Origin of the sequence: Sphingobium sp. B11D3B (assembly GCF_025961735.1) — a bacterium.
Taxonomy (GTDB): Bacteria; Pseudomonadota; Alphaproteobacteria; order Sphingomonadales; family Sphingomonadaceae; genus Sphingobium.
This window is the reverse complement of the sequence record NZ_JAOQOF010000001.1, coordinates 2,798,851-2,853,140: the sequence shown is the minus strand read 5'-3', so window position 1 is coordinate 2,853,140 and position 54,290 is coordinate 2,798,851. Positions and strand designations below refer to the sequence as shown.

The following is a 54,290-nucleotide window of genomic DNA, read 5'->3' as shown; positions in this document are numbered from 1 at the left end:
GCCAATCCGAACAATCCCACCGGCACCTATACGCCCCGTGCCGAGATCGCGCGCCTGCATGCCGGACTGCCGCCGCATGTGCTGCTGGTGCTGGATCAGGCCTATAGCGAATATCTCGACGCCGAGGATGACGATGGCGGGCTGGAGCTGGCCCGCACCGCACCCAATGTGCTGGTCACGCGCACCTTCTCCAAGATCTTCGGCCTTGCTGCCGGCCGGGTGGGCTGGGGCTATGCCAGCGCAGACGTGATCGACGCGATGCACCGTATTCGCCAGCCCTTCTCCTTCCCCATCGCCTCGTCCCGCGCGGCGGTCGCGGCGCTGGAGGCCCAGGACTTCGTGGAGAAGAGCCGCGCCCACAACAGCGAATGGCGCGCCTGGTTCGAGACGGAGATCGGGGCTCTCGGTAACAAGGGCCTGCGCGCCGTCCCCTCCAAGGCCAATTTCAGCCTCGTACTGTTCGAGGGCGAGACGAGCGCCGAGACGGCCTATAAGGGCCTGATGGACGCCGGCTATATCGTGCGCTGGCTGCCCGGGCAGGATCTGCCCAATGCCCTGCGCATCACCATCGGCACGCCGGAAGACATGAAGGGGCTCGTCGCTGCACTCCGCCGGATCGTCGGCGCCTGATGCTGCCCTTTTCGCGCGTTGCCATCATCGGGCTGGGCCTGATCGGCTCGTCACTGGCGCGCGCCCTGCGGGCCTATGCGCCGACCGTGCGGGTGGTCGGGCACGATGCCAATCCGGACGTGCGAGAGACCGCGCGCCGCATCGACCTGTGCGATGATGTGACGGACACGCCCGGCGCGGCGGTGATCGATGCCGATCTGGTGGTGCTGTGCGTGCCGCCGGGCGCGATGGCGCCGGTTGCCGAGGCCATTCGCGACGATTTGGCGGCCGATGTCATCCTCTCGGAGGTGGCCTCCTCCCAAGCCAGCATCATTGCCGAAATCCACCGGGTCCTGCCCGATGTGACGCTGGTGCCGGCGCATCCGGTTGCCGGCACCGAGAATAGCGGCCCGGAGGCAGGCTTTGCGACGCTGTTCCGCAACCGCTGGTGCATCCTCACGCCGCCGGCCGGGACCGATCCGGTCGCGGTCACGCGGGTCGAGGCGCTGTGGCAGCGACTGGGCGCCAATGTCGAGATCATGGATGCCGCGCATCATGATCTGGTGCTGGCCGTCACCAGCCATTTGCCGCACCTCATCGCCTATACGATCGTCGGCACGGCCAATGATCTGGAGAGCGTGACGCGCAGCGAAGTCATCAAATATTCGGCCGGCGGCTTTCGCGACTTCACCCGCATCGCCGCGTCCGACCCTACCATGTGGCGCGATGTCTTCCTCACCAACAAAGACGCGGTGCTGGAGATGCTTCAGCGCTTCTCGGAGGATCTCTCGCAACTGCAACGCGCCATTCGCTGGGGCGATGGCGATGCGCTGTTCGAGCATTTCAGCAAGACGCGGGCGATCCGCCGCTCGATCATCGAGCAAGGGCAGGACGACGCCGCGCCTGACTTCGGCCGGCAGCACGAATAATCGGCCGCCGAAACACAGTGATCGCGTTCGCAGCGTATATCCCTGACAGGATATGACGCCTGCACCCGGCTCGGGCATGAGCGCGCCCTCACGACAAATGGGGGGAAAGCAAAATGCCTATCAAGATGAAGACCTGTCTCGCACTGAGCACCGCCACGCTTCTGGCGGTGTCGCCCGCCTTCGCAGAAGATGCGCGTTACTCGGTTGGCGTCACCGCCGGCACGCTCGGCGCCGGGCCGGAAATGGGGATGCGGATCAATGAGACGTTCGGCATACGAGCCAGCGCGTCCTTCTTCGATTTCAGCCATGACATCGACGTCAACGACCTGACCTATGAGGGCAAGCTGAAGCTCGAATCCTATGGCGTGGTTGCGGACGTCTATCCCTTCGGCGGCGGGTTCCGGCTTTCCGGTGGTTTCCGCATCGCCAAGAACCGGGTCAGCGCTACGGCGACGCCGACCGAGCCGGTCACCATCGGCGATGTTGCTTATACCCCGAGCGAGATCGGCACGCTCTCCGGCACGATCCGCGCTAAGGACTTCGCCCCGCTGCTGACCGTGGGTTATGCGGGTGGCCTGACGCGCGGCATCAAGTTCGGCGTGGACGCCGGCGCCATGTTCCAAGGCACGCCGCGCGTGGATGCGCTGCGCGCCACCGGCAGCCTCGCCACCAACGCGGCTTTCCAGGAGCAGTTGCTCAAGGAACAGGCGGACGTCGACGACGAGGTCAAGAAGTACAAGGTTTACCCTGTGCTGCAGTTTTCTCTGTTCTACGCCTTTTGACCTGACAGCAGGAATGAACGACGGGGCGCGCCTAGATGGAGCGCCCCTTTATCCAATGTCCCGCGCGATCAGCGGCGTTTGACCGGCCCTTTGCGGCGCGCGGTGTGCCGGATGTTCGGCGGGCGTCCGGTGCGGCGGACGGGCGCACTGCCGGGACGGCGGCGATCCTTGCGTTCGGGCATGTGGCTGGCGCCGTGTGGAATCTCGAAGCGCAGCGCGCCGCTTACTGGGTCGGATTCGGCGATGCGCAGGTCGATGCGGTCGCCCATGGCATAGCGATCGCCGCTATCCTCGCCGATCAGCGCCTGATGCATTTCGTCATAGCGGAAATATTCCCCGCCGAGCGTCGAGACGGGCACGAGGCCATCGCCGCCCAACTCGACGACAGTGGCGAAGAAGCCGAAACTCTGCACGCCGGTGATGCGGCAGGCCATGATTTCGCCGACATGCTGCGCCAGAAACGCCGCGACATAGCGGTCGACCGTTTCGCGTTCCGCTTCCATCGCCCGCCGCTCATATTGGCTGATCCGCTCGCCGATGGGCGCGAGATCGGCCACGTCTTCTGAAGAGAGCCGCGTTTCGCGCGGGAGCGACTTGTCCGCCGGGGCTGGCATTTCCAGCCCATAGGCGCCGACCAGCGAGCGATGCACCAAAAGGTCCGAATAGCGCCGGATCGGTGAGGTGAAGTGCGCATAAGAGCCGAGCGACAGGCCGAAATGGCCGAGATTGCGCGGGCCGTAATAGGCCTGCGTCTGGCTGCGCAGGATCTGCTCCATGATCTGCGGGCGCGCGGCGGCATCATCCGGAATCTGCTCGATCAGCCGGTTGAAGGTCTTGGTGGTGATCACCTGCCCGAGCGCCAGGCTGATGCCGTAGGTTTCAAGATACTCCTTGAGCGTCGTCAGCTTCTCCCGGCTGGGCGGCTCGTGGACGCGGTACATGACCGGCGCCTTCTTGGCTTCCAGCGCCTTGGCGGCGGCGACATTGGCGGTGACCATGAAATCCTCGATCAGCCGGTGCGCATCCAGCCGTTCGCGGATGGCGATGCTGACGATGCGGCCTTCCTCGTCCAGCACGACCCGGCGCTCGGGCAGGTCGAGATCGAGCGGGCCACGGGCATCGCGCGCCTTGGCCAGCGCGCGCCAGCATGCCCAGAGCGGCACCAGTGCGTTGTCGATCAGCCCATCGCCCTTGAGGCGGTCGATCAGGCCGGTGTCGAGCCGGATGTCGGAGAAAGTCCGCTCGGGCTTGCCTTCCACCCGGTCGATGGCGGCCTGCGCCATCTCATAGGGAATGTTGGCGGCGACACGGATGATCGCGCGGGTAAAGCGCCAGGATTTGAGCGCACCGCCCGGTCCGATGACGAGATGACAGGCCAGTACGGCGCGATCCTCGCCTGCCTTGAGCGAGCACATGTCCGACGAGAGCGCGTGCGGCAGCATCGGCACGACACGGTCGGGGAAATAGACGCTGTTGCCGCGCTTGCGCGCGGAGCGATCCAGCGCCGAGCCGGGGCGCACATAATAAGCGACGTCTGCAATGGCGACGATGGCCTTGAAGCCGCCTTCATTGGCCGGATCATCGTCCGGCGCGGCCCACACGGCATCATCGAAATCGCGGGCATCGACCGGGTCGATCGCGACGATGGGCAGAGCGCGCAGGTCCTCGCGCGCATCGGCGTGGAGGGGCAGGTCGTGGACCTTCGCCGCTTCGGCCTCGGCCTCCTCGGGAAACACATCGGGAATGCCATATTTGTGAATGGCGATCAGGCTGAAGCTGCGCGGCTGGAAGGGGTCGCCGAGCACGTCCGTCACCCGCGCAGTGATGCGCGGGGGTCGGCCGCTCTTCTCGGCCAGCACGAGATCGCCCGGTTGCGCATCGCCCTGGTCGCTGATCGGTGTCTCATAGCGGATGCGCTTGTCCACGGGGCGCAGGACCAGCTTGCCGCGCTCATCCTTGGCGACCACGCCCAGCATCTGCTCGGTCGCGCCGGCCAGCTTCTTCATCGGATGGGCGACCCAGCCATGACCGGCCTGCTCGGTGCGCGCCAGAATCCGGTCGCCAATGCCCAGCGCGCCGCGCTTGCCGCGCTCGATGACGCGCAGCTTGGGAATAGGGTGGCCCTCGGCTTCCCAGCGCTCCGGCACGGCGATGACCTGGCCGCCATCGGACTCGACCACTCGCACCACGGTGACCTTGGGGACGCCGCCCATCAGGTTGAACGCTCTCGCCTTGCCGGTTTCGAGCAGGCCTTCATCGGCCATGTCGCGCAGCAGGGCCTTGAGCGCGATCTTCTCGTTGCCGCGCAGGCCAAAGGCCTTGGCGATCTCGCGCTTGCCTGCCGGCTGATCGGCATTGCTGATGAAATCGAGGATCTGTTCGCGCGTCGGCAGGCCGGCGGGCTGGGGACGGGTGGGCTTTCTGGGTGGTGCCATAGCGTCGATATAGGCACGTGCCGGCGCCGGCGCTAATCAATTGCAACGCGGCCCGTTCGGCGCATTTCGGGACTCGGCGAGGAGCGCGAGTCGACGGATGGGATTTGCGCCGGCAAGCGAGCCTGCTATTTGCGGGGAGATTTCCTCAGCCCCGCAGACGTCCGGGAGGTCGGACGGACGCCGGGCCGAGCGACGGATTTAGAGAATGTTTTTTGGATAGGAAGCCGATTGTGCCGATGCCGGCAGACCAGTCCAACCCAGCGGCCGCTCGGCCTTCCCGCACGAATCTGCTCCTGTCCGCGACTATCGAGGCGGAGGGGATCGCCGCTCCGGTGCGCATCCGCAATCTCTCCGAGCACGGCGCGTTGCTGGAAGGCGCTGCGCTGCCGCCGGTCGGTGCTGGCCTTATCTTGCGGCGCTTGCAGCTTGAGATGGGCGCCACGGTCATCTGGGTGGACAAGAATCGCTGCGGCGTGCGCTTTGAGGGCACGATTTCGGTGTCCGGCTGGCGCGAGGGCAATTGGATCGCTGCCGCAAGTCAGACCGGGCTGCCCCGCACCGATGCGCCTCTGCCGTCATCACGGCCCGCTGCGGCTGGGACGGCGCTCCGCGCCTCGGCCCCGACAGCGGAGCTGGATCGGCGGATCGCCGAGGAACTGGATGTGCTGCGGCACCTGATCGAAGACCTCGGCGCGCAACTGGTCGAAACGGTGGATGTCACAAGCCGGGCGACCGCCTTGCAGCAGTTCGATCTTGCGGCGCAGACGCTTGGCTATCTGGCCGAGGTGCTCAAGGCGCCCGACCGGGCAGTCGCCATTGACGCCATCGGCATGGAACGCCTCCGCCAGCGCCTGCTCGGCGGCGGCTGAGGGTCGGATCGCCCTCTAGCCGCACCCCTTGATCGGGCGTGGTGTGGTGCCTAAATTTTCTCTGCGGCGACCACGTTCCCGCCTCTGACGTCAAGACCGGGACGGCCCGGCGCTTTCAGGAGGCTGTCATGGCGTGGATTGCGCTTTTTATCGCGGGTTTGTTCGAGGTCGTCTGGGCGACGGCCATGAAGCAGTCGGATGGCTTCACCCGGCTATGGCCCACCCTCGTCATGATCGTGGCGATGCTGCTCAGCTTTGCCTGCCTGGCCTGGTCGCTGAAGGTTTTGCCACTCGGCACGGCCTATACGATCTGGACGGGCATCGGCGCGCTCGGCGCATTCGCTATCGGCATCGCGTTTTTTGGGGAGGCGCTTACAGTGCTGCGATTGACCGCCGCCGGGCTGATTGTTTCGGGCCTTGTCCTCATGAAGATTTCAACGCCGGTCTAGATCGTGGGAGCAGCCAGCGGCCCGCACAATCCGGCCGCTGGTTTGACTTCATGCCTAAAGGCAGGCAGGTTGGCCGCCCAATTTGAGATAAAACAGGAGCTTATCGCCGGCCCGCTCGCGGCCGCGCCCTTTGTCATGATTGATTCTATTCCCACGGCAACCGACCCTTCCTTTTCGATTCCCCTTTTTGATCGGTGGTTCGCCGGTCTGCCGGCCTGGGCTGAAAGCCTCGCCGGGCTGGCGATCCTGATTGCGGTCGCGGCGCTCGCGAACTTCATCTTCAAGTCGATCCTGCTGCGCATGGCGCTGCGCGTCCTGCCGCACGATACGCCCGCGCTCGGCCGCGCGGTGGCCCGGCTGACCAATATCGTCCCGGCTATGGTCGTCTCACGCGGGATCGCGGCCGTACCGCATCTGCCGCCGTCGCTGGTGACGGTGGTGCAGAATGTGGCGGGCGCGTTCGTGATCCTCACCATCGTGCTGGCGCTCAGCCATGCACTGACCTTCGTCAACGATCTCTATCAGCGGCGGCCGCACGCCGTGAACCGGCCGATCAAGGGCTATATCCAGGTTCTCAAGATCGTGCTGTTCGCGGCGGCGGCGATCCTGATGATCGCCCAGCTGATGGACAAGTCGCCGCTGCTGCTGCTGTCCGGCCTTGGCGCCATGGCGGCGGTCATCATGCTGGTGTTCAAGGATACGATCCTGTCGCTGGTGGCCTCCGTCCAGCTGACCTCCAACGACATGTTGCGCGTCGGTGACTGGATCGAGATGCCGCAGCTCAATGCTGATGGCGACGTGATCGACATCGCGCTGCACACGGTGAAGGTACAGAACTGGGACAAGACCATCACCACCATCCCGACTCACCGGCTGATCGAGGAGAGCTTCAAGAACTGGCGCGGCATGTCCGAATCCGGCGGGCGGCGGATCAAGCGCTCGCTGATGATCGACCAGACCAGCGTGCGGTTCCTCTCCGATCAGGAAGAGCAGAGCCTGCGCCGCTTTGCGCTGCTGGGCGACTATCTGGCGGAGAAGCAGGCGGAGCTGGAGCGATGGAACAGCCGCATCGCCCATGACGGCCTTGATCCGGTGAACAGCCGGCGCGTCACCAATTTCGGGACATTCCGCGCCTATATGGCCGCCTATCTGCGGGCCAATGCGCGCATCTCGAAGGAGATGACGCTGCTGGTGCGGCAACTGGACCCGACGCCGCAGGGCATTCCGCTGGAAATCTACTGCTTCACCACCACCACGGCTTGGGCGGCTTATGAGGCGATCCAGGCCGACATCTTCGACCATATGCTGGCCGTGCTGGACTCCTTCGATCTGCGGGTGTTCCAGGAGCCAAGCGGACGGGATCTGCGCCAGCTCAAAGCCGCGTGAAAATGTTGAAAAGCGGGGCGAGGTCTGGCCCCGCCCCCTTTCCTGATCAGTCGCGCAGCAGGTCGTTGATGCCCGTCTTGGAGCGGGTCTGTGCGTCGACGGTCTTGACGATGACGGCGCAATAGAGGCTTGGGCCGGGCGTGCCGTCCGGCAACGGCTTGCCGGGGAGCGAGCCTGGCACAACCACCGAATAGGGCGGCACCTCGCCCATATAGACCTTGCCGGTGGCGCGATCGACGATCTTGGTCGACTGGCCAATGAAGACGCCCATCGACAGTACCGAGCCCTGGCCGATGCGCACGCCCTCGACGACTTCCGAGCGCGCGCCGATGAAGCAATCATCCTCGATGATCACCGGGTCGGCCTGCAGCGGCTCCAGCACGCCGCCAATGCCGACGCCGCCAGAGAGGTGGACGTTCTTGCCGATCTGCGCGCAGCTGCCCACCGTCACCCAGGTGTCGACCATCGTACCTTCGCCCACGAACGCACCGATATTGGTGAAGCTGGGCATAAGGATGACGTTCTTGCCGACATAGCTGCCGGCGCGGACGATGGAACCGGGCACGGCGCGGAAGCCCGCGGCGCGGAAATCCGCCTCGCCCCAGTTGGCGAACTTGGACGGCACCTTGTCCCACCAGTGGCCGGCGCCGGGCCCGTTGTCGATCAGCGCATTGTCGTTGAGGCGGAAGGAGAGCAGCACGGCCTTCTTGAGCCACTGATTGACCTGCCAGCCATTCCCGGTGGGCTCGGCAACGCGTGCCTCGCCGCTGTCCAGCAGCGCCAGCGCCTTCTCCACCGCCGCACGGACGTCACCAGTGGTGGACAGGCCGATATTGGCGCGGTCCTCCCACGCGGCATCGATGGTGGCGATCAGCTTGGTATCGGTCATGACGTCCCTCGTAATTCATCGCGAGTGCGGAGTGTGGGCCGCCCCATAATGCGTTTTGGCGCGATGCTGAACCGCTTTGTGACCGGGGCGTTAGCATTTGGGCAGTTGCCGCAACGTATGCCCTGTCGCCAGCAGGGCATTGCGCTTCGCGGCTGATTCGACGCGGACTTCGCTGGTCTCGACTGAACGGGCCGGCTATGTCCACGCACAGCCAAATCCCGATGATCGCACGTGAGCGGAAGGAACAGATTTATGAGCCGGATCAGTTTGCAACAGGCCAATGCGGTCATCGAGGGCGTCTTCGCGAAAGGGCAGGCCGCAGGGTTCAAACCGCTGAGCGCCGCCGTCGTGGATGCGGGCGGGCATTTGATCGCCTTTCAGCGTGGCGATGGCGCTTCTTTCGCGCGCGCGCAGGTGGCGACGGGCAAGGCGGCCGGCGCGCTCGCCATGGGCGTTTCCTCGCGCAAGCTGGGGGACATGGCGCAGGAGCGGCCCTGGTTCATCGGCGCTTTTGCGGCCTCCGCGCCGCATGCGGTGATCCCGGCCGCCGGTGGCGTCATCATCGTCGACGATGAGGGCGTGGCGATCGGCGCGGTCGGGGTGACCGGCGACACGTCGGACAATGACGAAGCGGCCGCGCTGGCCGGGCTGGCAGCGGCCGGCCTCAAGGCGCAGGGCTGAACGGCGGGGATGCAAGGCATGACGAACAAGGTGGACCGCGCCGGGCTCTCGGTGGCGCAGGAACTGGCCGATTTCATCGAGCAGCGCGCGCTGCCGGGTACGGGGCTGACTGCGCAAGCCTTTTGGGCCGGGACGGCGGCGATCTTCGCCGATTTTGCGCCGCGCAATCGGGCGTTGCTGGCGCAGCGCGACGATCTTCAGGCGCAGATCGACGCCTGGCATGAGGCGCGGGCCGGCCAGCCGATCGATCAGCCGGCCTATGAGGCGTTCCTGCGCGAGATTGGCTATCTGGTCCCAGAGCCGGCGCCCTTCACCATCGATCCGCAAAAGGTCGATGCCGAGCTCGCAACGCTGGCCGGTCCGCAATTGGTGGTGCCGGTGCTCAACGCCCGCTTCCTGCTCAATGCGGCCAATGCCCGCTGGGGTAGTCTGTACGATGCGCTCTACGGCACGGATGCCTTGCCGGGAACGGCCAAGCCGGGCGGCTACGATCCCGAGCGCGGCGCGCAGGTCATCGCCTGGGCCAAGGCCTTTCTCGACAGGGCCGTGCCGCTGGTGTCCGGGAGCTGGGCGGACATGGGTGATCCGGCCAAGGGCTTCGCCATCGCGGACGGCACCCAATATGTCGGCCAGACGCCTAAGGGCCGCCTGTTCCGCAAGAACGGCCTGCATATCGAGGTGGTGTTCGATCGAAATCACCCCATCGGCAAGGATGACCCCTCGGGCATCGCTGACGTGGTGCTCGAATCGGCGCTCTCGACCATTGTCGATCTGGAGGATTCGGTCGCGGCCGTGGATGCGCAGGACAAGGTGGCGGCCTATGCCAACTGGCTCGGGCTGATGCAGGGTGACCTCTCCGCGACGTTCGAGAAAGGCGGTAAGACGCAGACGCGCAGGCTCAACCAGGACCGGGTTTTCAAGGATCGCGACGGGTCGGAATGGTCGCTCAAGGGACGGAGCCTCCTGCTCGTCCGCAATGTCGGCCATCTCATGACCACGCCGGCGATTGTGCTGCCCGATGGTGCCGAGGCGCCCGAGGGGATTCTCGATGGCATCGTCACCAGCCTGATTGCCCTGCACGATCTCAAGGGCGCCGGCCCGGTGCGCAACAGTCTCGCCGGCAGCGTCTATATCGTGAAGCCCAAGATGCACGGGCCCGAGGAATGCGCCTTCACCAACGACCTGTTCGATGCGATCGAGGATATGCTGGGCATGGACCGGCACACCATCAAGGTCGGCGTGATGGACGAGGAGCGGAGGACGTCTGCGAACCTCATGGCCTGCATCGCGGCGGTTAAGGATCGGGTGGTGTTCATCAACACCGGCTTCCTCGACCGGACGGGCGATGAGATTCACACATCGATGCGGGCCGGGGCGATGATCCGCAAGGGCGACATGAAGAGCGCCTCCTGGATCAGGGCCTATGAGGATCGCAACGTGCAGATCGGTCTGGCCTGCGGATTCTCTGGTCGGGCGCAGATCGGCAAGGGCATGTGGGCGGCGCCGGACCGGATGGCCGACATGCTTGAGCAGAAGATCGCGCATCCCATGAGCGGGGCGAACACGGCCTGGGTGCCCTCCCCGACGGCGGCGACGCTGCACGCGACGCATTATCACACCGTTGATGTGGCGGCGCGCCAGCAGGGGCGCGGCCGCGAGCCGGTGGCGCCGCTTTCGGGCCTGCTCACCGTGCCACTCTCGTCCGGCACCAACTGGTCCGAGCAGGAGATCGTCGAGGAGCTGGAGAATAATGCGCAGGGGATTCTCGGCTATGTCGTGCGCTGGATCGATCAGGGGGTTGGCTGTTCGAAGGTGCCGGACATCAACGACATCGGCCTGATGGAAGATCGCGCGACGCTGCGCATTTCCTCCCAGCATATCGCCAACTGGCTGCTCCATGGCGTGTGTACGCCGGCGCAGGTCGATTCGGCCTTCGAGAAGATGGCGGCCAAGGTCGACGCACAGAATGCCGGCGATCCGCTCTATCGACCGATGGCAGGGCATCCGGAGAGCCTCGCCCTGCAAGCTGCACGGGCCTTGGTGTTCGAGGGCGTCGCGCAACCAAACGGCTATACCGAGCCGCTGCTTCATGCGTGGCGATTGCGGGTGAAGGCGCAGGACAACCGGGCATGAAAATGGGCGGCTCCGGAGGGAGCCGCCCAATTCGTTTCAGCGTTGTGCGCGCCGCGTCTTAAGGATTCGCGGTCGCCGGCTGCTGCGTCGCCATGTCGGCCGAGGCCAGTTCCTGAATCTTCTTCACGAGATCCGGATTGGTCCGGGTCGCCTGGGCAATCTCGTTGTAGCGCGCCGGCGTCAGGCCATTGGACTGCACGGCGGCGAGCATCTGCTCCTGCTTGGCGTCCGCAGCGACCGTTGCGTCCTTCTGGATCTTGTCCGCTTGGATAGCGGCCTTGGCAAAGCCGACCAGCTCCGCGTCCGTAAAGCTCGTGGGAGCCGCTGCCGTAGCCGGTGCGGCCGGCGTGGCAGGAGAAGCCGGCGCTGCGGGCGAGGCGGGCGACGCGGGGGCCGCCGGCTGTGCAGTGGCCGGCGCTGTGGTGTCCTGCGCCATGGCTGGCACAGCAATGCCGCCGCTCAGCAGCAACGCAGCGGTGTAAAGCAGTGATGACTTCATGACGGATACCTTTCAGATGTTTTGAACCGTGCTTGAAAGGTAGGGAGCGATGGGGAGGGGGCAAATAAACGTCGATTACACGTTTACTCACCGGGGTGAGGTGTGTCTGCAGCGCCACTCATATACCGTAAGTCGATGATTTCTCGTGGCCCGCAACCACCCTTCACGGGCTGGCTCTGGGTTCTTCACAGCAAATGGGGAAAATGGTGCTGCCGGCGAGGATTGAACTCGCGACCTCAGCCTTACCAAGGATGCGCTCTACCACTGAGCTACGGCAGCACTGCCGTTCGCAGGGGGACCCCGCGTCAGCAAGGCCGCGCCTATGGCCTTACCGTCTGGCCTTGTCAAGGCGACTTGCAGCGTAAAAGCCGGATTCGTAAAGCAGGAGCATGAGTACCCCGCCCTCCGACCGCCAACGCCGGCTCGCCGAAGCGCTGCGGGCCAATCTGCGCCGCCGCAAGGGGCAGGCCCGTGCCAAGACGGATGCGCCGGATTCAAAGGCCACGCTGGGTCAACCTGTTGAGGGGCGCGAGGAGGAGGCTCCTACGGATCGCTAGGGCGTCACAGCGCTTCAACCTAGCCTTCCGGATGGTTACTCTCACCATTTGACATTGTTCGTTCGATCGAACAAATATCCTTCATGCGGTCTCCATCGTCATTGTGCTGGTCATCGTTGAACGCCACTCGACGAAGGATGTCGAGATCGAGCGGTTCAGGTACGTGCCACCAGCACGTCCGCCACGCCACGACGGGCAAAGAAAAATGCATGAGGCCGTAACCCGCACGCGCAAGAAAGCGCTCGCGACGGATATCGGGGCCGCATCCGTGGACACGGAAAGTCCTGCAAGAAGCGATCTTCCGTTGCAGATTATCGAGGCAGCTCTTGAGCAATTCGGCCGCTTCGGCTTCGATGGGGCCAGCACGCGAGAGATTGCCCGCGCCAGCGGGACGGCGATGTCCTCGATCACCTATCATTTCGGCTCCAAGGAAGGGCTCTACCTCGCCTGCGCCGACCATATCGCCTCCGTCGTGGGGAGTATCTACGCGCCGCTGATCGCCATCATCGAGAAGCAGCCACCGCAGACGCCCGCGCAGGCCCGCACACAGATGCTGGCGCTGCTGGAGACGCTGGCGCGCTTCCTGCTCTCGTCGCGCTCGGCGACCTTTGCGCAGTTCGTGGCCCGCGAGCAGCAGCACCCGACCGAGGCCTTCACGCGCCTCTACGATGGATTGATAGGGCCGCTGGTGGAGACCGCGATTCTTCTCTCCGCGGTCGCACGGCCCTCGCTCGCGGAAGCGGAGCGCCGCCCGCTGATCCTCCATATCATGGGCATGGCGCTGATTTTGCGCCTCGGCCGCGCCTGCGTGGTGCGGACCATGCAAGTGCCCGATCTCGATTCCGCCACGGGCGAGGCGCTGGTCGCCAGCCTGCTCAAGTCCGCCGAAACCCTGCTCACCGAGGAATGACGCCATGACCCGCCAGCGCCTGATCGTGCTCATCATCGTCACCGTCATGCTGATCGCTGCCGTGAGCACGCGCGGCTTCGGGCTGCTGGGGCGGGATGACGGGCCTCTGACGCTCTATGGCAATGTCGACATTCGGGAAGTGGATCTCGGCTTCCGGGTCGGCGGACGGATCGCGCAGATCCCGGTCGAGGAAGGCCAGCGGGTCAAGCAGGGCATGCTGCTGGCCGAGCTGGACCGGGCCTCCATCGATAGCGCCGTCGCCCAGTCCGATGCGCGCGTGGCGCAGGCTCGCGCGGAACTGCTCAAGCTCCAGCGCGGCAGTCGGCCGGAAGATGTCGCTCAGGCGCAGGCTCGCTTTGCGGCAGCGCAGGCGGCGGCGCGCGATGCCCAGCGCGACTATGAACGCCGGCAGCCGCTGGTCGCCCCGGGCGCAATCAGCCGCGATGTGTGGGAATCGACCGTCGCCATGCGCGATCGCGCTAATGCCCAGCTCGCTGAAGCGCAGGCGGCGCTGACCCTGGTGCGCACCGGCGCGCGGCGCGAAGATATCGAGGCGGCGCGCGCGGCGCTGCAGGCGGCAGAGGCATCCCGCAAGGGCGTTGGCACCGATCTCGATGACGCCCGCCTGCTCGCGAGCGTGGATGGTGTGGTGGTGACCCGTGCGCGCGAACCCGGCGCGATCGTGGCGCCGGGCGAAACCGTCTTCACGCTGGCCATCGATCGCCCGGTGCGCGTGCGGGCCTATGTGGCGGAGAACCAGCTCAGCCGGATAGCCCCGGGCATGACGGTCACGATCACGGCGGACGGCAACCCCAAATCCTATTCCGGCATCATCGGCTATATTTCGCCGCGCGCGGAATTCACCCCCAAGACGGTGGAGACGAGCGACCTGCGCACCGACTTGGTCTATCGCTTGCGGATCGTCGTGGATCATCCGGACGGCAAGCTGCGGCAGGGCCAGCCGGTGAGCGTCTCCATCGCCGATGCCGCTCCTGTAGCGAAGCGCTGACCATGCGCGGGACGTCGCCATCGCGACGGAATAACGGCGGTAGGCCGATATGAGTGACCTCGCGCCAGTCGCTGGCGATGGCCAGCCGGTTGCGACGGCCACGGGGATCGTGAAAGCGTTCGGCGACACGCGCGCGCTCGGCGGGGTCGATTTGGTTGTGGTGCCGGGCAAGGTTACCGGGCTGGTGGGGCCGGATGGTGCCGGCAAGACAACGTTGATTCGCGTGCTGGCCGGGTTGATGCGGGCGGATGAAGGCACCGTTTCCATTCTCGGCGCGCCGCCTGCCGATCGCCTTGATTCGATCGGCTACATGCCGCAGCGCTTCGGCCTCTATGAAGACCTAACCGTGCGCGAGAATCTCGTCCTTTATGCCGAGATGCGGGGCCTGCCGCGCGATGCGCAGGAGAGCGTCTTCAAGCGCCTCCTCGAATTCACCGACCTTGCCCGCTTTCAGGCGCGCCCGGCCGGCAAGCTCTCGGGTGGCATGAAGCAGAAGCTGGGCTTGGCCTGCGCGCTGGTGAGCACGCCGCCATTGCTGTTGCTCGACGAGCCGGGCGTGGGCGTCGATCCGATCAGCCGCCGCGAGCTGTGGGCCATGGTTGCCGAGCTGACCAAGGAGGGCATCGGCGTGCTCTGGTCCACCGCCTATCTCGATGAGGCCGAGCTGTGCGACACGGTGTATCTGCTGAGCGACGGCCGGACGCTGTTCACGGGCCCGCCGGCCACCCTGACCGATGCGATCAGCGACCGCGTGATTCGGGTCACTGGTTTCGCCGAGCGCCGGCGGCAGGCGCTCACCCGCGCGCTCGACCGGCCGGACGTGATCGACGGCACCTTGCAGGGCCGCGCGATCCGCCTGCTCATCGGCGAGGGCCATCCGGTGCCGGATGCCGACGCGCTCGATATGGGGCCGGAAACGCAGGTGTCGCGTGCGCCCGCGCGCTTCGAGGACGGGTTCATCGAGCGGCTGGGGGGCGGGCCGGAGGGGACCAGCGCGCTGGCGGCGGCCTATCGCGAGATTCCCGCCAGTGATGCACCGGCCATCGAAGCCAGGGGGCTGACCAAAAGATTTGGCGACTTCACAGCGGCGCGCGATGTGAGCTTCACTGTTCCGCGTGGCCGAATTTTCGGCCTGCTGGGGCCAAATGGCGCCGGCAAATCGACCACGTTCAAGATGCTGTGTGGCCTGCTCACGCCGAGCGAGGGCAGCGGATCGGTGGCCGGGCACGATTTGCGCCGGGCCGCCGCACAGGCCCGCGGATCGCTGGGCTATATGGCGCAGAAATTCTCGCTCTATGGTGATCTGTCGGTCGCCCAGAATCTCGACTTCTTCGCGGGCGCTTATGATCTGTCCGGCGGGCAGGCGCGCGCGGCGATCGAGCGGGTGACGGACATTTTCGAGCTCGGCGGCAACCTCAAGCGCAATGCCGGGACGCTGCCGCTCGGCTTCAAGCAGCGCCTCGCTCTGGCCTGCGCGGTGATGCACGAGCCGCCGGTGCTGTTCCTCGATGAGCCGACATCCGGTGTCGATCCGGTGATGCGGCGCGAGTTCTGGACGCATATCAACGGACTAGTCCGGCGTGGCGTCACGGTACTGGTCACCACCCATTTCATGGACGAGGCCGAATATTGCGACGATGTGACGCTCATCTATCGCGCACGGCAGATCGCCAGCGGCCCGCCCGACTCGCTCAAGGCGAAAGCCGGCGAACTGACCGGCAAGGATGATCCCACGATGGAGGATGCGTTCATCGCCCTCATCGAGGCGTCCGACGCCCACCGGGAGGCGGAGGCCGCGGCATGAGCAGGACCGATCCCGACCCGACGCTGGCGCAGGTGGAGGCGCGTGCCGGCGCAATGGCAGGCTCTTCGCGCCGCCGGCTGCTGGCGCTGATCGTCAAGGAATATGCCCAGATCCGGCGCGACCCTTCGACCTTCCTCATCGCCTTTGCGATGCCGCTGCTGCTGCTCTTCCTCTTTGGCTATGCGATTTCCCTCGATCCGCGCGACACCAAGATCGCTTTGGTCGTGCAGGATGAAAGCGCGCCGGCCGCGCGGCTGGCGCAGGCCTATGCCCATTCGCCCTATTTCCGGGTCACCCCGCTCAATGCCGTGCTGCCCGCCCGCGCGCTGATGCAGCAGGGGGCGATCCGTGGTTTCGTCGTCATTCCGCCCGATTTCGGCCGGGCCATGGCGCAGGGGAAGCCGCGGCCGATCCAGATCGTCACCGATGGCACTCAGCCCAATCAGGCGAACTTCGTCGCCAGCTATGCCGAGGGGGTGCGCCAGACATGGATGGCCGACGAGCAGGGGATGCGCCTCGGGCGCCGGGCTGCGCCGCCCATCGATGTCTCCCAGCGCATGTGGTTCAATCCGGGCCTGCAGAGCCGCTATTTCCTCGTGCCCGGCGCCATCGCCATCGTGATGACGATGATCGGGACGCTGCTCACTGCACTGGTCGTCGCGCGTGAATGGGAGCGCGGCACCATGGAGGCGCTGCTGGCCACGCCGATGCGGATGACCGAGTTCATCCTCTCCAAGGTGCTGCCCTATTTCCTGCTCGGCATGGTCTCCATGGCGCTGTGCACGGTGATTGCCGTGACCGCCTTCGGGCTGCCCTTCCACGGGTCGATCTTTGCCCTGTTCGCCATCGCTGCCGCCTTTCTGCTGCCGGCGCTGGGGCTGGGGCTGTTCATCTCGGCGACGACGCGCAACCAGTTCGTGGCGAGTCAGGTGGCGTTGCTCGCCTCCTTCCTCCCGACCTTCCTGCTCTCCGGCTTTATCTTCGAGATCGGGTCGATGCCCTGGCCGATCCAGGCGCTGACCTATGCCGTGCCGGCGCGCTACCTCATTCCCGCGCTGCAAACCGTGTTCATGGCCGGCGACATCTGGGCGATCATCCTGCCCAACATCCTCATCATGCTGGGCTTTGGCCTGCTGTTCTTCATCCTCTGCTTCCGCGCGACGCGGCGGAGCCTTGACTGATGGCCGCCCGCTTCACCCGCCTGCGCGCGATGATCGTCAAGGAAATCTGGGCGCTGCTGCGCGATCCCAAGTCGCGCATCGTGCTCGTGCTGCCGCCGCTGATTCAGTTGCTGATTTTCACCTTCGCCACCACGCTGGACGTCAAGAATGTCGACATCGGCCTCGTCGATCGTTCCGGCGGCGGCCATGCGCAGGAATTGCTCCAGCGCATTGAGGGCAGTCCGCGCTTTCGGGACGTCATCGTGCTGCCCTCCATGGCGGCGATGGAAGAGGCGATCGACGAGCAAAAGGTGCTTGCGGCGCTCGTCATTCAGGAGGATTTCGACCAGCGGCTGGCCCGAGGCCAAAGCGCCACGCTGGGCCTGGTGCTGGATGGCCGCCGGTCCAATGCCGCACAGATCGTCGCGGGCTATGTGAACCAGATCGCGGCGGGCTATGGCGCGGAACTGGCGCCGATCAGTGCGCGCATGGCCGGCGGCAGCGCGGTGACGCATTGGTACAATCCCAGCCTCGATTATATGTGGTTCACCCTGCCGGGGCTGGTGGCGCTGATCATCTCCATCGCCGGCATCGCCATCACCTCGCAGGCCGTGGCGCGCGAGCGGGAACTTGGGACGTTCGATCAGCTGATGGTCTCGCCCATGCGGGTGCATGAGATTCTCATCGGCATGATGGTGCCGCCGCTCTTGGTCGGCATGGTCAATGGCGTGTTGTTTCTGGTGGTGGCGCAGGTTGCCTTCGGTGTGCCTTTCACCGGCTCCTTCCTGCTCTTCCTCATCGCGATGCTGTTCTACCAGCTTGCCCTCATCGGCCTGGGTCTGCTCGTTTCGGCCATGTCGATGACGCAGCAGCAGGCGTTTCTCGGCTCGTTCATCGTCACCGTGCCGCTCATCCTGCTCTCCGGCTATGCCGCGCCGATCGAGAATATGCCGGACTGGTTGCAGATCATTACGCACGCCGATCCGGTCCGCTATTTCCTCATCATCGTGCAGGGCCTGTTCTTGAAGGCCATGCCCGCCGCCGTCGTTTTTCATCAGCTCTGGCCGCTTGGCATCATAGCCCTCGTCTCTCTGAGTGCGGCGGCCTGGCTGTTCCGTGCCCGAATGGAGTGAAGTCCATGCGTGTTACCCCTCTCCCTCCGCTCGCCGGCGCTGCGCTGGCACCGCTGCTGCTCTCCGCCTGTGCGCTCGGTCCCGCCTATGCGCCGCCGCAGACCCAACTGGCGGATCGCTGGCTGGGCGAGGCTGGGACAGGCGCCGTGAAGGCCGAGCGGTGGTGGGAGCAGTTGCACGATCCCATGCTCAACGGACTGGTCGAGCAAATGCTGGCCGGCAATCCCGATCTGCGCGAGGCACAGGCGCGGGTCGCGGAGGCGCGGGCGAATCGCGACGCCGTGCGCGGCGGGCGCCTGCCGCAGGTAACGACGAGCGCGAGCGGCAATCAGGTTGTGCTGAGCGAGAATGGCCAGATGCCGGTGGGCCAGATTCCCGGTTTCGCGCGGGACTTCCCGCTGTTCGATGTCGGCTTCGATGCCAGCTGGGAGCTTGATCTGTGGGGCCGGCAGGCGCGCCAGAGTGAGGCCGCGCAGGCGCGTAGCGAGGCGGCGGCGCTCTCGGTGCAAGCGGCGCGGATGCAGCTCATCGCGGAGCTGGCCCGGGCCTATGTCGGTCTGCGGCAGGCGCAGGCGGATCTTGCGGTCGCGCAGGACATGCTGGCCGCGCGCACGCAGCTTGCCGATCTGGCGGGGCTGCTGGAGCGTGCTGGCGAAGCCAATGCCATCGATGCGGGCCGCGCGCGGGGCGAGGCCGAGACCGCCCGGCTGGCGGTAACGCAGGCGCAAGCCGGCGTGCGGAGCGCAGCGGTGCAGGTGGCGCGGCTGGCCGGCAACGAACCCGCGGCGCTGGTCCCGCAACTGGAGCAGCCGGGCGCCATTCCTGCGCCGCCGCCCGCCATTGCGGCGGGCTTGCCCTCCGAGCTGTTGCGGCGTCGGCCGGACATTCTCGGCGCCGAGCGGGAGCTGGCGGCAGCCACGGCCGACATCGGCGCGGCGCGGGCCGATCTGTTCCCGCGCCTGTCGCTCAGCCTGGCTGTCGGCCAGCAGGCCCGCGCGATCGGCGATCTGGTGAGCGGGGACAGCACCCGGCTGCAGGGCGGGGGCGGCCTGTTCTGGCCGCTGTTTAACGGCGGGCGGGCGCGGGCGATGGTGCGCGCGGCCGATGCGCGCGCGCAGGCAGCGGCGGCCCGCTATGATGGCGCCGTGGTCGGCGCGCTGGCGGACAGTGAAGACTCGATCAATCGATTCGACCGCAGCGTGGAGGGGCTCACCGCAGCACGCGAGACGCTGGCGCGGGAAGAGGCTGCCTATGCGCTGGTGTCCCGCCGCCAGGCCGCTGGCGAGGACGACCGGCTCGCCCTGGCGCGGGCCGCTCTGGCGCGCCAGTCCGCGATGCAGCAGCTGAACCGCGCGCAGGCGGGGGCGGTGCAGGCTGCGATTGCGCTCCACAAGGCATTGGGTGGTGGCTGGTCCGAGTCGCAGGCCTCAGTGGAACCCTTCGGAGCGCGCTGAGCGAGCCGCGTGAGAACAAGAAGAGGACAAGCGCAAATGGTGTCCGAGCGGTTAAACTTTCGGGGCGCAGGAGCGCCGCGACCTGATCTTCGGAATCCCAACGATTCGCAGCGGGCGCAGCCAATTCTGGGCTCCCAAGGCTGGAAAAACATGATAAATATCAGTGGTTTATCTGTTTAACCGTCCTTCCGGTCGGGATTCCGTGGTCAAGCATTTTATTTCAGATTTTTGACAGAGGGCGTGCTTGATCGGGGGGGCGAGCACTGCCACAACTTGCCCTCGGCGGGGCTCGAATCGTAGCCTCGTCATACAGCGGTCTGAGTTGAACACTGGACGTGGGAGGGGCACTCCCGCGAGGGATTTTCGCGTCCAGCGTGTGACAGCAGATCACCTGCGAGGAGTAGGACGATCGGGATCGGGAAGACATGGGGCAACACGTGAATCAGCAACATTTCAGCAGCGTTGCCGACGGCATCGGGCCAGCCGACATCGGCGAGCAGCCCGAGCGGGAGGCGCTGGAACAGGCATGGACGGAGATCCGCGCGGGGCTGCGCAGGGCCGTCGGGGTTCGCCTGTTCGATCAATGGATTCGGCCGTTGCGGCTGGGCAGCTTCTGCGCCCAGTCCGGCACGCTCGATATCGAGGCGCCGTCGGAATTCGCGGCGAGCTATGTCTCCAGCAATTTCGCCACGCGGATCGCACTGGCCTGGCGCACGACGCCCGTCGGCGTGCATGACCTGCGCATCGTTCGCGCCAGCGAGGCGCCTGAAACGGTGCCGGTCACCCCGCGCGGCTTCCGCCCACAGGAGAGCACGGCGCGTCCGGGCCAGTCGGCGCGGGCGCTTGCGTCCTCGCAAGACGCATCGACCAACCGCGAGTCGGCGGGGCGGCGCGCTGCGCAACGCTTCGAGCCGCGTCACGATTTCGCCGGCTTCATGACGGACGAGAGCAATGTGCTGGCGGCGTCGGCTGCCAAGGCCATGGCCGGCGCGACCCGCCCGGCCTTCAATCCGCTGTTCATCCACGGCCCGACCGGCTTTGGCAAAACGCACCTCCTCCACGCCATTGCGCAGGCCTATGGCGAGACGCTTGGCGGCAGCACCGGTGCGCCGCCGAGGGAGGGGGCGATCCTCTATATGTCGGCCGAGCGGTTCATGAACGAGTTCGTGGCGGCGATTCGCGCCAACGACACCTTCTCGTTCAAGGCCCGGCTGCGCGAAGCACGGATGCTGCTGGTCGACGACATCCAGTTCATCGCCGGCAAGGGGCCGACACAGGAGGAATTCCTCCATACGCTCAACGATCTCATCGATGCCGGTGCGCGGATCGCGATCGCCGCCGATCGGCCGCCCCAGCAGCTTGGCTCGGTCGATCCGCGCATCCTGTCCCGCCTCGCCGGCGGGCTGGTCGCCGACATCCAGCCTGCAGGCCTCGAGCTGCGCATGAAAATTCTGGAAGCGCGGCGCGAAGCAGTGGCGGACATTGCGGTGCCGGACGACGTCATCGCCCTGCTCGCCGGGGCCATCCGCACCAGCATTCGGGAGCTGGAGGGCGCCTTTAATAAGCTGGTGGCTTATGCCCAGCTCGTCGACAAGGCGATCACCACCGAACTGGCACAGTCGATGTTGGCCGAATCGCTGCGAGCCAGCCACCGGCGCATCACCATCGACGAGATCCAGAAGCTGTGCGCGGCTCATTACCGGATCGACCAGTCCGAAATGCGCTCACAGCGTCGCGCCCGTGCGGTTGCACGTCCGCGTCAGGTGGCGATGTATCTGGCCAAGAAGCTCACGCCGCGCTCGCTGCCGGAAATCGGCCGCGTGTTCGGTGGACGGGACCACAGCACGGTGATCCACGCCGTGAAGACCATCGAGGCGATGCGTCTCGATAATCCCGAGATGGATGCGGATATCCGCACGCTGCAGAAGCAGCTCGAGGGATGAAGGGGTGAAGAGGCGGGCTGGGTGCGGTGTGCATCCGGCTCGGCTGGTCACGGGCCGCCGCCAGCCGAGATAATCATGTCCCGCGTCGGCCCGTTTGAGGCGATCAAATGCTCTCCACCCACCCACTACGTGCTCCTGCGAAGGCAGGAGCCCAGGGCGGTTTAGGCGGTCCCATGCGCCCTAGGCTCCTGCCTTCGCAGGAGCACGGGGTGGTCAGGTCGTGGGGTTTTCTTCCCCAACGTGCGGCCATCGAAAGGCACGATGCACCGCACGGGACTTGGCAAATGAGGGCTCTTCCCCTATTTTCCGATCTATCGAAGCCTCCGTGGGGACGGGATGCGGGGCGCGTTGCAATCATCGATTGATCGAAAAGAGCCGTCATGTCCGTTGTGCATCGCCGTCAGTTTCTTACGCTCGCTGGAGCGGCCGCATCGGCTGCTCTGGTGCCTGCCAGTGTGCGCGCCGCCGTGCGCACGCCGCCGCAATGGGCCAAGCTCGTTGCCAAGGCGGAAGCGGCCATGGACCAGTATAGCGTCAAGTTGCGCGACCGGTTCGTCGTCGTGGACTTCTCGCTGCCCTCGGCCGCCGCGCGGATGTTGCTGGTCGATCGCGAGAGCGGCCTCCACCGGCTGCTGACCGTCGCGCACGGGCGTGGGTCCGATCCGGCGCATAGCGGCTTCCTGCACAGCTTCAGCAATGCGCCCGGCTCCAACGCCAGCTCGCGCGGGGCTTATCTTACCGGCGCTCATTACACCGGCCAGCACGGCCGCTCGCAGCGGCTGATCGGGCTGGAGACGAGCAACGACAATGCCGAATCGCGCGCCATCGTGATTCACGGCGCCTGGTACAGCAATGACGACATGGTGAAGCGCCTCGGCAAGCTGGGGCGCAGCGAGGGCTGCTTTGCCGTCAGCGAAACGCAGATCAACCCCTTGCTCGACTGGCTCGGCCCCGGCCGGATGCTTTACGCCGATAAGGTGTAAGGCGCCGCCACTGCCGAGCGTGTTACGGGGCGCCTAGCCGGCCAGACATCCCATGCTGGAGAGTTGCCGGGTTGCGGCGAGGCTGCCGGCGCCGAGGGCCGCGGCAATATCGCTATCCAGCCCATAGACATCGTCGAACCTGTTGAGCCGACCCTTCGCATCGGCGCGCGCGGTCATGTAGACGATGTAGACCGGAATCGGGGCGGACAACCTGGCCGTCACGGTGGTTCCGGCGGCGACCGCAGCGTCGATTCGCGCTCGACTCCAGTCCGTGCCGGTGAGCATTTCCACGGCGAGGTCGAACGGTTGGTCCGTGCGCACACAGCCGTGGCTGAAGGTGCGCTCTTCCTTCTCGAACAGGCTCTTGCTCGGCGTATCGTGCAGGAAGATGGCGAGCGGGTTGGGCATGTCGATCTTCATCTGCCCCAGCGCATTGCCCGGCCCAGGCTGCTGCACGACCTGCAGGCTGCCGCCCTGCTGGGTCCAGCTATAGCCCCGCGCGCGGGCCGTCGCCGGTCGGGAGCGGATGAGCGCACCGACGCTCTCGCGCACGATCGACTGCGGCACGGTCCACGTCGGGTTGAGGATGACCCCAGTGGCGGTGGTGGTGAATTGGGGCGTCGGCGTGCCGGGTTTGCCCACGATCACCCGGTGCGTGGCCAGCACGGCACCGCGATCGACCAGTTGTGCCACATATTCCGGCACGTTCACAATCAGATAGCGCGGACCCAAGTTGCGGGGCAGCCAGCGCCAGCGTTCGAGATTGGCGCGCAGCCTGGCGCGGTCTGCGGCTGCATCGGCGGGCAGGCTCAGCAGTGCGGCGCGGAGTCTGCGATAATCGGGATGGGCAGGGGCCAGCCGGTCCAGCTCGGCAGCGATATCGCCGCTGCTCAGCGCGCGGTCGATCAGGGCGAGCACCGCGTCCGGGCTGAGATTGGGGGTGCGGAAATAGGAGAGGCGGCGCTGGTCGACAGGCACCCGGCCATTGGCGAGGTCGCGGGCCATCAAGGCAAAGCTGCGCGTCGCGGCGATATCCAGACCGCGCTGGTCTCCAGTGCCAAGGGCAGTGCTGAGCCGGTCCAACTCATAATCGCGCGGATCGAGGCCGTGCGAGTCGATCTTCCGGCCATAATCCAGCAGCATTGTTGCCGCCGGGCGGGACCAGGGCGTGCTGGCCTGCGCGGGCATCGCGATGAGAAAACACAGAAGAGCGAGCAAGATACGAGGCATGGGCCGTCCTCCCAAGATGATCGGTCCCTCCTAGGCCGGCACCGCAACCCCGCCATGATATGCATCAATCTCCGCCGTCAGGCTGCGCATGGCGGGATGAATCGGCCGTCCGTCCGGAATGTTCAGCCACAGGCGCAGCAGCAGGCGGCGCGCATCGGGCGTGTCATGGAATTGCTGGCGCGAGTGCAGCACGAGGAAATTGTGCCAGAAGAACATCTCGCCGGGCTGCAGCACGAAATCGGCGCGGACATCGGGCCGCAGCGCGATCTCATCGAACAGGGCAAGCGCCTCGCGGAATGCAGCAGGCAGCTTCTCCGGCTCGCGGCCATGGCGCAGGAACACGCGGTTGTTGAACCCGCTCGTCTTGCCATCCAATGTCCAGAAGAAAGGCAGCGCCTCTTCGTGAGGCTGCGGCCGCTGCGGCCAGTCGATATAATGGCCCTCGTAGAGACGGGCGAGAAGATCGGGTCGCTCGCGGGCCATGATGTTGTGGATGGCGAGCAGGCTGACAGCACCACTCTCGCCGCCCTGCGCCGAGGCACGAAGGCCGTAGAGCGAGAGGACTTCGTGAAAATCGGTATGGGAGCGCAGTTCCAGATCGGACGTGTAACCGCGCGGCGGCCCGCCCTCTTCTTTCTGGACATGGGCGATATGGTCGCCACGCGGGCTTTGCACCACGCCGGCGCCGATATGGGTGCCGAGCCCCCAATAGAGCCGCTCATGATCTGCCAGATCGTAACGGCCCGCATCGATCCCGGAGAGAATGACCGCGCCGCAGCCATGGAAAAGCTGCCAGCGTGCTGCCTTCATCAGCGCGTCGATTTCAGGGCAGGAGAAATCCTCGCGCCGGATGTCATGCGCGACTCGGCCGCGTACGCGGAGCACGGCGCGATCGATAGCGTCGCGTTGCGCCGGGGAAAGCCGATGGGTGAAGCCTTCGCGCCCACCAATTGCGGCACTGGTCCAGGCAGCGGGATCGTCGACCGGCACGGGATGCAATGGCATGGGCGGTCGATCCTCTCCGTTGATGGCCCGGTCTTCGCCGGTTCGGTCGTCAGCCGTTCAGAGGCTGGCGCCGGACGAAATGTCTGGTTTGTTCACAATGTCCGGGGTGTCGGCCGGGCCGCCGGCCAGGACGAAGCGCCGGTCGCAATAGCCGCAGTCGACATAGCCATGCTCGTCGATCTCCAGGAAGATGCGCGGATGCCCCAGCGCAGCGGGGATGCCGTGGCCCGAGCCATCGCAGGAGACTCGGCGAGCATGAACGTGAATGATTTCAGGCGGCGTGTGCATGAGGTTGGCGGTTAGCATCCCCGCCGCCAGCGGGCAATATGGAGGATGCGGTTGATCCCGCGCAAAGCCTGGCGGTGGGGGCTGACCTATCTTCTGCACATGTTGGAAGACGAGCGGCAGACGATGGGCAATCCACCAGAGCAGCAGGACCGCGCGATGGCCGCACGGCTCGCTTATGCGGCTGCACTGGCCTGCGCGTCGCTCGCCCTCGCTTATGTCTGCGGGCAACTGCTCGAATGGCTTGGCTTGCTTGGCTCTGCCGGCGGCCCCAATGCTGCCAGCACGGCGCGCGGGCTGGCGCTGCTGCTCACGCCGTCGCTGCTGCTCGGCCCAGCCTTCGTGATCCTCATGGCCGCCCTGCATCGGCTCGCGCCGCCGAGGCGCCGGGCCTTCAGTCAAAGCGCTTTTGGCTTCGCGATCATGTATGCGACGCTCACGGGCCTCGTCTATTTCGTTCAGCTCACCTTCGTCGGGCCGAGACTGGCCAGCGGCGATACGGCAGGCATCGAGCCCTTTCTCTTCCTGCCTTATCGCAGCTTTCTCTTCGCAGTGGATCTACTGGGCTATGCTCTGATGAGCCTCGCTTCCCTGCTGGCTGCCTTCGCGCTTCCCGCCGGGCTGGGCGGTCGCGCGGCTCATGCAGCCCTGCTCGCCAACGGCCTCCTGATGCCGGCGCTGGCGCTGCAGATGTTCTGGCCGTGGCTGATTTGGGTGGGCACCTTGTGGGCGCTCAGCTTTCCCGCCGCGATGCTTCTCGTCGCGCGCTTGGTGCGGCGGATTTGATTCCGCGCACGATCGCGCTTACATCGCACCTTCAACGCCAGCAGGAGCACATCATCATGGACAAGGCACCGGACATCCGTCCGATTGTTCCTTCGTCACAGGTGTTCCATGCCCGGCCCAAATCCCGCTCTTCTCACCCTCGATCACGTCACGCTCGCCCGGCCTGACGGGACGGCGCTTTTCTCTGACCTGACTCTGGCCATCGGGCGGGAGCGGGTGGGCCTTGTCGGGCGCAACGGTGCCGGCAAGTCGAGCCTGCTCGCATTGATCGCAGAGGGCGGCGCGCCGCAGTCGGGGACGATCCACCGGACCGGGCGCATCGGCACCTTGCGGCAGATCCAGCCGGATGCTGGGAGCGTCGCGCAGGCGCTCGGCCTTTCCGATGCGCTGGAGAGACTTGCGCGCCTCGACGCGGGCGAGGGATCGCTGGAGGATGCGGCAGAAGCCGACTGGACTCTGCCCGAGCGCCTTGAGCGAGCGCTGGCCAATGTCGGGTTGACCGGCACGGCTCTGGATCGCGATTGCGCGACGCTGTCGGGCGGGGAACGCACCCGCGTCGGGCTGGCGGCGATGCTGCTTGCCGAGCCCGAACTGCTGCTGCTCGATGAACCCACCAACAATCTCGACGACGCCGGCCGGGCCGCGGTGGCGGAGTTGCTGGCCTGCTGGCCGGGCGGCGCGCTCGTAGCCAGCCATGATCGCGCACTGCTGGAAGGCATGGACCGGATCGTCCAGCTCTCGCCGGTCGGGGCCTTCAGCGTCGGCGGGGGTTGGAGCGCCTTTGTGGCGAGTCGCGATGCGATGCGCGCACGGGCCGAGGACGAGCTGGATCGCAGCCAGCGCACGCTCGCCCGGCAGCAGCGGGATGCCCAGGCTCAGGCCGAGCGCAAGGCCCGGCGGGACAAGGCCGGGCGCACTGCCCGGGCGCGGGGGGATCAGCCGCGCATTCTGCTCGGCAAGCGGGCCGAGCAAGCCGAGCAAAGCGGGGCACGCGAGCGTCATCAGGCCGAGCGCCAGATCGGCGCCGCCAGCCAGTCGCTGGAGGCCGCCCGCGCGCAGGTCGAGGTTCTGACGCCGCTGCAGATCAATCTGCCATCGGCCGGCCTCCCGCATAATCGCACGGTATTGCGGTTTGAGGATGTGGTGCTGGCACGGGGCGGGCGCCGGCTGTTCGGCCCGCTGTCCTTTGCTATGACCGGGCCGGAGCGCGTCGCGATCACGGGCCCGAACGGCAGTGGCAAGACCAGCCTTCTGGCCCTGGCGGTCGGCCTGGCCGAGCCGAGCGCGGGGACCATCCATCGCGGGCCGGGCCGGATCGCGCTGCTCGACCAGCATGCCGACCTTCTGAGGCCCGGCCAGACCCTGCAAGCAGCGATGCTGGCCGCGCATCCCGGTATGACCCCGCACATGGCGCATGAGGCGCTGGCTCGCTTCGCCTTTCGCAACCGCGATGCCCTGAAGGATGTCGCGGTGCTGAGCGGCGGCGAGCGGCTGCGCGCCGCCCTGTGCGTGGTCACAAGCGGGCCGGTGCCGCCGCAGCTTTTAATCCTCGATGAGCCGACCAATCATTTCGACATTGAGAGTATTGAGCTGCTCGAGCAGGCACTCGCCGACTATGATGGCGCCTTGCTCGTCGTGAGCCACGATGCTGCGTTTCTGGACCGGATCGGCATCGCGCGGCGGCTCGCACTGGGCGTGGACGGCGCTGGCACGCGACGCTGAATGCCCCCGATCAGTCGAACAGCTCTTCGAGGAACGACTTCTTCCGCTTGGGATAGCCTTTATGCGAGCGGTAGCCGCCGTCTCGATAGCCCTGCTCGCGATATCGCTCGTCGCGGTACGGCTGCTGGATCTGAGGTTGGGGCGGATAAGGCTCGGCGCGGGTCTGCGGCGGGGGGGCAGGCGCCAATTCGGCACTGGCGCGCTCGATAATCTTGTCCAGCTCGCCCCGGTCCAGCCACACGCCACGGCATTGGGGGCAATAATCGATTTCGACGCCCTGGCGCTCGCTCATCACGAGCGGCACGTGGCAAACCGGGCAGGGCATGGATTGGGCTGATGTCACGAAAAACCTCCGATGGAACGATTGTCGATCGGGTGGCTGATGCAGGTGTTCAATGGTCTGGACCCGGCACCGAGCGCACTCGATGCGGTCCGACATCACGATCCATAGGGGATCGCCAGAGGGGCCCGGCCCGCAGACCCAAAGTAGGTGAGCCCTGTTGCAGGTCAAGCCTTCGCGCGTCAAGCTATGCGCGCTGCGCCCATAATGCGCCTAAAAGAAAAGGGCCGCCCTGAAGAGCAGCCCTTGTTCCGGTCCCGGACGGGATATTCTGAACCTTCTGCGCGTCCGCGGAGCCGGACCATGGTCTGCTCCGCGAAACGACGTCGACGTTCTTAGCGCTTCGAGAACTGGAAGCTGCGGCGAGCCTTGGCGCGGCCGTACTTCTTGCGCTCGACGACGCGCGGATCGCGCGTGAGGAAGCCTTCTGCCTTCACGGCGGCGCGCAGCGTGGGCTCATATTTGCTGAGCGCCTGCGCGATCCCGTGCTTCACGGCGCCGGCCTGACCGGAAAGACCGCCACCCTTCACGGTGCAGATCACGTCATACTGGCCGGTGCGGTCGGTGACCGTGAAGGGCTGATTGATGACGAGACGCAGCGTGGGACGTGCGAAATAGGTTTCCTGATCGCGGCCGTTGACCGTGATCTTGCCGGTGCCGGGCTTCACCCACACGCGGGCGACGGCATCCTTACGACGGCCGGTGGCGTAGGCGCGGCCCTGCTTGTCCAGCTCCTGCTGGCGCAGCGGCGCGTTCGACACCTTCACCGGTGCCTGCACGGCGTCGGTGGCGGCGGGCGCATCGGCGTTACCCTGGGTGAGGTCCTGCAGATCGGACAGCGAGTTGACGGTATCGGACATCAGGCACCAACCTTGTTCTTGCGGTTCATCGCCGCAACATCGAGCACTTCGGGGTTCTGGGCTTCATGCGGATGTTCGCTGCCCGCGAAGACGCGCAGGTTGCGCATCTGCTGACGACCGAGAGGGCCGCGCGGAATCATGCGCTCCACGGCCTTCTCCAGCACGCGCTCGGGGAAACGACCCTCGAGCACCTTCTGCGGAGAGGTCTCCTTGATGCCGCCGGCATAGCCGGTGTGCTTGTAATAGCGCTTGTCGGTCAGCTTGTTGCCGGTGAACTTCACCTTGTCGGCATTGATCACGATGACATTGTCACCGCAGTCGACATGGGGGGTGAAGCTGGGCTTGTGCTTGCCGCGCAGGATGTTCGCGATGATGCTCGCGACGCGACCAACGACGAGACCCTCGGCGTCGATCAGCAACCATTTCTTCTCGACCGTGGCCGGGGTTGCCGGCTTGGTGGTCTTCATGAGCGCCTTCATGGCCTCTTGCCTCCAGGAATGAGTATCCAGAAAATAACAACAGCGGCGCCCCGGAAAAGGCACCGCCCGCGCGGCCCCAATGGCGATGAGGGGGCGGAGAGTCAAGAAAAAGCACGCCCTTGCTGACGGGTATCAGGATACCCTATCAGTCCGGACGGCCGTCAGGCCGTGTTTTTTCGTGCACCCAGGTGGCATAGGCCGGGGTGGTGTGCGCGGCCCAGGTGAGGATCGCGGGGAGATCATAGGTATGGGCCTGCGCAATGGCGGTCATAAGCGCCGCGCAGCGGTCCGGCGCGGTCTTGAACAGCACCACCGTTTCGGCGCTCTGCTCGATGACGCCATCCCACGGATAGATCGAGCAGCCTTCGCCGAGCACATTGGCGCAGGCGGCCAGCTGCTCTTGCACCATCTGGCGGCCCGCCGCTTCAGCCTCGGCGCGCGAACCATAAGGCACGTAGACCAGAGCGATCTCGCTCATGCGCGTGCAGGCGTGAGATCCGATTCGCGATCCCGCTGGCCGATCCGATGCGCGCCGGCGACCGCGATGGCGAGGAGCAGCGCGCCGGTGACCTGATGCGTGACGGCAATGTGCAGCGACACGCCGGTCAGCACAGTGCCGATGCCGAGCATCACCTGCACCAGCGTGGCGCCGGTCAGCGCATAAGAGAGGCGAAGCGCGCCCTGGGCATGAAGCCGCCCGGCCATCCACAGCATGGCGCCCGCCGCGACCATGGCCCACCAGCGATGGAGGAAGTGGACGAGGAACGGGTCACTGGTCAGCGTCATCCACAGCGACCCCCACCATGCGATTCCGTCAGGCACGAAGCGGTCGTTCATCATCGGCCATGTGTTGGAGACATAGCCGGCGCGCAGACCGGCGGTGAGCGCGCCGAGCAGCAACTGGATGAAGAGGATGAGCACGGGGATGGTGCCCGCCCATGTCGGCACGGCCCGTCGCGGCGCGAGGCTGGCGGGAGTGGTGGCGCTGGCGGGATTGGCGGCACCATGCCGGGCCAGGCGCAGGAAGTCGCAGGCGGTCCACACCACGGCGCCGAGCAGGATCAGTGCCATGCCCAGATGCGCGGCGAGCATCGCCGGCTGCACGTTCACCCGGTCGACAAGGCCGCTCTTCACCATCAGCCAGCCGACGGCCCCCTGGGCGCCGCCCAGCGCCAGCAGCACCAGCAAGCGGACACCGAAGCCGCGCGGCACGGCGCGACGCAGCGCGAACCAGGCCAGTGGCACGGCATAGGCAAGGCCGATGATGCGGCCGACCAGCCGGTGGAAATATTCCCAGAAATAGATGTGCTTGAACGCCTCGAGTGTCATGCCCTTGTTCATCAGCGCATATTGTGAGCTGGTGCGATACTGGTCGAACTCTTGCTGCCACTGCGCCTCGTTCATCGGCGGCAGGGTGCCCGTCACCGGCTTCCACTCGGTGATGGAGAGGCCCGATTCGGTCAGGCGGGTGATGCCACCGACCGCCACCATGAAGAGAATCAGGCCCGCGACGACGAACAGCCAGCGTGCCAGCGTGGCGGGACGGCCAAGATGGCGCCCGCTGACCGCGGGCGCACCGGGCGAGGACGAGTGCGCAAGTTCAGCCATCCGGTCCCCATGCGCCGCGGGATCGGCGGAAGCAAGCCCCCCGCATAAAGGGCTCACCCGGAGGCAAAGGATATGTTGTATCTTCCCGCGAGGGGGCGTATGGCCCTTGTAATGAGAACGCTCACCGCACCCCGGATGTGGACAATGCCACAGCTCGACCGGCTGGCCATCGGCCTGTCCGGCCTGTGCGCCGTGCATTGCCTGACGACGGCCATTGCCGTGGGCGTGCTGTCTTCGGTTGCGGGCATTTTCGAGGCGGAGATCATCCACGAGGCCGGCCTGATGATCGCCATGGTGCTCGGCGCGCTGGCGCTCGGCCACGGCGCGCTCAAGCATGGCATGGCCCTGCCGGTCGCGGTCGGCGCGCTCGGCCTCGGCATCATGGCCGGGGCGCTCAGCCTGCCGCATGGCTGGGCCGGCGAGACGCCCTATACGCTGCTCGGCGTCGCCCTGCTTGCCTTCGGCCACGAGCTTAATCGCCGCGCTTTCTGGTGACCCCCGAGCGGCAGGGCCGCTGCGACGACGAACCCCCGCTCGACTCAACATCCCCTGCTTGATCAAGGTCAATGTCTGCCCGGCGCGGCGAGCGCAGTGACGGATCCAGTCCTGAAGCAGGAGCATGGATCAATGGGTGCGATCGAAACGATCGAGGCGGGAACGACCGCCAAACGAATCATTCCCGGTACGCCGGTTTTCGACGGTGACGCGGCGGCGCGCGGCTTCGCGCTGAACGCCATGTGCTTTTCGTTCAACGATGCTGCCAATCGCGCCGCCTATCAGGCGGACGAGGAAGCCTATTTCGAGCGCTTCCACCTCACCGAGGAGCAGCGCGAGGCGGTCCGCGCCCGCAATGTCCTCCAGATGATCGAGGCGGGCGGCAACATCTATTATCTCGCCAAGCTGGCCGGCATCTACGGCCTCAACGTGCAGGATGTGGGGGCACAGCAGACCGGCATGAGTGTCGAGGCTTTCCGTCAAATGCTGCTCGACGCAGCCCATCAGCAAGAGGAGGCCTGAGCCATGGCGCATATTCTCGGCGGTATCTTCACCAGCCACGTGCCGGCAATCGGCGGCGCCATTGCGCGCGGTCAGGAGCAGGACCCTTATTGGAGCCCGTTCTTCGACGGGTTCAAGCCGATCCATCGCTGGCTTGCGACGGCCAGACCGGACGTTGCCGTGGTCTTCTACAATGATCACGGCCTCAACTTCTTCCTCGACAAGATGCCGACCTTCGCGGTGGGCGCGGCGGACAGCTACCACAATGCCGATGAGGGCTGGGGCCTGCCGGTGCAGAACGGATTCAAGGGCGACGCTGCCCTCTCCTGGCACATCATCGAGGGACTGGTGGAAGACGAATTCGACGTCACGACCTGCCAGTCGATGCTGGTGGATCATGCGCTGGTCGTGCCGTTCCAGCTGTCATGGCCGGGTGGCGGCCAGTGGCCGGTGCGCATCGTGCCGATCGCCATCAACACCGTGCAGCATCCGCTGCCGAGCCCCAAGCGCTGCCTGGCGCTGGGTCGCGCGGTCGGCAAGGCGCTGCGCAGCTGGCAGGGTGATGAGCGGATCGTGGTGTTCGGCACCGGCGGGCTCTCCCACCAGCTGGACGGGGAACGCGCCGGCTTCATCAACCAGCGCTACGACCAGTTCTGCATGGACAATCTGGGCCCCGATCCGGATGCGCTGACGAAAATCAGCGCGCTCGATATCGTCGAGGAAGCCGGCAGCCAGGGCATCGAAATCGTCAACTGGATCGCGGCGCGCGGGGCCTTGGGCGAGGATGTGGCTGAGGTCAGCCGGAATTATCACATTCCGATTTCCAACACGGCGGCTGCGACGATGTTGCTCGAAAGCGGGTCTACTGCGCTCGAGCGGGCAGCCTGACGGAGCGGCTGACGGGTGGGGCCGCTGATTCTCCCCTCCTCTTTAGAGGAGGGGCTGGGGGTGGTGGCGATGCGCCAGCATCGCACTGTCAGTGACTGAAAGGGGGCGTCGTCGCACCACCCCAACCCCTCCTCTGAAGAGGAGGGGCTTAATAAGGTTGCTAGTATCCGCCCCGCTTGTCGAGCAAATGCGGCCCGGCGTCCGCCACGCGGGCGCAGCCGGTGAGCGCGAGGCCGGAGCGCAGTTCGAGCGCATATTGCGCGAGCATGCGGGAGACGGCGGCTTCTCCCCCGGCGGCGAGGGCGAAGGCCCAGGGGCGGCCGATCATGACGCCCTTGGCACCCAGCGCCAGCATGCGCAGCACATCGAGGCCGTTGCGGATGCCGCCATCGATCAGCACGGTCAGACGATCACCCACCGCTGCCACGATATCCGGCAGCGCCTGCGCGGTGCCGACCGTGGCATCGAGCTGGCGGCCGCCATGGTTGGAGACGACGATGCCATCGGCACCGATCTCCGCCGCGCGGACTGCGTCGGCCGGGTCCATAATGCCCTTGAGCACCAGCGTGCCGGACCAATGCTCGCGAATGAAGCCCAGATCCTTCCAGGTGACGGACGGATCGAAGTTCTGCCCGCTCCAGCGCAGAAAATCGCCCATGCGCACCTTGCCATTCATGATCGGCACCAGATTGCCGAGCGTATGCGGGCGGCCATGCAGCCCGACATCCCAGGCCCAGCCGGGATGGGCAAGGATCTCACGCCAGCGCCGGGCCTGACCGCGCAGGCCGGGCGGTCCCGAGAGGCCCGAGCGCTGGTCGCGCCAGCGCGGGCCGGGCAGGGGCAGGTCCACGGTCATGAACAGCGTGTTGCAGCCCAGAGCCTTCACCCGGGCTAACAGGTCGGCGATGAACGCGCGATCCTTGGCCATGTAGAGCTGGAACCAGAAGGGGTGGCCGGTGCCGGCGATTTCTTCCGCCGAGCAGACCGTCACGGTCGAGGCGACCATCGGCACGCCGTTCGCATGGGCGGCACGGATCGCCTGCGCCTCGCCGCGCCGCGCCAGCAATCCGCCCATGCCGATCGGCGCGAGCATCAGGGGCATGGCGAGCTTTTGCCCGAACAAAGTGGTCGAAAGATCGGATGCCGAGACGTCGTTCAGCACTTGCTGCCGCAAGGTGACAGCGCGGACGGCGGCGCTGTTCCGCGCCAAGGCCAGCTCATCGATGCTCCCGCCATCGACATAATCGAACAGGAAGCGCGGTAACCGGCGGCGGGCGGCGTCACGAAGATCGGTGAAGCTGTGCGGCCAGACCATTCAGCGCCGTGCCTCGCGGGCCTTGGCGGGCGCGTTCGACGCCGCCTTCGTCATCCTCATCATCCGGCTCTCCTCACGGGGTGTGCCCCCATTCTATTCGCGCCGGGGAGCGTAGAGCGGATGGCGCGCAAACAAAATAGCGTGCTCTCGATATGGCTGGCGGTGCGCGATGGTGAATTTCGCCAACTATCTGAACGAATAACCAACCAGTGGGAGAGGACTTTTGAAGGCGCTGAGCCTCATGATTTCCAAATTACTGAAAAGACGTGTTTTTATGATTTGGCACGCAAAGTGCAATGCCTTGTGTGTCAGTCACTCGGGACTGAAAAAATTCAGTAGGGAGAACCAACATGTCGAGCAAATTTCATCTGATCGCCGCCGCTGCCGCTATCGCCATCCTGCCGCTGGCCCAGCCGGCGCTGGCCGCGCCTGCCGCGGAGACCACCTATCAGATCCCGGCGAAGGTGCTGAAGCGCGGTGGCCAGACCTTTTATTGCTTCAAGCAGCAGGCGACGACCGGCACGCGCATGTCCCGCCGGGTTTGCGTGACCGAGAAGGAGCTGAGCTATGCCGGCGCGCGGATCGAAGGCGCGGGTGACTCGGTGCAGATCAGCAAGGGCGGCGAAACCCGGATCGCGAGCCAGCGCTGATCGTTCCAGGGCTACAGGCCGGGGGGAGCGTGGGAGCGTGACCCCTCGGCAGCCGGCCGATGGTTAGAAGATTTCAATCCCGGTCCGGCGCGCCAAGCGGGAAATAGTGTCGATAGGGCCTTGCGCCCTCGATGCAGCGGGCAACCGACGGGCGTGCGTTCAGCCGCCCGCGATAGGCACGCAATTCCAGATAGCGCTCGCCGATCGGGTGGACCCAATCGGCATAGAACAGAGCCGGCGCGGCGGCGCAATCCGCCATGCTGAACCCTTGCGGCGAGGCCCAGAGATGCCCGGTCAGCCGCGTTTCCAGCCAGCCATAAATGGTCTCGAGCGCATCGCGCGCGCGCTGGGTGCGCACCGGATCGCTCGCGCCGATGAGGTGGGGCAGGGCCTCGGTCACCGCCGCCTGAACCGGCGTCATCACATGATTGTCGAACACGCGGTCCATGAACCGCACATCCAGCGCATCATGGGCAGTGGCGGGAATCAAGGGCGCGCGCTCATAGTGGCGCAGGTCGAGATATTCGATGATCGTCGTCGCCTCGATCACTGGCATGTCTTCATCCACCAGCACCGGGAACTTGCCGAGCGGCCACTGGTCGCGCAGCGCGTCCATCACGCCTTCGTCTTCGACATTGCGCAGCGTGTAGGGCAGTTCCTTCTCGTGCAGCGCGATCATCGCCTTCCAGCTGTAGCTGGAGAAGGGATGGGCGTAGAGGATGTAACTCACGGGGTCAGTCTCCGGAAAAGGCGGTTTCGAGCGTGGCGATGTCGATCTTGTGCATGGTCATGAGCGCGCTGCTCATGCGGCGGACGGCGGCTGCGTCATCGCTGGCCTGCATCTCCAGCACCCGGCGCGGCACGACCTGCCAGGAGACGCCGAAGCGATCCTTGCACCAGCCGCACATGCTTTCCGCGCCGCCATCCGCGATGAGTGCGGTCCAGACGCGGTCCAGCTCGGCCTGATCATCCACGGGGATGACGAAGGACACGGCTTCGGTCTGCGGAAACATCGGCCCGCCGTTCAATGCGGAGAAGGGACGGCCGCTCAGCGTGAACAGCACGAGCATGGCCGTGCCGGCGGGGAAATTGGGCGGGAAGGGCGAGTCATCGACATAGCGGACGATCCGGTCGATGCGGGAATCCGGGAAGAGCGAGACGTAGAAGGTCGCGGCCTCCTCGGCTGTCCCGTCCATCCAGATGCAGGGCGTGATCGCGCTGGTCATCTCCGCTCTCCTTATCGACCGCCCACAAGCGCAAAACGCGCGCCCTGCGGATCGGTGCCCATGACGACCCAGTCACCGCCGGGGACCTCGTGGGGGCCTGTGGTGATGGTCCCGCCATGCGTCGCCACCGCTTCCATCGCGGTCGCGATGCACGGCACGCGGAAATAGAAGCGCCATTCGGCCCGCTGGTCTTTCTGTTCCAGACTGGCGCCGATGGGCAGATCGCCGACGGACAGGAAGCGATAGTCGCCCATCGGCCCCATCGGCATGGCGGAGGGGCTGCTCCAGCCGAACAGGCCTGTATAGAAGGCGAGCGCTGTTGGTTGGTCCGGCGAGGATAGCTCGTTCCAGCCGCAATGGCCCACCGCTTGCGGCGCGAAGGCGCGACTGGTGCCACCCTCGACGCTGCCGCGCATGATGTAGAAGGGCGCGCCATGCGGGTCGGCCGCCATGGCGAAGCGGCCGACACCGGGGATGTCCTGCGGCTGCACGTAGACGCGACCGCCCATGGCCGGGATCGCCGCCGCCGTCACGTCGACATCATCGACGCCGATATAGCCGATCCAGATCGGGCGGCCGCCGCCGGCGATCATCTCGGCATCCAGTGCCATCATGCCCCCGACCTCGCCATTGGCGGTGCGGATCATGCGATAGTCCATGCCCGGCATGTCGCTTCGCTCCGCGATGCTCCAGCCGACCACGGCCCCATAGAAGGCGCGTGCGGCCTCCAGATCGGAGGTCATCAGCTCGTACCAGATGAATTCGCCGTGCCTGTTGGTCATGGGGCCGCCTCCTCCCGCCAATGCTATTTGCGCTCGTCCAGAATCACGGTGAACCCACCGTAGATCATGCGCGGGCCGACCATTGGATTGTCCTCCGGGGCGTGCGCCATGCGCTCGTCGGCCATCAGCTTCTGCCAGCCGGAATCGCGGGTCGCCTTGTCCGGCCACTCGATCCAGGAGAAGACGACATCCTCGCCCTCTTCCGCCAGGACGGCGGTGCGCAGATCGTTGGTCTTGCCGGGCTGCACATCGTCATTCCAGCCCTCCACCACGCGCAGCGCGCCATATTCGATGAAGAGTGGATCGACCCGGCGGGCGATCTCCAGATAGTCTGCCTTGCGGCCGGGTTTCACCGGCACGAGGATGCCATCGATATAGGTCATGCGGATACTCCTTCTGATTGGACCGCATCATCGGAGATGAAGTCGGCCATTTGCGCCGCCATGGCGGCCTTGAATGCGGGACGCGCCTCGCCGCGCGCGACATAGGCGGTCACCACGTCCGGTATGGCGAGGCGATCCGGCGAGAGATTGCGCAGCGCCTCGACCATCAGAAGGTCGCCGACCGTGAAGCGCTCTTCCAGCCAGGGTTTGTCGCCCAGCGCTGCGGCAAGCCGGTGGAGGCGGCCTTCCACCTGCTTGACGGCATCCGGGCGGCGCAGCCTCGCCCACTCCTGCCCGGCGCAGAACAGGTCGATATCGGCCAGATGCATGATGCCCGGCTCGATGCTGTTGAGTGCGGCGACGGCCCATGTGATCGCCCGCGCCCGCCCGACGGGATCGCGCGGCATCAGCCGCTCGTCCTTCTCGGCGATGTGGAGGACGATGGCGCCACTCTCGAACAGGGCGACATCCCCTTCCCGATAATGCGGCACCTGGCCGAAGGGCTGCTCGCGATAATAGTCCGCCGGCCGGTCGATGGCGCTGATCAGGCGGGTGCGATAATCGAGGCCTGCCTCCTCCAGCGCCCAGCGCACCCGCAGATCGCGGACATGGCCGCGCGCGAACGGCGGCACCCATGAAAATGCAGTGACCTCGATCGGCGCATCAGTCTTCTGCGGCATGGTGAACTCCTCTCATCGGATGCGCTGAGGCGATGGGCGCGCTCAATCGCCTTCCTTGCGAATGCCCTTGAGCAGGGCGTAGACGGCCATCGCGTGGCCCCGGCCAAGATCGAAATCGCGCTTGAGACTGGCGATCAGCGTCGCGGCCTTCACGTCCGGCTTCAGTCTCTTCTCGTCATCGAGAAAGCCGTGAAAGGCGGCATAGGCGCGCAGATCGTCCGGCGACTGGCCGGTCTTTGTCCGAATGGTATCGAGATAGGCCTGAAAGGACATGGCGTGTCTCCGTCGTGTGGCAATTAGGCAGGCTCAGGCATTGCGCTCATGTCCATCCATACCGGCTCCCAGATGTGCCCATCGGGATCGGCGATGCTGCGCGCGTACATGAAGCCATGGTCTTGCATGGGGTTGGGATCTGCGAGACCGCCGCTGCCGGCGCCGCGCTGGACCATATCGTCCACGGCCTCACGGCTTTGCTCGCTCAGGGCAAAGGCCGCCTGCACGCTGCGGTGGGCGTCGATGATCTCCCGGTCGGTGTAGCTCGAGAAGCGCGGGCGGGTGAGCAGCATGACGCAGATCGCGTCCGAAAAGCGCATCATGGCGGCGCTGTCATCCGTAAACTCCGGCACATTGACGGCGCCGATCGCCTCATAGAAGTGCATCGATCTCGACAGATCGGTCACTGGCAGATTGACGAAAATCATCCGTTCCATGGGCAGCGCGTTTCCTCTCCGGTAGCGAGCCGACCGACTCGGTTCGCCTTGACGATCCTGACCCACAGACTTAAATGTTGCAACCATGGAGTTAGAAAAAATAACTAACGAGTCGAAACTCCCTCAAAAGCGTCGATTTGATGACGCCTGCGGCCTCGCGCACGGGCTCGATCTGGTCGGGGAGCGCTGGGCGCTGCTTGTCGTCCGAGAATTGCTGCTTGGGCCGCGTCGCTTTTCCGATCTGCGCGCCGCCTTGCCGGGGCTGAGCGCTAATGTGCTCACCCAGCGCCTGACCGAGCTGGAGGAGCGCCACATTGTCGAGCGTCTGCGCCTGCCGCCGCCCGCCAATGTGCAGGTCTATGGCCTGACGCCGTGGGGCAAGGAGGCCGAGCCGATGGTGCTGGCGATGGCACAATGGGCCTATCGCTCGCCGACGCATGACCGGATGCTGCCGCTCAACGGCACGGCGATGATGCTCTCCTTCAAGATCAATCTGGATCGCGCAGCGGCGGCGGACATGGTGCTGCGGATCGGCTTTCGCATCGACGGAACGCCCTATCGGGCCAGTCTGGATCGCGGCGTTTATCATGTCGAAGCCGGCGAGGTTTCGGCGCCGGACCTCGCCTATGAGGGCAGCGCGCGCGGCCTTGCCAAGCGCTTCTATGGCAAGATGCCCGTAGACCAGCTTGCCGAGACGGGCGAACTCAGCGTGCACGGCGATGCGGCGCTGGAGGCGCACTTCGCGGCGCTGTTCAACTTGCCGGCTCGATACCAGCCCAACGAAAGCGGCTCGACTTTGCCCCTCTGACCCGACATAGACAGGGAGGGGAACAAAGAGGGGGCAAGCTTGGTGGCGACGGTGGAAACGGTGGCGTTTCTCGGGCTGGAGGCCCGGCCTGTCGAGGTGCAGTGCCAGCTTGTCTCCGGCTTGCCGAACTTCATCGTTGTCGGGCTGGCCGACAAGGCCGTGGCGGAAAGCCGCGAGCGCGTGCGCAATGCCATCGCCGCCATTGGCCTCTCGCTGCCGCCCAAGCGCATCACGGTCAATCTCTCGCCCGCGGACCTGCCCAAGGAAGGCTCGCATTACGATCTGCCGATTGCGCTCGCCTTGCTGGGGGCGATGGGCGTCGTCGATGCCGAGCAACTGGCCGATCATCTCGTCGTCGGTGAGCTGGGGTTGGACGGGCGCATCGCGCCGGTGCCGGGTGTGCTGCTGGCCGCGCTCCATGCGGCGCAGGCGGACAAGACGCTGATCTGCCCGGCGGCGCAGGGGTCGGAGGCTGCCTGGGCAGGTTCGGAAGGCGTGCTGGCTGCGCCGGATCTGCTCGGTCTCATCAATCATCTCAAGGGCGCGACGGTGCTGCCGCGCCCGGCACCCGGCACTGTCGAACCGCCTGTGCCGGGGCCGGATCTGCGGCAAGTGAAGGGCCAGGAGGTCGCCAAGCGGGCGCTGGAGATTGCGGCGGCTGGCGGGCATAATCTGGTGATGGTCGGGCCGCCGGGCGCGGGCAAATCCCTGATGGCGAGTTGCCTGCCCGGCATATTGCCGCCGCTGACCCCATCCGAAGCGCTGGAAGTCTCCATGGTCGCTTCCGTGGCCGGTACGCTCTCGGGCGGGCGGATCAGCCAGAACCGGCCCTATCGCGCGCCGCATCACAGCGCGTCCATGGCGGCGCTGGTCGGCGGCGGGCTGCGCGTGAAGCCGGGGGAAGTCAGTCTCGCGCATCTGGGCGTGCTGTTTCTGGACGAACTGCCCGAATTTCAGCGCGCGGTACTGGATAGTCTGCGGCAGCCGCTGGAGACGGGCGAGGTCAGCGTGGCGCGCGCCAATGCGCATGTGACCTTCCCGGCGCGGGTTCAGTTGATTGCCGCGATGAATCCCTGCCGCTGCGGGCATCTCGCCGATCCCGCTTTGGCCTGCTCGCGGGCGCCACGCTGCGCCGGGGATTATCAAGCGAAGGTTTCGGGACCGCTGCTGGACCGGATCGACCTGCATGTGGAGGTCGGCGCGGTCTCGGCGGCGGACCTGCTGCTCCCGCCGCCGGTCGAGGGATCGGCGGAGGTCGCCGCCCGCGTCGCGCAGGCCCGGGCCCGCCAGACGGCGCGCGCGGCATCAAGCGGCGGCGCGCGTACCAATGCGGAACTGACTGGCGATGCGCTGGATGCGCACGCAGCGCCCGACGCGCCGGCGCGCGATCTTCTCGCGCAGGCTGCCGCCGCGATGAAGCTTAGCGCCCGGGGTTATACCCGCGTGCTCCGGGTCGCCCGCACCATTGCCGATCTGGCGGGTGCAGAGACCGTGGGGCGGGTGCATGTGGCGGAAGCGCTGAGTTACAGGCGGCGCGCGCCAGTGAATTGAGGGGGTGAATTGAGGGGATGGCTTAGCTCTTCGGCGCGGCGTCCATCGCCTCGCGCGTGCCGGTGGCGGGCGGCTCGTCCTTCAAGGAGGCTGCGACCTTCTCGGCCTGTTCCATGACGCGCAGGATGTTGCCGCCGGCCAGCTTGGCGATATTGGCATCGCTCCAGCCGCGCTTCATCAGCTCCAGCAGCAGCGGCGGATAGCTTTCCACGCCGGTCATGCCGTCCGGCAGGGCGGGCAGGCCATCATAATCGCCGCCCAGGCCGACATGATCATAGCCGGCGACCCTGGCGATATGATCGATATGGTCGGCGACCATCTGCACCGTCACGCGCGGCTCGGGATTGGCGGCGAGCCAGGCCTCCATGGCGGCCTTGGCCCGGTCCGGCTGGCCGATATAGAGGCCGTTGAGCGGCGGCTGGTTGTAGAGCGCGCGCTGGGCGCCCTGCTGCACGCCCCACACCCGGCGCGCCTCCGAAATATAGTTGGGCGCGAAGGCGACCATGACGATGCCGCCGGTGCGCGCGACCTCCTTGAGCACCTTGTCCGAGACGTTGCGAGGATGATCGCACAGCGCCCGTGCGCTGGAATGGGAGAAGATGACCGGCGCGCGGCTGGCGGCGATCGCGTCCAGCATCGTATCCTCGTTCACATGGCTGAGATCGACCAGCATGTTCAGCCGGTTCATCTCACGCACCACCGCCACGCCGAACGGGGTGAGCCCGCCATGGGCCGGGTCGTCGGTGGCGCTGTCCGCCCAGGCAATGGTGCGGCTGTGCGTCAGGGTGAGATAGCCCACGCCCAGTTCGGCATAAGCGCGCAGGACCGAGAAGCTCTCATCGATCTGGCCGCCGCCTTCCGCGCCGATCAGCGAGGCGATCCGCCCGGCCTTGTGCGCGGCCCGGACCTGCGCGGCGGTGCGCACGAGCGTGAACTCGGCCGGGTAGCGGCGCACGATGGATTTCACGAGGTCGATCTGTTCCAGCGTCTTCTTGACCTGCTCCAGCGGCGGCAGCGTCGCGGGGACGTAGACGGACCAGAACTGACCGCCGACCATGCCCTGCCGCAGCCGGATGATGTCCGTATCGAAATCCTCTGTGTTCAGCCGCGTCAGGTCCACCGACCAACGCGCATCGCCATCATGGCCGGCGATGGCGCCGGGCCAGTCATTATGCCCATCGATCAGCGGCGTGGCGCCGAGAACTTTCTTGAGGCGCGGCAGATTGGGATCGGCGGGATCGGCCGGTTCGGCCAGCGCGGTGGTCGCGGAGAAAGCCAGAGCGGCGGTGAGCAGGCGCGTGAGCATGGACATGGCTGCATTTCAGCATGTCCGTGGGCTGGTGGGAAGGGCCCGGCGTGGCGCTGGAGGGGGAGAAATGTCGTACGGCGGGCGGCGGCGCTATGGCTCAGCGCCAGCCTGCGTCCCCCTGTGCGGCGAAGAAGCGCACGCCTGATTGCGCGCTGCGGAGGTTGAAGGGCGCCTTGGTGGTCGCCTTCTCGCCATCGACGAGCAGGTCCAGCGTCTTGCCGGCGCTTTCGATCTCCAGATGATCGGCGGTGCCGAGCGATTCGGAAGGCCCATTGCGGAAATCGCCCGAGAGCCAGGCCCAGCCATGCGCGAACAGCTCGCCGGCATTGCGGGCGAGCACGCCATAGGCATGCAGGCCCTGCTTGGCCGGCTCGACGAAGATCGCGGGATAATCGCGCGGATCGCCGACGAGGGAGACGGCCGGGGCCTCGAAGGTGGCGGTGATGGCCTCCGGCACCTTTTCCGCCAGCGCGGCGAGATCATGATTGCGCAGCGCCTCGCGCACATTGCCCCACGCGGCCGTGGGACCGACGATGATGCCGGTATAGGCGGTGATCTTGTCTGCCTCGATCACCGGCACGGCCATCACGGTCCCCTTGTCCGCCAGATAGGCCTTGGCGATGGCGAGCGGATCGAGATTGCCGTGGAGCCGGTGGGCCAGCAGGTTCATCGTGCCGCCGGGCAGCGCGAGCAGGGTGCCATCCCAGCCGGCGAGCGCCTGCGCCGTGGAGGCCAGCGAGCCATCCCCGCCGAGAATGATGACGAGGCCGATGCCGCGCTCACGGGCCTGCGCGGCGTTTGGCAGCGGGCCGTCGTCGATGGGCCGGGCGGTGCCGATGGGCCGGCCGGCCTGCGCGAACGCGGCCTGGATCGCGGACACCAGCGCAGGATCGCATGTGCCGCTGCGCTCATTATAGATGAAGAGGGAGTCGCTCATTGTGACCGTCATGCTCGCCGGGAACGTCTGGCGGGGTGTTTGGATGCAGGATGGCGGTGGTTACAAGCAATTTCGCTTGGCCTCCGCTCGGTGCTTGAGCCGCGCGGACACACGCGCTAGGACGCCGCATTGCTTTTATTGCGGCGCGGCATCAAGCGCCCGATCAGCCAGCAGGCGGCAGGAAACAGACGATGGCCGAATTCTCCCTCCCCGCAAACAGCGTCGTTCGCAAGAACGGGACCGTGCACAAGGCGCAGGACGGCGCCACGAACGTCAAGACGTTCAAGGTCTATCGCTACGATCCGGATAGCGGCGAGAACCCCCGCTACGACACGTTCGAGATCGATCTCGATAAATGCGGGCCGATGGTGCTCGATGCGCTCATCAAGATGAAGGGCGAGCAGGATTCGTCGCTGACCTTTCGCCGCTCCTGCCGCGAGGGCATTTGCGGCTCCTGCTCGATGAACATCAACGGCAAGAACGGCCTCGCCTGCACGACCGCGATCGAGGATTGCAAGGGCGAGGTCCGCATCACGCCACTGCCGCATATGGACGTGATCAAGGATCTCGTGCCGGACTTCACGCATTTCTATGCGCAATACAGCTCGATCAAGCCCTGGCTGCAGACCGTCACCCCGCCGCCGAGCGGCAAGGAGCGGCTGCAGAGCCCCGAGGATCGCGAGAAGCTGGACGGGCTCTACGAGTGCATCCTGTGCGCCTGCTGCTCCTCGAGCTGCCCGAGCTACTGGTGGAATTCCGATCGCTTCCTCGGCCCGGCGATCCTGCTCCAGGCCTATCGCTGGCTGGCCGACTCGCGCGACGAGATGACCGGTGAGCGCCTCGATGATCTGGAAGATCCCTTCCGCCTCTATCGCTGCCACACCATCATGAACTGCGCCAATGTGTGCCCCAAGGGCCTGTCGCCCGCCAAGGCCATTGCCGAGACGCGAAAGATGATGGTCGAACGCGCGATTTGACGTCACAGTCGACCGAGACAACGACAATTCGGAGATCGGCGATGGTGAAGGAAGGCGAAGTTCTGGATGGCGGCTGCCTGTGCGGAGAGCTCCGCTACAAGCTGACCGGGCCGACGCTGTGGGTGTCCCAATGCTGCTGCAAGGATTGCCAGAAGGCGACCGGCACCGGCCACACCACGATCATCGGCATTCATAACAGCCAGCTCGCCATCGAGGGCACGCCCAAGACCTATACCAACCATGGCGATACCGGCGGGGATGTGACGCGGCATTTCTGCGGAACATGCGGCGGGCGGATTTTCACCTCCGGCACGCTGCCGGGCGAGTTCATCATGGTGCAGGCCGGGTCTCTCGACGAGCCCGACCGCGTGTCGCCGCAAAGCGTCATCTACATGAAGGATGCCGTGGCCTGGGACTATTTCGACCCGGCTCTGCCCAAATATGAGATCATGCAACCGCGCGTGCAGCACAGCGCCCCGGCGGAGGCCTCCCCGCGCGACGCATGAGTGGCCTGCTCTCCTGTTATGACGACCTTATCGCCGCTGGAGAGCTGAAACCCGATCCGGATCAGCGCGCTGCCGCGATCCGGCTCGACCGGCTGCAGCAGGAGCTGGAAGCCGCGCCGAAGAAAGGCTCCGTGCTCTGGCGGATGCTCCGCAAGGCGCCCGAGCCGATCCGCGGCGTGTACCTCTGGGGTGGCGTCGGGCGCGGCAAGTCCATGCTGATGGACCTGATGCGCGATTGCCTGGATGGCCCCGCCAAGCGCCGCATCCACTTCCACGAGTTCATGCTCGATGTGCATGCGCGGCTGAGGGCGGTGCGCGAGAGCGAGAGCGGCGACCCGATTGCACCCGTCGCCGCGCAACTCGCGGCCGAGGCCAAGGTGCTGCTGTTCGATGAAATGGTGGTCAACAACATGGCGGATGCCGCCATCATGTCCCGCCTGTTCACCGCGCTGTTCGATGCCGGGGTGACGCTGGTCGCCACCTCCAACCGCGCGCCGGACGATCTCTACAAGGATGGGCTCAACCGCGAGCTTTTCCTGCCCTTTATCGATCTGCTCAAGGCGCGCCTCGACGTGGTGCCGCTCAACGGGCCGACCGATTATCGGCTGGATCGGCTGGGCGGCATGGACATCTGGCATGTCCCCAATGGCGATGAGACCACCGCCAAGCTGCGCGAAATCTTCTTCCGCCTGACGGATTATCCGCCCGAAGACAGCGCCAATGTGCCGAGCGAGGAATTGAGCGTCGGTGGCGGGCGCAGCCTGCAGGTGCCCAAGAGCCTCAAGGGCGTGGCGGTGTTTTCCTTCAAGCGCCTGTGCGGAGAAGCGCGCGGCGCGGCGGATTATCTTGCCATTGCGCGGCGCTTCCACAGCGTCATCATCGTCGGCATTCCGGTGCTCGGCCCGGAAAACCGCAACGAGGCCGCGCGTTTCGTTACGCTGATCGACGCCCTGTACGAGCATAAGGTCAAGCTGATCGCCGGTGCGGACGCCCTGCCGCAGCATCTCTATCCGCAGGGGGATGGCAAGTTCGAGTTCGAGCGGACGGTCTCCCGCCTGATGGAAATGCAGTCGCTGGAGTATCTCGCGCTCGGCCATGGCGCGCACGCCAGTTGACGTAAAATTAGGCTGCCGGTGCTAGCGGCTGGCTGAATGATGATCTGATATGCGGGCCGGCGGGCCTGTGGGACGTGGGGAATCAATGAAGCAGGGGTCCAGCGGTGCAGGACGGCTTTGGCTTGCGGCCACGCCCGTCCTCGTGATTTTTGCCATCGCGGCAGTCCTCTTCGCGCGCCTCCAGAATATCTGGATCGACGAGACGACCCAGATGTCCGGCGTCACCCTCGCGCCCGGCACGCTGCTCTCCTGGCTGGCCGGCGGCTATGATGCCGGGTTCGGCGTGCCGGACGACCGGATGCCGCCGCTCAGCTACTTTATCGATATGATCGGCTGGCACCTGTGGGGCGCCAATGAACTGGCGTTCCGGCTTTATCATGCCGCGATCACGGCCGGCGGCATCCTGATCCTGATGCGCGCGCTGGCATCCCGCTACGGGTTGCGCGCGGCCCTGATTGCCGGGCTGCTGCTGGTGCTTTCCCCCCGCCTGGTCTCCATGGCCGTCGAAATCCGCGCCTATCCCATCCTTCTCGCTATCAGTTGTGCGCAGGCGGCGATGGTGATTCGCGGCGACGTGGCGCAAAGCGTGCGGCGGCTGGGCCTGTTCGTGCTGCTCGGTGTGCTGAGCGGCTACACGCACTTCTTCGGCATCGTTGCGACATCGGCCTATACGCTGGCCATCTTCATCGATGCGCGGACTATGCGCGCCGCCGTGCGGGTGGTGCTGGCCTATGCGCTGCTGTTGCTGCTGTGGGCAGGACTGGCGCCCTTCGTTCTGGGTGCGGCCAATCTGAGTTCGCCGGCGCCCGGTTCCGCCGCGCCGGCCGGCGGCGTCGGTCTGGGCGATATCGCGGCCTTTCTGGCGCAGATGCTGGTGAGTGGCGCAACCTTGGTCGATCTGCCGGTGGCCGCCTTGTGCTTTGCGGGTGGCGCCATCCTTCTGCTCGTCGCGGCAGTCGGCCTTGGTGGGCAGGTTGCGACACGCGGAACAGCCATCCGCCACGATCCGGTCATCGGCCTGATCCTGACGTTGGCCGCGGGCATGATCGTGACCATCGCGGCGGCGCTGCTGGTCTCGCAATTCGATGCGCTCGCGCCGCGCTATAATATCTGGATGCTGGCGCCGCTCGCGGTGATCCTCGCGCTCGCCGCTGACGGGGCCATTGCGAAGCGCGGGCGGATCGCCGACTGGGTTCGCCACGCAGGCACCGCCCTGCTGGTCATTGGCAGTGCGGCGGCGCTGGTCATGTTCCTGGTGCGGGCCGACTGGTTCATCCACGGGCCTTCGCGCACGCTGGAGGCCATGGTGGCCAAGGCGGAGAAGCCGCTCGCTGTGCTGCATGTTGGCGATGCCTGGGCATGGGCCTATTTCCCGCTCTATCGCACCCATCGCGACGATCTGCCGCAATGGCTGCTGACGGCGGACGGGCAATCCGCGATTCGGATCACGCGCGGCGGCGATCCGGGTGGGCCGCCGCAGCCGCTGACGGCGCTGGCCGACCACGCCACGTTGCTGGTCAGCCATGTCGAACTGAAGAGCCACAACGATCTGCGCGCCTTGGCGCGGGGGGAGACGCCCGCGCCGGCGAGGGATCTGGTCCCCGCCCTGACGGCGGCTGGATGGCGCCCGGCGGAAACAATCGATCGTCCCGGTAATTTCGCCTTCACCGGTACGCTGTACCATCATCCCGACCCTGCATCAGCGCCGACCCGTCAACCCGCCGCGCCAGCCATTGAGGACCTTTCCGAGTGACCATCCAGACCATGACAGACGCTCCGGTCGCGGCGCAGATGCTTCCGGCCGAGCTTGCGATCGTCGTTCCGACTTTCAACGAAGCGCAGAATGTGGCCCTGCTCGCCGATCTGGTCGACAAGGCCCTGCCGGGCGTCGCCTGGGAGCTGGTGTTCGTGGACGATAATTCGCCCGACGATACCTCCGGCAAGGTGCGGGCGCTGGCTCAGCGCGATCCGCGTGTGCGCATTCTCCATCGCTTCGGGCGGCGCGGCCTGTCGAGCGCCTGTGTCGAGGGCATTCTTGCGACGTCCGCCCCTTATGTGGCGATCATGGATGCCGATCTTCAGCACGATGAGAGCGTGCTCAAGATCATGTTCGAGCGGATCAGGGCGGACGATGTCGATCTGATGGTCGGCAGCCGCTATGTCGAAGGCGGCGGCATGGGCGACTGGAGCGAGAGCCGCCAGCGGATGAGCCAGTTCGCCACCAAGCTGGCGCTCAAGCTGACCAAGACGCCGATTTCCGACCCGATGAGCGGCTTCATGATGATGCGGCGGGATGCCTTCATGCGCTCGCTGCCCAATCTCTCCACGGTGGGCTTCAAAATCCTGCTGGATATCGCGGCCAGCGCACCAACGCCGCTGCGGGTCGCGGAAGTGCCCTACACCTTCCGCACGCGCCAGTTCGGCGAGAGCAAGCTCGATAGCCTGGTGCTGTGGGAATATGTACAGCTGCTCATGGACAAGGCGGTGGGCCATATCGTGCCCGTCCGCTTCCTGAGCTTCGCCATGGTCGGCGGCACGGGTGTGGTCGTCCACTTTGCCGTGCTGACGCTGCTGTTCGTGGCGCTGGGCATGAGCTTCGCGGTGGCGCAGACCGCAGCGACGCTCGTCGCCATCACCAGCAACTTCCTGCTCAACAACATGTTCACCTACCGCGACCAGCGCCTGCAGGGCTGGGGATTGCTGCGCGGCTGGATCACCTTCAATCTCGTCTGTGCCTTCGGTGCTGCGGCGAATGTCGGCGTGGCAGACTGGCTGTTCGTCAACAATGGCTACTGGGCACTCTCCGCACTGGCAGGCATTCTGGTCAGCGTGGTGTGGAATTATGTGATGTCCGCCTTCTTCACCTGGAAGAAGAAGGGCTGAGCGCAGCAGATCATTCGAACATAACGAAGCGGTGGTAAGCCTCGGTCCGGTCGTCCCGGACCGGGCTAATTCGCGCTAACCGGGTAACCATGGCGCTCCAAGCCTCGCCCAAATCGGAATCGAACGGCGGACGCTGTTCAAAAACCAGGATCGTTGGCGGACACTTGTTGATGGCATCGGCACACCGCCTAAGCTGACTGGCAATTGCGACTTCATCCGCCTCCGGGCTTCTCCGGCTAAGCACATGCCAAGTCGAGGCAGGCAGTCGGTAGGCGGCGAGCTCGCGCGTGAGCTGCTCATCATAATAGACGGTCGCGCCGCGCCAACCTGAAGCCTTAGCGGCAATCGCCTCTCCAGGGTTGGGCAGGCGGTGTGCAGGGTAGTCAGGCAGAAGCGCCCAGATATGAGCGATCGCGAGGAGGAGGAGCACGAGCGGGCGCAAGCTGCGCGGCAGGCTCATCACGGAAAAAGCGAGCAAAATCGGCAACATCACGAGAGCGCCCATGAACGATCGCGCGAGGTAGATAGGCTTGAAGACGCCGACAAGGGCGAAGAGAAGTGGCCCCAGCACCAGAAAGGTCATCATGAAGATGAACAGCCGCGGGGATTGCTTCCACAGTTGCAGGGCCCCGAAGACATACAGACTTACAACAACGATCTTGGCGAGCGCCGGAAAGGCGATGGCCGTCATCGTCTGTTCGTAGAAGACCTTCACGTCTGTGGGTGCGATCCAGCTGTTGCGGACCGCACCTTCCGTCATCGCGTAGCCCAGAAAATGGACCGACTGTGGAATGCACAGCAGGGCCGCGACGGCGATGCACGCACTCAGCAGCCAAAACAGTCGCCAGTCGCGATCATAAATCAGCAGCAGAAGCGTTGCTGCGCCAAAGAGGACCATGAAGAGCAGCGAGACATATTGGAGGTAAAATGTAAGGGCGAGGAAGAGTGTAAAGCCAATGGCGCATCGCCACTGTCTCGTCCTCGGCATGTCGCGCTGTCGGAGCAACTCGAGGTAGAAGTAGGTTGCCCACAGCATTGCGAAGGCAATGACGCCGTAAAAGCGGATTTCCCGGGTGTAATGAACATTCAGCGGGTGAAAAATGAAAAACAGTCCGGCGAGGATCGCTGCCGGCAGGCCGAGCCAGTTCCGCGCAATCAGGAAGAGTGCAGGCACAGAAAGAGCACCGATGAACGCCGGTAGCGCGCGCATCGCAGTGCGGCTGTCACCGAATACGGATATCCAGGCCTTGAGCAGGACGGTAAAGGTCGGCGGATGTACATCCGTGGTGCGATGAAGCGAGAAGTGGTGGGCGTAAGTTTCGCGGGTATAGAGCCAGGTGAAGATCTCATCTTGCCAAAGAACCGGATGCTCTATCCAGAACAGTCGGACCACGGCCGCGAGAGAAACCAGAAAGGCCAGAAGGCCCGCCTGTCGATAGGTCCGATCCCCAATCCATGCAGCAAAACTTGACATATGGTCCCCCCACCCGGCTGCTGCATATCCACATTCCCGCAAGCCGCAAAGAACAACCCTTGTTCAGTGAGCGCCCTGACTGAGCGTGCTCTTCGGAGGTGCCTGCATCTGACGGGAACGTGCATCGGGCAGGAAGATGCGCTAGCGAAGCGGCAAAGGAGCCGCCAACGTGCTGAGTCTTGTGAAAACTGCCTGGAAAATCATGATGGGGGTGAAGGACGCGCTGGTCCTGCTCTTCCTCATCCTCTTCTTCGCGATGCTCTATGCCGGCCTCAAGGCGGCGCGGATGGAAGAGAGCTTTCCGGCCAGCGGCGCGCTCTATCTTGCGCTGGACAGGCCGATCGTCGAGCAGCCGCGGCCGATCGATCAATATGCGATGGTCGCGGGCACCGGCGGGTCGGGCGAGTATCGCCTGCGCGACGTGGTGCGCGCCATCGAGGCGGCGGCCGGCGACAGCGCGATCAAGGCCGTGGTGCTCGATCTGGATGGCTTTGGCGGCGGCGGTCAGGTCGCGATGCAGCGCGTGGGCGAGGCGCTCGACAAGGTGCGCGCGGCGGGCAAGCCGGTGCTCACCCGCGCCTCTTATTATGACGATGCCAGCTACATGCTGGCCGCCCATGCCAGCGAGGTGTGGCTCGATCCGCTCGGCATGGTCGGGGTGACCGGGCCGGGCGGGAGCAATCTCTACTTCAAGGGCCTGATCGACCGGCTGGGGGTGAAGGCGCATGTCTACCGCGTCGGCAGCTTCAAGAGCGCGGTGGAGCCCTATACGCAGGCCGAACAATCGCCCGAGGCGCGCGCCGCCAATGAGGCGCTGGTGACGGCGATCTGGTCCGACTGGCTGGCGCATGTCGGCAAGGCGCGCCCGGCGGCGCGGGTGCGGGATTATCTGGCCGATCCGCTGGCGCTGCTGCGCGCCAATGGCGGCGATACCGCCAAGGCGGCGCAGGCGGCGGGGCTGGTCGACAAGCTCGGCGACCCGGTGACGTTCGGCAATCATGTTGCCGAAATCGTCGGGGAGGCGAGCGACCCGCGGCCGGGCGATTATGCCGCCATCCCGTTCGAGGGCTATTTGCGCAAGCATAAGGAAGGCAGCGGCGGGCAGGTCGGCGTCGTCACCGTCGCCGGAGAAATCGTGGATGGCGAAGCGGCGCCCGGCCAAGCCGGGGGCACCAGCGTCGCCAGTCTCATCAACGATGCGGTGGCCGAGGATTCGGTGAAGGCACTGGTGCTGCGCGTCGATTCGCCGGGCGGATCGGCGGCGGCGGCGGAGGAAATCCGCCTCGCGCTGGCGCAGGCGCGCGCCAAGGGCCTGCCGATCGTCGTCTCGATGGGGAATGTCGCGGCCAGCGGCGGCTATTGGGTCAGCACGGCCAGCGACATGATCTTTGCCGAGCCGGCGACGATCACCGGGTCGATTGGCGTGTTCGGCATATTGCCGAGCTTCGAGGATGCGCTCGCCAAGGTCGGCATCACCAGCGACGGCGTGAAGGCGACGCCGCTCTCCGGCGAGCCGGATGTGATCGGCGGGGTGAGCCCCGAGTTCAACGCGCTGGCGCAGGCGAGCGTGGAGGATATCTACGGCAAGTTCATCGGGCTGGTCGCCAGCAACCGCAAGATGACGCCGCAGCGCGTCAACGAGATCGCGCAGGGCCGGGTGTGGGCCGGCGGCATGGCGCATCAGCTCAAGCTGGTCGACCGCTTCGGCGGGCTGGAAGAGGCCGTGGCGGAAGCCGCGCGGCGCGCCAAGCTGAGCGGCGATGCGGCAAGCGCGCGCTATTTCGACCCCGAGCCGGATTCGCTGGCGCAGTTCCTCGGCATGTTCCTGAGCGGGGAGGCCAGAGCGCCCGCCATCACCGCGCCGCGCGATCTGCTGAGCTATGCGGCGCGGCAGCAGCGGCAGATTGCCGTGCGCATCATGCGTGATCTGCAGGGGCTGGTCGAGGGGCCGTCCATCCGCGCGGACTGCCTGGAGTGCCGCGCCTTTACGCCCGCCAGCGCCATGACGTCGGGCGAGCAGGCCGGCTGGCTCGGCATCCTCCTTGGCGCTGCCCAGCGGCCGCTCTGAGAATGGCGGCCGCGATCACCGGCGGCTGCCTGTGCGGTGCCTGCCGCTATGCGACCGATGCGGCGCCGATCAACATTCGCGCCTGCCATTGCCGGCTCTGCCAAAAGGCGACGGGCGCACCGCTTTATGCGCGGGTGCTGGTGCCGCTCGATGCCGTCCGCATCGAAGGTCCGGTGGGATGGCATCACAGCTCGGCGGCTTTGCGACGCGGCTTCTGCACCGCATGCGGCACCACCTTGTTCTCGGAGCGCGCCTCGGCCAATGTGATCGGTCTTGCCATTGGCAGTCTGGATGAACCGGAGCGCTACTCGCCGACCGAGCATATCTGGACCTCAAGCGCGCTGAGCTGGCTGACATCGGCCGATGATCTGCCGCATTATCCCGAGGGGCCACCCGCCTGATCCGGGCTGTTGCCGGTGCGATAATGCGGGAGCGCAAGGCCGCGCACGATGGCAACGGCGCGCAGGATGAAGCCGGCGAGGACGGCCAGCACGGCGGCCCAGGGGGCGGCGATGCCGATGCTGGCCAGCAGGGCATAGAGGCCCGCCGACAGGGCGGCGGCGGTCACATAGATTTCCGGACGCAGCACGATGGAGGGGTGGCCGGCCAGCAGATCGCGGATGATGCCGCCCACACAGGCCGTGATGATGCCCATCAGCGCGCCGATGAAGGGCGGGATGTCCAGGCTCATGGCCTTGGCGGTGCCGAACACGGCGAAGGCAACCAGCCCCACGGCGTCCAGCCAGTCGAGCGCTCGCTCGCTCCACCAGCGCTCGGGCGTCATCCACACCACCAGCGATGCACCGAGGCAGATGAGCGCTGGGCGCACATCGTGAATCCAGAAGACCGGCGCGCCGATCAGCAGATCGCGCACCGTGCCGCCGCCAACGCCGGTGGCGATGGCAAAGAAGGCGAAGGTGACGAGGGTCTGGCCGAGGCGCGCCGCAGCCAGCGCGCCCGAGGCTGCAAAGACGAAGATGCCCACCAGCCCCATGGCGGAGAGCAGCGCATCGACGGGTACGGGCAGATCCTGCGGTGTCATGCGCCTTCCTTAGCGCAGCTCGGCGGGCTTTCCATCTCTGCTGCCCCCTCGGCTGATACGGCGTTTCGCCAGTCGCACAGGATGGGACAGGCTGCTAGGCTCGCGCCGACATTGCCACGGAGCCTGACAATATGAGCCTTTCGCTTCTCGTCTTCTATGGATCCTATCGGGAGGCGCGCGCCGGCATAAGGCTCGCCGACTATTGCGTGCGCACGCTGTCCGAACGGGGCCATAAGGTGGAGCTGATCGATGCGCGCGCGGTCGGCCTGCCGATGCTGGACAAGCGCCTCTCCGATTATGCGCCCGGCACGGCCCCTGCCGAGATGACGGCGCTGGCTGACAAGATCAGCGCGGCCGATGGCTTCGTGTTCGTCACCGGCGAGTATAATTCAGGTCTGCAGCCGGGCCTCAAGAATCTCATCGACCATTATTATCAGGAATGGCGGCGGCGGCCGGCCGGCATTGTCAGCTATTCGGCAGGGCGGATGGCGGGCGCGCGCTCCAGCTACGCCTGGCACCCGACGCTGACGACGCTGGGCATCGCCGTGATTCCCGCCAGCGTGGCAGTCGGTGGGATCACGGACAGCCTCGATGCGGCCGGCGAACCAAGCGGCGCGGGTGGCGCGGCGCTTGTGCGCAGCTTCACCGGCTTTGCGGACGAGCTGGAATGGTGGGCCGGCGCGGTGAAAGCGCAGCGCAGGCCGGGCTGACGTCAGATGGCGTCGCGGGTGCCGAATAAAGCGGTGCCCACGCGCACATGGGTGGCGCCGAGCATCACAGCCGTCTCATAATCGCCGGACATGCCCATGGAGCGGCCCGGCAATTCATGATCGCGGGCGAGCTTGTCGAGCAGGGCGAAATAGGGCGCGGCCTCGACCTCAGCGGGGGGCACGCACATGAGCCCGACGACCGGCAGGTCCGCCGCGCGCGCCTGCGCCAGCAAGGCCGGTACATCGGCGATGGCGCAGCCGCCCTTCTGCTCTTCTTCGCCGATATTGACCTGCAGGAAGCAGTCCGGCCGGCGGCCCGCCTTGTCCATGGCCTTGGCCAGCGCCGCGATC

58 protein-coding genes and 1 tRNA gene (2 of these 59 only partly in view) are annotated in these 54,290 nt (G+C 65.9%); 34 read left to right on the top strand and 25 right to left on the bottom strand.

Annotated features, from left to right (window positions below):
* From hisC to M2333_RS13220, 3 genes are all read left to right on the top strand, one after another.
* Positions 1 to 630, top strand: the 3' portion of a protein-coding gene (hisC, locus tag M2333_RS13230; RefSeq protein ID WP_264612066.1) for a histidinol-phosphate transaminase. 486 nt of this gene lie to the left of the window's left edge; the window shows 630 of its 1,116 coding nt (coding positions 487–1,116); its start codon lies beyond the left edge, outside the window; its stop codon occupies positions 628 to 630.
* Positions 630 to 1,538, top strand: coding sequence for a prephenate/arogenate dehydrogenase family protein (locus tag M2333_RS13225; RefSeq protein ID WP_264583903.1), 909 nt, complete (start codon positions 630 to 632; stop codon positions 1,536 to 1,538). The genes hisC and M2333_RS13225 overlap by 1 nt, the downstream gene beginning before the upstream one ends.
* A gap of 125 nt (positions 1,539 to 1,663) precedes the next feature.
* A complete protein-coding gene (locus M2333_RS13220; protein WP_264612065.1) occupies positions 1,664 to 2,320 on the top strand; it encodes a hypothetical protein in 657 nt (218 codons plus the stop codon).
* Positions 2,321 to 2,388: 68 nt separating this feature from the next.
* Here the strand turns inward: M2333_RS13220 and M2333_RS13215 are convergent, their stop codons facing one another.
* Positions 2,389 to 4,755: a ribonuclease R family protein gene (locus M2333_RS13215; protein ID WP_264612064.1), complete on the bottom strand. Its 2,367-nt coding sequence runs from the start codon at positions 4,753 to 4,755 to the stop codon at positions 2,389 to 2,391.
* 236 nt (positions 4,756 to 4,991) lie between these two features.
* Here M2333_RS13215 and M2333_RS13210 point away from each other — a divergent pair, with 236 nt between their 5' ends.
* From M2333_RS13210 to M2333_RS13200, 3 genes are all read left to right on the top strand, one after another.
* Positions 4,992 to 5,624 (top strand): PilZ domain-containing protein, encoded by a 633-nt coding sequence (locus tag M2333_RS13210; protein ID WP_264612625.1) that lies wholly within the window; start codon positions 4,992 to 4,994, stop codon positions 5,622 to 5,624.
* 128 nt (positions 5,625 to 5,752) lie between these two features.
* Positions 5,753 to 6,073 (top strand): DMT family transporter, encoded by a 321-nt coding sequence (locus M2333_RS13205; RefSeq protein ID WP_264612063.1) that lies wholly within the window; start codon positions 5,753 to 5,755, stop codon positions 6,071 to 6,073.
* A gap of 135 nt (positions 6,074 to 6,208) precedes the next feature.
* Complete coding sequence (locus M2333_RS13200) at positions 6,209 to 7,459, top strand: mechanosensitive ion channel family protein (protein WP_264612062.1); 1,251 nt, start codon at positions 6,209 to 6,211, stop codon at positions 7,457 to 7,459.
* A gap of 46 nt (positions 7,460 to 7,505) precedes the next feature.
* Here the strand turns inward: M2333_RS13200 and dapD are convergent, their stop codons facing one another.
* Positions 7,506 to 8,348 (bottom strand): 2,3,4,5-tetrahydropyridine-2,6-dicarboxylate N-succinyltransferase, encoded by an 843-nt coding sequence (gene dapD / locus M2333_RS13195; RefSeq protein WP_264612061.1) that lies wholly within the window; start codon positions 8,346 to 8,348, stop codon positions 7,506 to 7,508.
* Positions 8,349 to 8,600: 252 nt separating this feature from the next.
* Between dapD and M2333_RS13190 the strand changes: the two genes are divergently transcribed.
* On the top strand, positions 8,601 to 9,029 hold the full coding sequence (locus M2333_RS13190; RefSeq protein ID WP_264571610.1) for a GlcG/HbpS family heme-binding protein: 429 nt from the start codon (positions 8,601 to 8,603) through the stop codon (positions 9,027 to 9,029).
* Between the two features lie 18 nt (positions 9,030 to 9,047).
* A complete protein-coding gene (locus M2333_RS13185) occupies positions 9,048 to 11,162 on the top strand; it encodes a malate synthase G (RefSeq protein ID WP_264612060.1) in 2,115 nt (704 codons plus the stop codon).
* 58 nt (positions 11,163 to 11,220) lie between these two features.
* On the opposite strand, the gene M2333_RS13180 is transcribed toward M2333_RS13185, so the two are convergent.
* Both M2333_RS13180 and M2333_RS13175 read right to left on the bottom strand, forming a co-directional pair.
* Positions 11,221 to 11,661: a DUF4168 domain-containing protein gene (locus M2333_RS13180; RefSeq protein ID WP_264571608.1), complete on the bottom strand. Its 441-nt coding sequence runs from the start codon at positions 11,659 to 11,661 to the stop codon at positions 11,221 to 11,223.
* Between the two features lie 204 nt (positions 11,662 to 11,865).
* A tRNA-Thr gene (locus tag M2333_RS13175) sits at positions 11,866 to 11,940 on the bottom strand.
* A 110-nt stretch (positions 11,941 to 12,050) separates the two neighbouring features.
* Here M2333_RS13175 and M2333_RS13170 point away from each other — a divergent pair.
* The 9 genes from M2333_RS13170 (at position 12,051) to M2333_RS13130 (ending at position 22,614) form a co-directional block, all read left to right on the top strand.
* Complete coding sequence (locus tag M2333_RS13170; protein WP_264612059.1) at positions 12,051 to 12,218, top strand: hypothetical protein; 168 nt, start codon at positions 12,051 to 12,053, stop codon at positions 12,216 to 12,218.
* A gap of 205 nt (positions 12,219 to 12,423) precedes the next feature.
* Complete coding sequence (locus M2333_RS13165; protein WP_264574055.1) at positions 12,424 to 13,128, top strand: CerR family C-terminal domain-containing protein; 705 nt, start codon at positions 12,424 to 12,426, stop codon at positions 13,126 to 13,128.
* 4 nt (positions 13,129 to 13,132) lie between these two features.
* Positions 13,133 to 14,137 carry an HlyD family efflux transporter periplasmic adaptor subunit gene (locus M2333_RS13160; RefSeq protein WP_264612058.1) on the top strand — a complete coding sequence of 335 codons (1,005 nt, stop codon included), beginning with the start codon at positions 13,133 to 13,135 and terminating at the stop codon, positions 14,135 to 14,137.
* A 49-nt stretch (positions 14,138 to 14,186) separates the two neighbouring features.
* Entirely contained in the window at positions 14,187 to 15,941 is a 1,755-nt protein-coding gene (locus tag M2333_RS13155) for an ATP-binding cassette domain-containing protein (RefSeq protein ID WP_264612057.1), read from the top strand.
* Positions 15,938 to 17,122 carry an ABC transporter permease gene (locus M2333_RS13150; protein ID WP_264612056.1) on the top strand — a complete coding sequence of 395 codons (1,185 nt, stop codon included), beginning with the start codon at positions 15,938 to 15,940 and terminating at the stop codon, positions 17,120 to 17,122. Before M2333_RS13155 ends, M2333_RS13150 begins: the two co-directional genes overlap by 4 nt.
* The gene (locus M2333_RS13145; RefSeq protein ID WP_264612055.1) at positions 17,122 to 18,234 is read left to right on the top strand and encodes an ABC transporter permease; all 1,113 of its coding nucleotides are present in this window, start codon (positions 17,122 to 17,124) and stop codon (positions 18,232 to 18,234) included. Before M2333_RS13150 ends, M2333_RS13145 begins: the two co-directional genes overlap by 1 nt.
* 5 nt (positions 18,235 to 18,239) lie before the next feature.
* Positions 18,240 to 19,688, top strand: a complete 1,449-nt coding sequence (locus M2333_RS13140; RefSeq protein ID WP_264612054.1) for an efflux transporter outer membrane subunit — start codon at positions 18,240 to 18,242, stop codon at positions 19,686 to 19,688.
* Positions 19,689 to 20,113: 425 nt separating this feature from the next.
* Positions 20,114 to 21,631 carry a chromosomal replication initiator protein DnaA gene (gene dnaA, locus M2333_RS13135; RefSeq protein WP_264571600.1) on the top strand — a complete coding sequence of 506 codons (1,518 nt, stop codon included), beginning with the start codon at positions 20,114 to 20,116 and terminating at the stop codon, positions 21,629 to 21,631.
* Positions 21,632 to 22,011: 380 nt separating this feature from the next.
* Positions 22,012 to 22,614 carry a murein L,D-transpeptidase catalytic domain family protein gene (locus M2333_RS13130; RefSeq protein WP_181560981.1) on the top strand — a complete coding sequence of 201 codons (603 nt, stop codon included), beginning with the start codon at positions 22,012 to 22,014 and terminating at the stop codon, positions 22,612 to 22,614.
* Positions 22,615 to 22,647: 33 nt separating this feature from the next.
* Here M2333_RS13130 and M2333_RS13125 read toward each other — a convergent pair whose 3' ends face one another.
* From M2333_RS13125 to M2333_RS13115, 3 genes are read right to left on the bottom strand one after another with little or no spacing between them, the layout of a single operon-like run.
* Positions 22,648 to 23,844, bottom strand: a complete 1,197-nt coding sequence (locus M2333_RS13125; protein ID WP_264612053.1) for a L,D-transpeptidase family protein — start codon at positions 23,842 to 23,844, stop codon at positions 22,648 to 22,650.
* A 30-nt stretch (positions 23,845 to 23,874) separates the two neighbouring features.
* Complete coding sequence (locus M2333_RS13120; RefSeq protein WP_264612052.1) at positions 23,875 to 24,849, bottom strand: TauD/TfdA family dioxygenase; 975 nt, start codon at positions 24,847 to 24,849, stop codon at positions 23,875 to 23,877.
* A gap of 57 nt (positions 24,850 to 24,906) precedes the next feature.
* Positions 24,907 to 25,137, bottom strand: a complete 231-nt coding sequence (locus M2333_RS13115; protein WP_181561563.1) for a zinc-finger domain-containing protein — start codon at positions 25,135 to 25,137, stop codon at positions 24,907 to 24,909.
* A 51-nt stretch (positions 25,138 to 25,188) separates the two neighbouring features.
* On the opposite strand from M2333_RS13115, the gene M2333_RS13110 reads away from it, so the two are divergent.
* A complete protein-coding gene (locus M2333_RS13110) occupies positions 25,189 to 25,920 on the top strand; it encodes a hypothetical protein (protein ID WP_264612051.1) in 732 nt (243 codons plus the stop codon).
* A gap of 108 nt (positions 25,921 to 26,028) precedes the next feature.
* Positions 26,029 to 27,642 carry an ABC-F family ATP-binding cassette domain-containing protein gene (locus M2333_RS13105; RefSeq protein WP_264612050.1) on the top strand — a complete coding sequence of 538 codons (1,614 nt, stop codon included), beginning with the start codon at positions 26,029 to 26,031 and terminating at the stop codon, positions 27,640 to 27,642.
* A gap of 10 nt (positions 27,643 to 27,652) precedes the next feature.
* On the opposite strand, the gene M2333_RS13100 is transcribed toward M2333_RS13105, so the two are convergent.
* From M2333_RS13100 to M2333_RS13080, 5 genes are all read right to left on the bottom strand, one after another.
* Entirely contained in the window at positions 27,653 to 27,967 is a 315-nt protein-coding gene (locus M2333_RS13100) for a zf-TFIIB domain-containing protein (RefSeq protein ID WP_264612624.1), read from the bottom strand.
* Between the two features lie 350 nt (positions 27,968 to 28,317).
* On the bottom strand, positions 28,318 to 28,842 hold the full coding sequence (rpsI, locus tag M2333_RS13095) for a 30S ribosomal protein S9 (protein WP_264571594.1): 525 nt from the start codon (positions 28,840 to 28,842) through the stop codon (positions 28,318 to 28,320).
* On the bottom strand, positions 28,842 to 29,321 hold the full coding sequence (gene rplM, locus M2333_RS13090) for a 50S ribosomal protein L13 (protein ID WP_181560974.1): 480 nt from the start codon (positions 29,319 to 29,321) through the stop codon (positions 28,842 to 28,844). Before rplM ends, rpsI begins: the two co-directional genes overlap by 1 nt.
* Positions 29,322 to 29,466: 145 nt before the next feature.
* Positions 29,467 to 29,799 carry a divalent-cation tolerance protein CutA gene (gene cutA / locus M2333_RS13085; protein ID WP_264612049.1) on the bottom strand — a complete coding sequence of 111 codons (333 nt, stop codon included), beginning with the start codon at positions 29,797 to 29,799 and terminating at the stop codon, positions 29,467 to 29,469.
* Positions 29,796 to 30,929, bottom strand: coding sequence for a COX15/CtaA family protein (locus tag M2333_RS13080; RefSeq protein WP_264612048.1), 1,134 nt, complete (start codon positions 30,927 to 30,929; stop codon positions 29,796 to 29,798). The genes cutA and M2333_RS13080 overlap by 4 nt, the downstream gene beginning before the upstream one ends.
* A gap of 111 nt (positions 30,930 to 31,040) precedes the next feature.
* Between M2333_RS13080 and M2333_RS13075 the strand changes: the two genes are divergently transcribed.
* From M2333_RS13075 to M2333_RS13065, 3 genes are all read left to right on the top strand, one after another.
* Positions 31,041 to 31,424, top strand: coding sequence for a MerC domain-containing protein (locus M2333_RS13075; RefSeq protein WP_264574071.1), 384 nt, complete (start codon positions 31,041 to 31,043; stop codon positions 31,422 to 31,424).
* Between the two features lie 132 nt (positions 31,425 to 31,556).
* Positions 31,557 to 31,946 (top strand): protocatechuate 4,5-dioxygenase subunit alpha, encoded by a 390-nt coding sequence (locus M2333_RS13070; RefSeq protein ID WP_181560971.1) that lies wholly within the window; start codon positions 31,557 to 31,559, stop codon positions 31,944 to 31,946.
* A gap of 3 nt (positions 31,947 to 31,949) precedes the next feature.
* Positions 31,950 to 32,813 carry a class III extradiol dioxygenase family protein gene (locus M2333_RS13065; RefSeq protein WP_264612047.1) on the top strand — a complete coding sequence of 288 codons (864 nt, stop codon included), beginning with the start codon at positions 31,950 to 31,952 and terminating at the stop codon, positions 32,811 to 32,813.
* 160 nt (positions 32,814 to 32,973) lie between these two features.
* Here the strand turns inward: M2333_RS13065 and M2333_RS13060 are convergent, their stop codons facing one another.
* Positions 32,974 to 34,128, bottom strand: coding sequence for an L-lactate dehydrogenase (locus tag M2333_RS13060; RefSeq protein ID WP_264612046.1), 1,155 nt, complete (start codon positions 34,126 to 34,128; stop codon positions 32,974 to 32,976).
* A gap of 120 nt (positions 34,129 to 34,248) precedes the next feature.
* Here M2333_RS13060 and M2333_RS13055 point away from each other — a divergent pair, with 120 nt between their 5' ends.
* Both M2333_RS13055 and M2333_RS13050 read left to right on the top strand, forming a co-directional pair.
* Positions 34,249 to 34,467: a hypothetical protein gene (locus M2333_RS13055; protein ID WP_264612045.1), complete on the top strand. Its 219-nt coding sequence runs from the start codon at positions 34,249 to 34,251 to the stop codon at positions 34,465 to 34,467.
* 11 nt (positions 34,468 to 34,478) lie between these two features.
* Entirely contained in the window at positions 34,479 to 34,778 is a 300-nt protein-coding gene (locus M2333_RS13050; protein WP_264574073.1) for a hypothetical protein, read from the top strand.
* Positions 34,779 to 34,851: 73 nt separating this feature from the next.
* On the opposite strand, the gene M2333_RS13045 is transcribed toward M2333_RS13050, so the two are convergent.
* Genes M2333_RS13045 through M2333_RS13015 form a run of 7 tightly spaced genes read right to left on the bottom strand, consistent with a single transcriptional unit; the run spans position 34,852 to position 38,559 of the window.
* Complete coding sequence (locus M2333_RS13045; RefSeq protein ID WP_264612044.1) at positions 34,852 to 35,508, bottom strand: glutathione S-transferase family protein; 657 nt, start codon at positions 35,506 to 35,508, stop codon at positions 34,852 to 34,854.
* 4 nt (positions 35,509 to 35,512) lie between these two features.
* On the bottom strand, positions 35,513 to 36,004 hold the full coding sequence (locus M2333_RS13040) for a VOC family protein (RefSeq protein WP_264612043.1): 492 nt from the start codon (positions 36,002 to 36,004) through the stop codon (positions 35,513 to 35,515).
* Positions 36,005 to 36,015: 11 nt separating this feature from the next.
* Complete coding sequence (locus tag M2333_RS13035) at positions 36,016 to 36,786, bottom strand: VOC family protein (protein WP_264612042.1); 771 nt, start codon at positions 36,784 to 36,786, stop codon at positions 36,016 to 36,018.
* 23 nt (positions 36,787 to 36,809) lie between these two features.
* On the bottom strand, positions 36,810 to 37,169 hold the full coding sequence (locus M2333_RS13030) for a DUF1428 domain-containing protein (RefSeq protein WP_181560964.1): 360 nt from the start codon (positions 37,167 to 37,169) through the stop codon (positions 36,810 to 36,812).
* Positions 37,166 to 37,849, bottom strand: a complete 684-nt coding sequence (locus M2333_RS13025; protein ID WP_264612041.1) for a glutathione S-transferase family protein — start codon at positions 37,847 to 37,849, stop codon at positions 37,166 to 37,168. Before M2333_RS13025 ends, M2333_RS13030 begins: the two co-directional genes overlap by 4 nt.
* Positions 37,850 to 37,891: 42 nt before the next feature.
* Entirely contained in the window at positions 37,892 to 38,122 is a 231-nt protein-coding gene (locus tag M2333_RS13020) for a DUF4287 domain-containing protein (protein ID WP_264571582.1), read from the bottom strand.
* A 23-nt stretch (positions 38,123 to 38,145) separates the two neighbouring features.
* A complete protein-coding gene (locus tag M2333_RS13015; RefSeq protein WP_264612040.1) occupies positions 38,146 to 38,559 on the bottom strand; it encodes a VOC family protein in 414 nt (137 codons plus the stop codon).
* 85 nt (positions 38,560 to 38,644) lie between these two features.
* Here M2333_RS13015 and M2333_RS13010 point away from each other — a divergent pair, with 85 nt between their 5' ends.
* Together M2333_RS13010 and M2333_RS13005 are read left to right on the top strand one after the other, a co-directional pair.
* Complete coding sequence (locus M2333_RS13010) at positions 38,645 to 39,367, top strand: winged helix-turn-helix transcriptional regulator (RefSeq protein WP_264612039.1); 723 nt, start codon at positions 38,645 to 38,647, stop codon at positions 39,365 to 39,367.
* A gap of 39 nt (positions 39,368 to 39,406) precedes the next feature.
* Complete coding sequence (locus M2333_RS13005) at positions 39,407 to 40,918, top strand: YifB family Mg chelatase-like AAA ATPase (protein ID WP_264612038.1); 1,512 nt, start codon at positions 39,407 to 39,409, stop codon at positions 40,916 to 40,918.
* 22 nt (positions 40,919 to 40,940) lie between these two features.
* Here the strand turns inward: M2333_RS13005 and M2333_RS13000 are convergent, their stop codons facing one another.
* Both M2333_RS13000 and M2333_RS12995 read right to left on the bottom strand, forming a co-directional pair.
* Positions 40,941 to 42,230, bottom strand: a complete 1,290-nt coding sequence (locus M2333_RS13000; protein ID WP_264612037.1) for a dipeptidase — start codon at positions 42,228 to 42,230, stop codon at positions 40,941 to 40,943.
* Positions 42,231 to 42,324: 94 nt separating this feature from the next.
* A complete protein-coding gene (locus tag M2333_RS12995; RefSeq protein WP_264612036.1) occupies positions 42,325 to 43,164 on the bottom strand; it encodes a diacylglycerol/lipid kinase family protein in 840 nt (279 codons plus the stop codon).
* A 191-nt stretch (positions 43,165 to 43,355) separates the two neighbouring features.
* Here M2333_RS12995 and M2333_RS12990 point away from each other — a divergent pair, with 191 nt between their 5' ends.
* From M2333_RS12990 to M2333_RS12970, 5 genes are all read left to right on the top strand, one after another.
* Complete coding sequence (locus M2333_RS12990) at positions 43,356 to 44,141, top strand: succinate dehydrogenase iron-sulfur subunit (protein WP_264574082.1); 786 nt, start codon at positions 43,356 to 43,358, stop codon at positions 44,139 to 44,141.
* Positions 44,142 to 44,182: 41 nt separating this feature from the next.
* Positions 44,183 to 44,647, top strand: a complete 465-nt coding sequence (locus M2333_RS12985; protein ID WP_181560956.1) for a GFA family protein — start codon at positions 44,183 to 44,185, stop codon at positions 44,645 to 44,647.
* Positions 44,644 to 45,762: a cell division protein ZapE gene (zapE, locus tag M2333_RS12980; protein WP_264574084.1), complete on the top strand. Its 1,119-nt coding sequence runs from the start codon at positions 44,644 to 44,646 to the stop codon at positions 45,760 to 45,762. The genes M2333_RS12985 and zapE overlap by 4 nt, the downstream gene beginning before the upstream one ends.
* An 85-nt stretch (positions 45,763 to 45,847) precedes the next feature.
* Entirely contained in the window at positions 45,848 to 47,515 is a 1,668-nt protein-coding gene (locus M2333_RS12975) for a hypothetical protein (RefSeq protein WP_264612035.1), read from the top strand.
* Complete coding sequence (locus M2333_RS12970) at positions 47,512 to 48,645, top strand: glycosyltransferase family 2 protein (RefSeq protein ID WP_319801309.1); 1,134 nt, start codon at positions 47,512 to 47,514, stop codon at positions 48,643 to 48,645. Before M2333_RS12975 ends, M2333_RS12970 begins: the two co-directional genes overlap by 4 nt.
* Before the next feature lie 10 nt (positions 48,646 to 48,655).
* Here the strand turns inward: M2333_RS12970 and M2333_RS12965 are convergent, their stop codons facing one another.
* Positions 48,656 to 50,119: a glycosyltransferase family 39 protein gene (locus tag M2333_RS12965; protein ID WP_264612034.1), complete on the bottom strand. Its 1,464-nt coding sequence runs from the start codon at positions 50,117 to 50,119 to the stop codon at positions 48,656 to 48,658.
* Positions 50,120 to 50,291: 172 nt separating this feature from the next.
* Between M2333_RS12965 and sppA the strand changes: the two genes are divergently transcribed.
* Both sppA and M2333_RS12955 read left to right on the top strand, forming a co-directional pair.
* Positions 50,292 to 52,187, top strand: coding sequence for a signal peptide peptidase SppA (gene sppA, locus M2333_RS12960; RefSeq protein ID WP_413716528.1), 1,896 nt, complete (start codon positions 50,292 to 50,294; stop codon positions 52,185 to 52,187).
* 2 nt (positions 52,188 to 52,189) lie between these two features.
* Positions 52,190 to 52,588, top strand: coding sequence for a GFA family protein (locus M2333_RS12955; protein WP_264612032.1), 399 nt, complete (start codon positions 52,190 to 52,192; stop codon positions 52,586 to 52,588).
* Here the strand turns inward: M2333_RS12955 and M2333_RS12950 are convergent.
* Entirely contained in the window at positions 52,564 to 53,229 is a 666-nt protein-coding gene (locus M2333_RS12950; protein ID WP_264612031.1) for a trimeric intracellular cation channel family protein, read from the bottom strand. The two genes, M2333_RS12955 and M2333_RS12950, sit on opposite strands and share 25 nt — an antisense overlap.
* Before the next feature lie 131 nt (positions 53,230 to 53,360).
* Here M2333_RS12950 and M2333_RS12945 point away from each other — a divergent pair, with 131 nt between their 5' ends.
* Positions 53,361 to 53,939: an NADPH-dependent FMN reductase gene (locus M2333_RS12945; protein WP_264604521.1), complete on the top strand. Its 579-nt coding sequence runs from the start codon at positions 53,361 to 53,363 to the stop codon at positions 53,937 to 53,939.
* A gap of 2 nt (positions 53,940 to 53,941) precedes the next feature.
* Here M2333_RS12945 and M2333_RS12940 read toward each other — a convergent pair whose 3' ends face one another.
* Positions 53,942 to 54,290 carry the 3' portion of a YggS family pyridoxal phosphate-dependent enzyme gene (locus M2333_RS12940; RefSeq protein WP_264612030.1) on the bottom strand. It continues 329 nt past the right edge of the window, so only the last 349 of its 678 coding nucleotides appear in the window; its start codon lies off the right edge, out of view; the stop codon is at positions 53,942 to 53,944.

Excerpts from the sequence above, each read along its gene's own strand:
- M2333_RS13225 (WP_264583903.1), top strand. The coding sequence starts at position 630 with ATGCTGCCCTTTTCGCGCGTTGCCATCATCGGGCTGGGCCTGATCGGC.
- M2333_RS13220 (WP_264612065.1), top strand. The coding sequence starts at position 1,664 with ATGAAGACCTGTCTCGCACTGAGCACCGCCACGCTTCTGGCGGTGTCG.
- M2333_RS13215 (WP_264612064.1), bottom strand. The coding sequence starts at position 4,755 with ATGGCACCACCCAGAAAGCCCACCCGTCCCCAGCCCGCCGGCCTGCCG.
- M2333_RS13210 (WP_264612625.1), top strand. The coding sequence starts at position 4,992 with ATGCCGGCAGACCAGTCCAACCCAGCGGCCGCTCGGCCTTCCCGCACG.
- M2333_RS13205 (WP_264612063.1), top strand. The coding sequence starts at position 5,753 with ATGGCGTGGATTGCGCTTTTTATCGCGGGTTTGTTCGAGGTCGTCTGG.
- M2333_RS13200 (WP_264612062.1), top strand. The coding sequence starts at position 6,209 with ATGATTGATTCTATTCCCACGGCAACCGACCCTTCCTTTTCGATTCCC.
- dapD (WP_264612061.1), bottom strand. The coding sequence starts at position 8,348 with ATGACCGATACCAAGCTGATCGCCACCATCGATGCCGCGTGGGAGGAC.
- M2333_RS13190 (WP_264571610.1), top strand. The coding sequence starts at position 8,601 with ATGAGCCGGATCAGTTTGCAACAGGCCAATGCGGTCATCGAGGGCGTC.
- M2333_RS13185 (WP_264612060.1), top strand. The coding sequence starts at position 9,048 with ATGACGAACAAGGTGGACCGCGCCGGGCTCTCGGTGGCGCAGGAACTG.
- M2333_RS13180 (WP_264571608.1), bottom strand. The coding sequence starts at position 11,661 with ATGAAGTCATCACTGCTTTACACCGCTGCGTTGCTGCTGAGCGGCGGC.
- M2333_RS13170 (WP_264612059.1), top strand. The coding sequence starts at position 12,051 with ATGAGTACCCCGCCCTCCGACCGCCAACGCCGGCTCGCCGAAGCGCTG.
- M2333_RS13165 (WP_264574055.1), top strand. The coding sequence starts at position 12,424 with ATGCATGAGGCCGTAACCCGCACGCGCAAGAAAGCGCTCGCGACGGAT.
- M2333_RS13160 (WP_264612058.1), top strand. The coding sequence starts at position 13,133 with ATGACCCGCCAGCGCCTGATCGTGCTCATCATCGTCACCGTCATGCTG.
- M2333_RS13155 (WP_264612057.1), top strand. The coding sequence starts at position 14,187 with ATGAGTGACCTCGCGCCAGTCGCTGGCGATGGCCAGCCGGTTGCGACG.
- M2333_RS13150 (WP_264612056.1), top strand. The coding sequence starts at position 15,938 with ATGAGCAGGACCGATCCCGACCCGACGCTGGCGCAGGTGGAGGCGCGT.
- M2333_RS13145 (WP_264612055.1), top strand. The coding sequence starts at position 17,122 with ATGGCCGCCCGCTTCACCCGCCTGCGCGCGATGATCGTCAAGGAAATC.
- M2333_RS13140 (WP_264612054.1), top strand. The coding sequence starts at position 18,240 with ATGCGTGTTACCCCTCTCCCTCCGCTCGCCGGCGCTGCGCTGGCACCG.
- dnaA (WP_264571600.1), top strand. The coding sequence starts at position 20,114 with ATGGGGCAACACGTGAATCAGCAACATTTCAGCAGCGTTGCCGACGGC.
- M2333_RS13130 (WP_181560981.1), top strand. The coding sequence starts at position 22,012 with ATGTCCGTTGTGCATCGCCGTCAGTTTCTTACGCTCGCTGGAGCGGCC.
- M2333_RS13125 (WP_264612053.1), bottom strand. The coding sequence starts at position 23,844 with ATGCCTCGTATCTTGCTCGCTCTTCTGTGTTTTCTCATCGCGATGCCC.
- M2333_RS13120 (WP_264612052.1), bottom strand. The coding sequence starts at position 24,849 with ATGCCATTGCATCCCGTGCCGGTCGACGATCCCGCTGCCTGGACCAGT.
- M2333_RS13115 (WP_181561563.1), bottom strand. The coding sequence starts at position 25,137 with ATGCACACGCCGCCTGAAATCATTCACGTTCATGCTCGCCGAGTCTCC.
- M2333_RS13105 (WP_264612050.1), top strand. The coding sequence starts at position 26,029 with ATGCCCGGCCCAAATCCCGCTCTTCTCACCCTCGATCACGTCACGCTC.
- M2333_RS13100 (WP_264612624.1), bottom strand. The coding sequence starts at position 27,967 with ATGCCCTGCCCGGTTTGCCACGTGCCGCTCGTGATGAGCGAGCGCCAG.
- rpsI (WP_264571594.1), bottom strand. The coding sequence starts at position 28,842 with ATGTCCGATACCGTCAACTCGCTGTCCGATCTGCAGGACCTCACCCAG.
- rplM (WP_181560974.1), bottom strand. The coding sequence starts at position 29,321 with ATGAAGGCGCTCATGAAGACCACCAAGCCGGCAACCCCGGCCACGGTC.
- cutA (WP_264612049.1), bottom strand. The coding sequence starts at position 29,799 with ATGAGCGAGATCGCTCTGGTCTACGTGCCTTATGGTTCGCGCGCCGAG.
- M2333_RS13080 (WP_264612048.1), bottom strand. The coding sequence starts at position 30,929 with ATGGCTGAACTTGCGCACTCGTCCTCGCCCGGTGCGCCCGCGGTCAGC.
- M2333_RS13075 (WP_264574071.1), top strand. The coding sequence starts at position 31,041 with ATGAGAACGCTCACCGCACCCCGGATGTGGACAATGCCACAGCTCGAC.
- M2333_RS13070 (WP_181560971.1), top strand. The coding sequence starts at position 31,557 with ATGGGTGCGATCGAAACGATCGAGGCGGGAACGACCGCCAAACGAATC.
- M2333_RS13065 (WP_264612047.1), top strand. The coding sequence starts at position 31,950 with ATGGCGCATATTCTCGGCGGTATCTTCACCAGCCACGTGCCGGCAATC.
- M2333_RS13060 (WP_264612046.1), bottom strand. The coding sequence starts at position 34,128 with ATGGTCTGGCCGCACAGCTTCACCGATCTTCGTGACGCCGCCCGCCGC.
- M2333_RS13055 (WP_264612045.1), top strand. The coding sequence starts at position 34,249 with ATGGCGCGCAAACAAAATAGCGTGCTCTCGATATGGCTGGCGGTGCGC.
- M2333_RS13050 (WP_264574073.1), top strand. The coding sequence starts at position 34,479 with ATGTCGAGCAAATTTCATCTGATCGCCGCCGCTGCCGCTATCGCCATC.
- M2333_RS13040 (WP_264612043.1), bottom strand. The coding sequence starts at position 36,004 with ATGACCAGCGCGATCACGCCCTGCATCTGGATGGACGGGACAGCCGAG.
- M2333_RS13035 (WP_264612042.1), bottom strand. The coding sequence starts at position 36,786 with ATGACCAACAGGCACGGCGAATTCATCTGGTACGAGCTGATGACCTCC.
- M2333_RS13030 (WP_181560964.1), bottom strand. The coding sequence starts at position 37,169 with ATGACCTATATCGATGGCATCCTCGTGCCGGTGAAACCCGGCCGCAAG.
- M2333_RS13025 (WP_264612041.1), bottom strand. The coding sequence starts at position 37,849 with ATGCCGCAGAAGACTGATGCGCCGATCGAGGTCACTGCATTTTCATGG.
- M2333_RS13020 (WP_264571582.1), bottom strand. The coding sequence starts at position 38,122 with ATGTCCTTTCAGGCCTATCTCGATACCATTCGGACAAAGACCGGCCAG.
- M2333_RS13015 (WP_264612040.1), bottom strand. The coding sequence starts at position 38,559 with ATGGAACGGATGATTTTCGTCAATCTGCCAGTGACCGATCTGTCGAGA.
- M2333_RS13010 (WP_264612039.1), top strand. The coding sequence starts at position 38,645 with ATGGAGTTAGAAAAAATAACTAACGAGTCGAAACTCCCTCAAAAGCGT.
- M2333_RS13000 (WP_264612037.1), bottom strand. The coding sequence starts at position 42,230 with ATGTCCATGCTCACGCGCCTGCTCACCGCCGCTCTGGCTTTCTCCGCG.
- M2333_RS12995 (WP_264612036.1), bottom strand. The coding sequence starts at position 43,164 with ATGAGCGACTCCCTCTTCATCTATAATGAGCGCAGCGGCACATGCGAT.
- M2333_RS12990 (WP_264574082.1), top strand. The coding sequence starts at position 43,356 with ATGGCCGAATTCTCCCTCCCCGCAAACAGCGTCGTTCGCAAGAACGGG.
- M2333_RS12985 (WP_181560956.1), top strand. The coding sequence starts at position 44,183 with ATGGTGAAGGAAGGCGAAGTTCTGGATGGCGGCTGCCTGTGCGGAGAG.
- zapE (WP_264574084.1), top strand. The coding sequence starts at position 44,644 with ATGAGTGGCCTGCTCTCCTGTTATGACGACCTTATCGCCGCTGGAGAG.
- M2333_RS12975 (WP_264612035.1), top strand. The coding sequence starts at position 45,848 with ATGAAGCAGGGGTCCAGCGGTGCAGGACGGCTTTGGCTTGCGGCCACG.
- M2333_RS12965 (WP_264612034.1), bottom strand. The coding sequence starts at position 50,119 with ATGTCAAGTTTTGCTGCATGGATTGGGGATCGGACCTATCGACAGGCG.
- M2333_RS12955 (WP_264612032.1), top strand. The coding sequence starts at position 52,190 with ATGGCGGCCGCGATCACCGGCGGCTGCCTGTGCGGTGCCTGCCGCTAT.
- M2333_RS12950 (WP_264612031.1), bottom strand. The coding sequence starts at position 53,229 with ATGACACCGCAGGATCTGCCCGTACCCGTCGATGCGCTGCTCTCCGCC.
- M2333_RS12945 (WP_264604521.1), top strand. The coding sequence starts at position 53,361 with ATGAGCCTTTCGCTTCTCGTCTTCTATGGATCCTATCGGGAGGCGCGC.